Annotated in this window: 54 protein-coding genes; 13 read left to right on the top strand and 41 right to left on the bottom strand. The window is 61.8% G+C overall.

The features are described 5' to 3' along the window. On the bottom strand, window positions 1-555 hold a 555-nt coding region (locus tag VFL62_RS01355), incomplete at its 3' end, for a cyclic nucleotide-binding domain-containing protein (protein ID WP_325170582.1). A gap of 450 nt (window positions 556-1,005) precedes the next feature. Here VFL62_RS01355 and VFL62_RS01350 point away from each other — a divergent pair. Beyond that, window positions 1,006-1,155, top strand: a complete 150-nt coding sequence (locus VFL62_RS01350) for a hypothetical protein (RefSeq protein WP_325170581.1) — start codon at window positions 1,006-1,008, stop codon at window positions 1,153-1,155. Window positions 1,156-1,173: 18 nt separating this feature from the next. Here the strand turns inward: VFL62_RS01350 and ccoS are convergent, their stop codons facing one another. The 12 genes from ccoS to VFL62_RS01290 form a co-directional block, all read right to left on the bottom strand. After that, the gene (ccoS, locus tag VFL62_RS01345; RefSeq protein WP_325170580.1) at window positions 1,174-1,332 is read right to left on the bottom strand and encodes a cbb3-type cytochrome oxidase assembly protein CcoS; all 159 of its coding nucleotides are present in this window, start codon (window positions 1,330-1,332) and stop codon (window positions 1,174-1,176) included. Beyond that, window positions 1,332-3,524, bottom strand: a complete 2,193-nt coding sequence (locus tag VFL62_RS01340; RefSeq protein WP_325170579.1) for a heavy metal translocating P-type ATPase — start codon at window positions 3,522-3,524, stop codon at window positions 1,332-1,334. Before VFL62_RS01340 ends, ccoS begins: the two co-directional genes overlap by 1 nt. A gap of 12 nt (window positions 3,525-3,536) precedes the next feature. Further along, window positions 3,537-4,037: a FixH family protein gene (locus VFL62_RS01335; protein WP_325170578.1), complete on the bottom strand. Its 501-nt coding sequence runs from the start codon at window positions 4,035-4,037 to the stop codon at window positions 3,537-3,539. 11 nt (window positions 4,038-4,048) lie between these two features. Continuing rightward, window positions 4,049-5,506: a cytochrome c oxidase accessory protein CcoG gene (gene ccoG / locus VFL62_RS01330; protein WP_325170577.1), complete on the bottom strand. Its 1,458-nt coding sequence runs from the start codon at window positions 5,504-5,506 to the stop codon at window positions 4,049-4,051. Between the two features lie 92 nt (window positions 5,507-5,598). Next, window positions 5,599-6,471, bottom strand: coding sequence for a cytochrome-c oxidase, cbb3-type subunit III (gene ccoP, locus VFL62_RS01325; protein WP_325170576.1), 873 nt, complete (start codon window positions 6,469-6,471; stop codon window positions 5,599-5,601). Between the two features lie 6 nt (window positions 6,472-6,477). Beyond that, window positions 6,478-6,642 (bottom strand): cbb3-type cytochrome c oxidase subunit 3, encoded by a 165-nt coding sequence (locus tag VFL62_RS01320; protein WP_325170575.1) that lies wholly within the window; start codon window positions 6,640-6,642, stop codon window positions 6,478-6,480. Window positions 6,643-6,653: 11 nt separating this feature from the next. Then, entirely contained in the window at window positions 6,654-7,388 is a 735-nt protein-coding gene (gene ccoO / locus VFL62_RS01315; RefSeq protein ID WP_325170574.1) for a cytochrome-c oxidase, cbb3-type subunit II, read from the bottom strand. An 8-nt stretch (window positions 7,389-7,396) separates the two neighbouring features. Then, window positions 7,397-9,022, bottom strand: a complete 1,626-nt coding sequence (ccoN, locus tag VFL62_RS01310; protein ID WP_414644570.1) for a cytochrome-c oxidase, cbb3-type subunit I — start codon at window positions 9,020-9,022, stop codon at window positions 7,397-7,399. Between the two features lie 101 nt (window positions 9,023-9,123). Then, window positions 9,124-9,588, bottom strand: coding sequence for a DUF6455 family protein (locus tag VFL62_RS01305; protein ID WP_325170572.1), 465 nt, complete (start codon window positions 9,586-9,588; stop codon window positions 9,124-9,126). Window positions 9,589-9,635: 47 nt separating this feature from the next. Then, the gene (gene hemN / locus VFL62_RS01300; RefSeq protein WP_325170571.1) at window positions 9,636-10,970 is read right to left on the bottom strand and encodes an oxygen-independent coproporphyrinogen III oxidase; all 1,335 of its coding nucleotides are present in this window, start codon (window positions 10,968-10,970) and stop codon (window positions 9,636-9,638) included. Window positions 10,971-10,999: 29 nt separating this feature from the next. Continuing rightward, a complete protein-coding gene (locus tag VFL62_RS01295; RefSeq protein ID WP_325170570.1) occupies window positions 11,000-11,215 on the bottom strand; it encodes a hypothetical protein in 216 nt (71 codons plus the stop codon). A 64-nt stretch (window positions 11,216-11,279) separates the two neighbouring features. Further along, the gene (locus tag VFL62_RS01290; protein ID WP_325170569.1) at window positions 11,280-11,447 is read right to left on the bottom strand and encodes a hypothetical protein; all 168 of its coding nucleotides are present in this window, start codon (window positions 11,445-11,447) and stop codon (window positions 11,280-11,282) included. A 127-nt stretch (window positions 11,448-11,574) separates the two neighbouring features. On the opposite strand from VFL62_RS01290, the gene VFL62_RS01285 reads away from it, so the two are divergent. Beyond that, window positions 11,575-11,730, top strand: coding sequence for a hypothetical protein (locus tag VFL62_RS01285; RefSeq protein ID WP_325170568.1), 156 nt, complete (start codon window positions 11,575-11,577; stop codon window positions 11,728-11,730). Here VFL62_RS01285 and VFL62_RS01280 read toward each other — a convergent pair. Both VFL62_RS01280 and VFL62_RS01275 read right to left on the bottom strand, forming a co-directional pair. Further along, window positions 11,727-12,950: a cyclic nucleotide-gated ion channel gene (locus VFL62_RS01280; RefSeq protein ID WP_325170567.1), complete on the bottom strand. Its 1,224-nt coding sequence runs from the start codon at window positions 12,948-12,950 to the stop codon at window positions 11,727-11,729. The two genes, VFL62_RS01285 and VFL62_RS01280, sit on opposite strands and share 4 nt — an antisense overlap. Before the next feature lie 21 nt (window positions 12,951-12,971). Next, a complete protein-coding gene (locus VFL62_RS01275; RefSeq protein WP_325170566.1) occupies window positions 12,972-13,187 on the bottom strand; it encodes a DUF2892 domain-containing protein in 216 nt (71 codons plus the stop codon). Between the two features lie 172 nt (window positions 13,188-13,359). Between VFL62_RS01275 and VFL62_RS01270 the strand changes: the two genes are divergently transcribed. Beyond that, window positions 13,360-13,833, top strand: coding sequence for an HPP family protein (locus VFL62_RS01270; protein ID WP_325170565.1), 474 nt, complete (start codon window positions 13,360-13,362; stop codon window positions 13,831-13,833). A 15-nt stretch (window positions 13,834-13,848) separates the two neighbouring features. Here VFL62_RS01270 and fixJ read toward each other — a convergent pair whose 3' ends face one another. Together fixJ and VFL62_RS01260 are read right to left on the bottom strand one after the other, a co-directional pair. Then, window positions 13,849-14,457 (bottom strand): response regulator FixJ, encoded by a 609-nt coding sequence (gene fixJ, locus VFL62_RS01265; protein WP_325170564.1) that lies wholly within the window; start codon window positions 14,455-14,457, stop codon window positions 13,849-13,851. Further along, on the bottom strand, window positions 14,447-15,889 hold the full coding sequence (locus VFL62_RS01260; protein WP_325170563.1) for a PAS domain S-box protein: 1,443 nt from the start codon (window positions 15,887-15,889) through the stop codon (window positions 14,447-14,449). Before VFL62_RS01260 ends, fixJ begins: the two co-directional genes overlap by 11 nt. A 187-nt stretch (window positions 15,890-16,076) precedes the next feature. Here VFL62_RS01260 and VFL62_RS01255 point away from each other — a divergent pair, with 187 nt between their 5' ends. Further along, the gene (locus VFL62_RS01255) at window positions 16,077-16,241 is read left to right on the top strand and encodes a hypothetical protein (RefSeq protein ID WP_325170562.1); all 165 of its coding nucleotides are present in this window, start codon (window positions 16,077-16,079) and stop codon (window positions 16,239-16,241) included. Here the strand turns inward: VFL62_RS01255 and VFL62_RS01250 are convergent. Beyond that, on the bottom strand, window positions 16,238-16,438 hold the full coding sequence (locus tag VFL62_RS01250; protein WP_325170561.1) for a hypothetical protein: 201 nt from the start codon (window positions 16,436-16,438) through the stop codon (window positions 16,238-16,240). The two genes, VFL62_RS01255 and VFL62_RS01250, sit on opposite strands and share 4 nt — an antisense overlap. Before the next feature lie 522 nt (window positions 16,439-16,960). Here VFL62_RS01250 and VFL62_RS01245 point away from each other — a divergent pair. Beyond that, window positions 16,961-17,959 (top strand): helix-turn-helix domain-containing protein, encoded by a 999-nt coding sequence (locus VFL62_RS01245; protein WP_325170560.1) that lies wholly within the window; start codon window positions 16,961-16,963, stop codon window positions 17,957-17,959. Window positions 17,960-18,079: 120 nt separating this feature from the next. On the opposite strand, the gene VFL62_RS01240 is transcribed toward VFL62_RS01245, so the two are convergent. The 5 genes from VFL62_RS01240 to VFL62_RS01220 form a co-directional block, all read right to left on the bottom strand. Beyond that, window positions 18,080-19,183, bottom strand: coding sequence for an ABC-type transport auxiliary lipoprotein family protein (locus tag VFL62_RS01240; protein ID WP_325170559.1), 1,104 nt, complete (start codon window positions 19,181-19,183; stop codon window positions 18,080-18,082). A 9-nt stretch (window positions 19,184-19,192) separates the two neighbouring features. After that, the gene (locus VFL62_RS01235; RefSeq protein ID WP_325170558.1) at window positions 19,193-19,939 is read right to left on the bottom strand and encodes an ABC transporter ATP-binding protein; all 747 of its coding nucleotides are present in this window, start codon (window positions 19,937-19,939) and stop codon (window positions 19,193-19,195) included. A 2-nt stretch (window positions 19,940-19,941) separates the two neighbouring features. Next, complete coding sequence (locus VFL62_RS01230) at window positions 19,942-21,072, bottom strand: ABC transporter permease (protein WP_325170557.1); 1,131 nt, start codon at window positions 21,070-21,072, stop codon at window positions 19,942-19,944. 146 nt (window positions 21,073-21,218) lie between these two features. Further along, window positions 21,219-23,960: a bifunctional acetate--CoA ligase family protein/GNAT family N-acetyltransferase gene (locus VFL62_RS01225; protein ID WP_325170556.1), complete on the bottom strand. Its 2,742-nt coding sequence runs from the start codon at window positions 23,958-23,960 to the stop codon at window positions 21,219-21,221. Beyond that, window positions 23,960-24,616, bottom strand: coding sequence for a CBS domain-containing protein (locus tag VFL62_RS01220; protein ID WP_325170555.1), 657 nt, complete (start codon window positions 24,614-24,616; stop codon window positions 23,960-23,962). Before VFL62_RS01220 ends, VFL62_RS01225 begins: the two co-directional genes overlap by 1 nt. A gap of 46 nt (window positions 24,617-24,662) precedes the next feature. On the opposite strand from VFL62_RS01220, the gene VFL62_RS01215 reads away from it, so the two are divergent. Both VFL62_RS01215 and VFL62_RS01210 read left to right on the top strand, forming a co-directional pair. Continuing rightward, window positions 24,663-25,646 carry a zinc-dependent alcohol dehydrogenase family protein gene (locus VFL62_RS01215; RefSeq protein WP_325170554.1) on the top strand — a complete coding sequence of 328 codons (984 nt, stop codon included), beginning with the start codon at window positions 24,663-24,665 and terminating at the stop codon, window positions 25,644-25,646. Between the two features lie 53 nt (window positions 25,647-25,699). After that, window positions 25,700-27,190 carry an AAA family ATPase gene (locus VFL62_RS01210; protein WP_325170553.1) on the top strand — a complete coding sequence of 497 codons (1,491 nt, stop codon included), beginning with the start codon at window positions 25,700-25,702 and terminating at the stop codon, window positions 27,188-27,190. Here VFL62_RS01210 and VFL62_RS01205 read toward each other — a convergent pair whose 3' ends face one another. Continuing rightward, complete coding sequence (locus VFL62_RS01205) at window positions 27,191-28,990, bottom strand: PHA/PHB synthase family protein (RefSeq protein ID WP_325170552.1); 1,800 nt, start codon at window positions 28,988-28,990, stop codon at window positions 27,191-27,193. 28 nt (window positions 28,991-29,018) lie between these two features. Next, window positions 29,019-29,417 carry a hypothetical protein gene (locus tag VFL62_RS01200; protein WP_325170551.1) on the bottom strand — a complete coding sequence of 133 codons (399 nt, stop codon included), beginning with the start codon at window positions 29,415-29,417 and terminating at the stop codon, window positions 29,019-29,021. Window positions 29,418-29,654: 237 nt separating this feature from the next. Between VFL62_RS01200 and VFL62_RS01195 the strand changes: the two genes are divergently transcribed. Together VFL62_RS01195 and VFL62_RS01190 are read left to right on the top strand one after the other, a co-directional pair. Next, complete coding sequence (locus VFL62_RS01195) at window positions 29,655-30,488, top strand: universal stress protein (protein ID WP_325170550.1); 834 nt, start codon at window positions 29,655-29,657, stop codon at window positions 30,486-30,488. A gap of 134 nt (window positions 30,489-30,622) precedes the next feature. Further along, on the top strand, window positions 30,623-30,946 hold the full coding sequence (locus tag VFL62_RS01190; protein WP_325170549.1) for a c-type cytochrome: 324 nt from the start codon (window positions 30,623-30,625) through the stop codon (window positions 30,944-30,946). On the opposite strand, the gene VFL62_RS01185 is transcribed toward VFL62_RS01190, so the two are convergent. From VFL62_RS01185 to VFL62_RS01120, 14 genes are all read right to left on the bottom strand, one after another. Next, window positions 30,938-31,327, bottom strand: coding sequence for a DUF6295 family protein (locus tag VFL62_RS01185; protein WP_325170548.1), 390 nt, complete (start codon window positions 31,325-31,327; stop codon window positions 30,938-30,940). The two genes, VFL62_RS01190 and VFL62_RS01185, sit on opposite strands and share 9 nt — an antisense overlap. Before the next feature lie 10 nt (window positions 31,328-31,337). Next, on the bottom strand, window positions 31,338-32,087 hold the full coding sequence (locus VFL62_RS01180; protein WP_325170547.1) for a dienelactone hydrolase family protein: 750 nt from the start codon (window positions 32,085-32,087) through the stop codon (window positions 31,338-31,340). Window positions 32,088-32,128: 41 nt separating this feature from the next. Next, entirely contained in the window at window positions 32,129-32,992 is an 864-nt protein-coding gene (locus tag VFL62_RS01175; RefSeq protein WP_325170546.1) for a fumarylacetoacetate hydrolase family protein, read from the bottom strand. Between the two features lie 460 nt (window positions 32,993-33,452). After that, complete coding sequence (locus VFL62_RS01170; RefSeq protein WP_325170545.1) at window positions 33,453-34,859, bottom strand: FAD-dependent oxidoreductase; 1,407 nt, start codon at window positions 34,857-34,859, stop codon at window positions 33,453-33,455. Beyond that, a complete protein-coding gene (locus VFL62_RS01165) occupies window positions 34,856-35,452 on the bottom strand; it encodes a cysteine hydrolase (protein ID WP_325170544.1) in 597 nt (198 codons plus the stop codon). Before VFL62_RS01165 ends, VFL62_RS01170 begins: the two co-directional genes overlap by 4 nt. Next, a complete protein-coding gene (locus VFL62_RS01160; RefSeq protein ID WP_325170543.1) occupies window positions 35,449-37,509 on the bottom strand; it encodes a hydantoinase/oxoprolinase family protein in 2,061 nt (686 codons plus the stop codon). The genes VFL62_RS01165 and VFL62_RS01160 overlap by 4 nt, the downstream gene beginning before the upstream one ends. Next, entirely contained in the window at window positions 37,506-39,245 is a 1,740-nt protein-coding gene (locus tag VFL62_RS01155) for a hydantoinase B/oxoprolinase family protein (RefSeq protein ID WP_325170542.1), read from the bottom strand. Before VFL62_RS01155 ends, VFL62_RS01160 begins: the two co-directional genes overlap by 4 nt. Further along, a complete protein-coding gene (locus VFL62_RS01150) occupies window positions 39,242-40,114 on the bottom strand; it encodes an oxaloacetate decarboxylase (protein ID WP_325170541.1) in 873 nt (290 codons plus the stop codon). The genes VFL62_RS01155 and VFL62_RS01150 overlap by 4 nt, the downstream gene beginning before the upstream one ends. A 2-nt stretch (window positions 40,115-40,116) precedes the next feature. Then, window positions 40,117-40,818 (bottom strand): ABC transporter ATP-binding protein, encoded by a 702-nt coding sequence (locus VFL62_RS01145; RefSeq protein WP_325170584.1) that lies wholly within the window; start codon window positions 40,816-40,818, stop codon window positions 40,117-40,119. A 19-nt stretch (window positions 40,819-40,837) separates the two neighbouring features. Further along, window positions 40,838-41,578 (bottom strand): ABC transporter ATP-binding protein, encoded by a 741-nt coding sequence (locus VFL62_RS01140; protein WP_325170583.1) that lies wholly within the window; start codon window positions 41,576-41,578, stop codon window positions 40,838-40,840. 8 nt (window positions 41,579-41,586) lie between these two features. Continuing rightward, window positions 41,587-42,573 carry a branched-chain amino acid ABC transporter permease gene (locus tag VFL62_RS01135; protein ID WP_325170540.1) on the bottom strand — a complete coding sequence of 329 codons (987 nt, stop codon included), beginning with the start codon at window positions 42,571-42,573 and terminating at the stop codon, window positions 41,587-41,589. Continuing rightward, complete coding sequence (locus VFL62_RS01130) at window positions 42,570-43,439, bottom strand: branched-chain amino acid ABC transporter permease (RefSeq protein ID WP_325170539.1); 870 nt, start codon at window positions 43,437-43,439, stop codon at window positions 42,570-42,572. Before VFL62_RS01130 ends, VFL62_RS01135 begins: the two co-directional genes overlap by 4 nt. 41 nt (window positions 43,440-43,480) lie before the next feature. Continuing rightward, the gene (locus VFL62_RS01125; RefSeq protein WP_325170538.1) at window positions 43,481-44,716 is read right to left on the bottom strand and encodes an ABC transporter substrate-binding protein; all 1,236 of its coding nucleotides are present in this window, start codon (window positions 44,714-44,716) and stop codon (window positions 43,481-43,483) included. Between the two features lie 17 nt (window positions 44,717-44,733). After that, a complete protein-coding gene (locus tag VFL62_RS01120; RefSeq protein WP_325170537.1) occupies window positions 44,734-45,552 on the bottom strand; it encodes a GntR family transcriptional regulator in 819 nt (272 codons plus the stop codon). Window positions 45,553-45,645: 93 nt separating this feature from the next. On the opposite strand from VFL62_RS01120, the gene leuC reads away from it, so the two are divergent. From leuC to VFL62_RS01100, 4 genes are all read left to right on the top strand, one after another. Further along, window positions 45,646-47,052: a 3-isopropylmalate dehydratase large subunit gene (gene leuC / locus VFL62_RS01115; RefSeq protein ID WP_325170536.1), complete on the top strand. Its 1,407-nt coding sequence runs from the start codon at window positions 45,646-45,648 to the stop codon at window positions 47,050-47,052. Window positions 47,053-47,062: 10 nt separating this feature from the next. Then, window positions 47,063-47,701: a 3-isopropylmalate dehydratase small subunit gene (gene leuD, locus VFL62_RS01110; RefSeq protein ID WP_325170535.1), complete on the top strand. Its 639-nt coding sequence runs from the start codon at window positions 47,063-47,065 to the stop codon at window positions 47,699-47,701. Window positions 47,702-48,007: 306 nt separating this feature from the next. After that, window positions 48,008-48,163 carry a type II toxin-antitoxin system HigB family toxin gene (locus VFL62_RS01105; RefSeq protein WP_325170534.1) on the top strand — a complete coding sequence of 52 codons (156 nt, stop codon included), beginning with the start codon at window positions 48,008-48,010 and terminating at the stop codon, window positions 48,161-48,163. 16 nt (window positions 48,164-48,179) lie between these two features. Then, complete coding sequence (locus VFL62_RS01100; RefSeq protein ID WP_325170533.1) at window positions 48,180-48,542, top strand: XRE family transcriptional regulator; 363 nt, start codon at window positions 48,180-48,182, stop codon at window positions 48,540-48,542. Between the two features lie 128 nt (window positions 48,543-48,670). On the opposite strand, the gene VFL62_RS01095 is transcribed toward VFL62_RS01100, so the two are convergent. Both VFL62_RS01095 and traA read right to left on the bottom strand, forming a co-directional pair. Beyond that, complete coding sequence (locus VFL62_RS01095; protein WP_325170532.1) at window positions 48,671-48,886, bottom strand: AlpA family transcriptional regulator; 216 nt, start codon at window positions 48,884-48,886, stop codon at window positions 48,671-48,673. Window positions 48,887-49,065: 179 nt separating this feature from the next. Beyond that, on the bottom strand, window positions 49,066-52,060 hold a 2,995-nt coding region (gene traA, locus VFL62_RS01090; protein WP_325170531.1), incomplete at its 5' end, for a Ti-type conjugative transfer relaxase TraA.

The following is a 52,060-nucleotide window of genomic DNA, read 5'->3' as shown; positions in this document are numbered from 1 at the left end:
GATCGTGAGCCCGAGATAGTCCGCGATGTCCTGACGCGACATCGGCAACTCGATCGACGCGCTGCTGGTGTTACGGCCTGCCATCTCGAGCAGGAAGCCGGCCACGCGCTCTTCGGCGCTCTTGATGAGTGCCAGCGAGTGTTCCTGGACGCGCTGGAGTTCGCGCACCGTCAGCATCCAAAGCTGACGGGCCAAGCTCTTTTCGTGCTCCGCGCGCGCCATCACGGCGCTGCGCTTGGCAACCAGGATCTGGGCATCGCAGATCGCCTCGGCCGACGAGAGGTGCAGGTCACCGGCTTCCACGCCGAAAATATCGCCGGGCAGATAGAAGGCGCTGATCTGCCGCCGACCATCATCGAGCATGCGGTAGGTACGCACCGCGCCGGAAACGACCTGATAGAGATACTCGGCAGGCTCGTGTTCGCCATAGATTTCGTTGTTGCGCGCAAAGCGCATCGGGGCCGCCATCAGGCCAAGCGGGCCATCGGCCAAGGGAGCCTGGACAACCGAGCGGGCGCTGATCGTTGACTTGGCGGTTGCGACGACGGTGAGCATGGCAGAACTCCGGTTTCGTTGATGGCCGGAAGTTCGCCGATTTCCCGCGATTTCGAAATTCGGGTCGTCCCCCTAAGTATAAGAACGGAGGGCTCCGTATAAATACGGAGCTTCCCATCGTTGAGGAGGATCAAAGCGGACGGGTTGCGATCGGTGAACAATGGAAATTATCAGCTATTTGGCGAAACCGGCCGTCATGAAGAAACTTGCTTCAATTTTATCTCGCCTTTTCGACAATTCGCGATGGCACGACATCGAGACGGCTCCGGTCGATCGCGAACTCGAGCTCGCCACCATCGACGGAGAAATTCGTCCGGTCGGCGGCTTCTGTCTTCGGCATGGTGACGACTGGTTCGATGCGGAAACCTTGAGACCGATCGAAGTGTCCGCGACCCACTGGCGGTTTCGCTGGCCTGTGATTTTCCCGGTCAGCTGTTGCTAGGACGTCCGATGCGCGCGCCGATCCGCGGGGCGATAGTCTATCTCATGAAACGGCCGGGAAAGCCGGGCCAGCGGCGGATCGACTGGACGCTCGTGCTCGCCTGGGCTGGGGTCGCAATCGCATTATGGATCATCGCGCTGGTGGTGATTCTTCGCTGACCAGCGGCGCCAAGTCCCTCATCTCTTCGTCTCGACCGGCTCATCATCCGCGATCGCGCGCCACGCGGCACCGTCCAGATCGTCATACTGGCCATTCTTCAACGACCAGAGAAAGCCGGCCAAGCCCGCACCGCCGAGCAGGATCGCCAGCGGAACCAGAATTACCATGACCTCCATCACAGTTCTCCTTTGGCGCGGATACGCGCCCGCAGCGCATTGAGGATGACCAGCACGGACGAACCGGACATCGCCGCGGCCGCAATCAACGGTGTCGCCAGTCCGGCAATCGCGATCGGAACGGCAAGCGCATTATAGATCACCGCGAACCAGAGGTTCTGCCGCATCAGGTGCAGCGCGTTGCGGGAAATTTCGATTGCGGCCAGTATCGGCGCAAGCTGCTCCCCAAGGAATACGGCGTCGGCAACCGCCTGGCTCATATGTGTTGCCGAGATCGGGGAAATCGAGGCGTAGGCCGCCGCCAAAGCCGGCGCATCGTTCAGGCCGTCGCCGACCATCAGCACCTTGAAGCCGCTGCGCTTGAGTTCGTCGATCCGCGCGATCTTGTCGACCGGCGTTACCTCGGCACGCCATTCACAGATGCCGAGTGTTTCCGCCGCTGCGCGCACCGCCGGCTCGCGGTCGCCGGACACGACTTCGACGCTGATCCCCCGCTGTCGAAGCGATGCGACGACGTCGACGGCATCCGGACGCAAGCGCTGTCTCACCGCGAACACATAACAAGACGCGCCGTACCGGAATGCAACAACCGAAGCTTCCGGATCACGGCTCAAAATCACGTTCGCCGCTTCCTCGGCGCCACAATAAGACGGCCGCCCCAGCCGGACCTCCAGATCGCCGAGCGAGCCGTGCACGCCCTGTCCCGGCTCTTCCTCCATTCCGCCAAGCGGCGATGTTGCTTTCGCCGCCCGCGCCACGGCCGCCGCCACCGGGTGCCGGCTTGAGAGCGCGACGCGGCCGGCGAGCGCGAAAATATCCGCAGGAATCGCCTCGGCGTTGGTGACATCGAGTTCCGGAAGCGTCAGCGTGCCGGTCTTGTCGAAAATGACGTGATCGACTTCCGCGAGGCGCTCGATCGCGTCACCTGAATTGAGCAGAACGCCGGAGCCGAACAGCGACCCCGAGGCCACCGTCTGCACGGCCGGAATGGCGAGGCCGAGCGCGCACGGACAGGTGATGATCAGCACGGCGATGGCGGTTATCACCGCCTCGTGCAAGCTTGCGCCCGCGATCAGCCACCCGATCATCGTCAACAGCGCCGCGGCATGAACGACCGGCGCATAGAGCCGCGAGGCTCTCTCGGCCAGCCGCAGATAGCGGGACCGCGACTGCAGGGCGTTTTCGAGCAAGCGGGAAATTTCCGAGAGCAGCGTGGCCTCCGAGGCCGCTGACACCCGCACCCGCAATACGCCTGTCCTCACGAGCGTACCGGCATAGACCGGACTTCCCGCGGCAACGGTCTTCGGCAGCGTTTCCCCCGTGATCAGGCTTTGATCGATCTCGGATCGTCCGCTGATGACATTTCCGTCGACGGCCGATCGCTCGCCCGGTCGCAGCAGGACGATGTCGCCCGGCTGGATCGCGGCGACGGGGACTGTGACGATCTCCTCGCCATCGACGAATTTCGTCGCGGTTTCCGCCTTCAGCGCCGCCAGATTGCCGGCGAAAGCGCGGGTCTTTCGCCGCATGTTCTGGTCGAGGTACCGGCCCGCAAGCAGAAATGCGATCAACATGATCGCCGCGTCGAAATAGGCGTGCTCGGCGTGGGTGGCGGTTTCAAACAGCGACATCGCCAGCGCCAGCGCGATGCCGATGCTGATCGGCACGTCCATGTTGACGCTGCGCGCGCGCAAGGCTGTCATGGCCGAAGCAAAGAAGGGCTGAGCCGAATAGGCGGCGGCCGGCAATACGATCAGGGCGGAAAGCCAGTGAAAGAAATCGCGCTGCTCGGGCAACATGTCGCCGCCGACGGCCGACCAGACCGGAATCGACAGCATCATCACGTTCATCGCGGCAAATGCCGCAACCCCGAGACGGCGCAGCAGCGAGCCGGCCTGCTCTGCCTCACGCGTCTCGCTGGAAGCCCGTTCGAACGGGTAGGCCCTGTAACCAAGCTCGGTGAGACGAGCGACGATTGTGGTCGGGTCGACCGCTCCCGCCTTCCACTCCAGCGCCAGACGACGATCGGTCAGGTTGACGCGCGCCGAGGTCACATCCGGAATCTTCAACAGGTTACGTTCGATCTTGGCCATGCAGCCCGCGCAGTTGATTCCGTCAACCGCAAGGTCGAGGCGCACGAGGCCTTCACCTGTGCTCCTCAAGTAATGCGAAAAATCGAGTGCCGTTTGCATGATGGTGGCCGGTCAGTTCAGGACAATGCGATTGTGGGACAGGAACAGCCGCTTGCCGCCTCCGTTGGCTTCGATCACGAGGTCCCACTGGCCTGGCGCAACGCCTTGCGCGGTGCCGCGATAGCCTCCGTCCCCGCTCTCGACGACCTTCAGCGGCTGGTCGATGCGGCGGTCGGTCGGCCGTTCGAGGTAGCCTGAGAAAATCAGACCGCTCAACGGCGCTCCGCTTGCGTCGGTGACGTGAAGCGTCACTGTCGCACGGCCGTCAGGCTGACGCTCGACATGGGCGTCGACATTCCAGCGTCGCGCGTCCTGCTCGTGCGCGGCCTGGATTTCCTTCTGATAGGCGAGACTGGCGCCGTAGGCGCTGTCGACCTCCGTACCGGGCAAAGTAGCGATGGCAAAACGCATCATCACCATGTTGACGCTGATGACGACCATGAAGAAAGACACGGTCACGATCAGAACAAATCGTCCGGTGATCGGCTTTGCGGTGGTTTGGCGGGAAGTCATGGCAGTTTCCTTCAGGGTGTCACGAAATGGTCGGTCGCCGAAGTCACTTCGCCCAGTCCGATATCGGTGACGCGAAACTTCACTGGGATGGTCTTGTCGGCTTTCTCGTCAAAGGGAGCCGTGACCAGCACGCGCAGTTCGGTGGTTGAATCGCGGCCGAGAACGATCATCGGCCGGTCCGGCGTCACCGAATCGGCGCCGACGACGTGGACTTGCGCATTGGGGGGGCCGTCGATGTCGACGGCGATTACGCGGTCGAAGCCCCGCTTGTTGAGAAAGCGAAGCGTATAGCCGTTTCGGATCGAACCGTCACTGAGGCGGACTGCAACCGGGTTGCGGTCGTGCAGCACGTTGAGGTCGAGCAGAGATCTCGTGATCAGCGCGTAAAGCATCAGCGAACAGACGCCGACTATGACCGAGGCATAGACGACGGTGCGGGCGCGCACCGGTTTGAAGATCTCGCTCTTGCCGGCGATCCTCCGCTGAACGTTGATGTCGTTGTCATAGCCGATCAGGCGCGCCGGGCGGCCGATCTTCTTCATGACGGTATCGCAGGCGTCGATACAGAGGCCGCACTGGATGCAGCCAAGTTGAGCGCCGTCGCGAATGTCGATGCCGGTCGGGCAGACCGCCACGCATTGATTGCAGTCGATGCAGTCGCCGACTTTCTCGCCGAGCGCCCGCAGATCGAATGCCTTCTTGACGGAGCAGCGGCGCTCGCCGCGGTCATACTTGTAGGTGACGTTCAGCGCCCATTCGTCGGTCAAGGCGGCCTGAATCCGCGGCCATGGGCACATATAGACGCAGACCTGCTCGCGCATGTAGCCCGCAAGAACATAGGTGCTCGCCGTCAGGATGCCGATCCAGACATAGGCGACGGCCGGCGCCTGAAAGGTCGCGAGGTCTTTCACCAAAGTCGGCGCGTCGGAGAAGTACAAGACCCAGGCACCGCCGGTCCACCACGCGATCCCCAGCCAGATGGCATGCTTGAGAACGCGCCGCGCCAGCCGACCGGCCGTCAACGGCGCCGCGTCTGATTTGATGCGCTCACGGCGGTCGCCTTCGGTCCAGCGTTCGACCGCATAAAAGAGATCGGTCCAGACCGTCTGGGGGCAGAGATAGCCGCACCAGATTCGCCCGCCCAGCGCGTTCATGAGAAACAGCGCGAGCGCGGCGAGGATCAAGAGGCCCGTGAAGTAATAGATTTCCTGGGGCCACAGCTCGATGAAGAAGAAGTAAAATCGCCGGTTGGGAAAGTCGACCAGCACGGCCTGATCGGGGGCACCGAGCCCCCGGTTCCAGCGCACGAAGGGCAGCAAATAGTAGATGCCGAGGCAAAATGCCATCAGCCCCCATTTGATCCTGCGAAACGTGCCTGAAACGCTCTGCGGGTAGACCTTCTTGCGGGCCACGTAGAGCGGCCCATCCTCGTCAACTTGCAGATCCAACGGCGACACGGGTTTGTTCATCGCAGAAAACTCTCGATTTTCACGATGAACCTACCCGCGGCAGGTGCCGCTGCCCTTGACGTACATCAAGCGGCGGGGGCCCTTGAAAGAGCCTATTTTCCGCCGCCGAGCGAATGCACGTACACCGTCAGAGTCTTGATCGTAACGGGGTCCAGACGGCCGACCCAGGCCGGCATGACACCGGCGCGGCCATTGGTGATGGTTTCCACAATGCTCGCCTGATCCGACCCATAGAGCCAGATCTGGTCGGTGAGATTTGGCGCTCCCATCTCCTGGTTGCCCTTGCCTGCGTCGCCATGGCAGGCGGCGCAATTGTCGGCGAAGATCTTCTTGCCCGCCGCAGCGTTGAAGCCGGGTTCGGTCGACAGCCCCGACAAGGAGCGAACGTAGTTCGCGACGGTGACGATTTCTTCCGGTTTCAGGATTCCATCGCGCCCGAACGCGAGCATCTGGCCCTCGTGCGCCTTCGGATTGCCCGAGCGCGCACCGAACTGAATTGTCTGGCTGATCTGCTCCAGCGAGCCGCCCCACAGCCAATCGTCGTCGTTGAGATTGGGATAGCCCTTGGCGCCTGCTGCGCCCGTGCCGTGACATGGCGCACAATTGTCGGCAAAGACGGTCTTGCCACGCGCCCGCGCCAGCGAAAGCAAGTTCGGATCTTTTTCGATGTCGGCGAGGGAAGCGCCCGCAAGCACCTTCATCTTGTCGCCGCGAATAGCCTCGAGTTCGGCGAGATCCTTGGTGACCGCTGCACGGTTGGTGTAGTGCAATATGCCGGCGGTATATCCGCTCACCAGCGGCCAGGCCGGATAGACCACCCAATAGGCCACCGCCCAAAGGATCGTGGCGTAGAATGTCAACACCCACCAGCGCGGCAGCGGCGTGTTGAGTTCCTTGATACCGTCCCACTCGTGACCGGTGGTCGAGCGGCCGGAAACACTGTCGATATCGTGATGGTCACTCATGGTGTGTCAGTCCTCCTGCAACGGCATTTTGGCCGCAGCATCGAAAAGCGCCTTGTTGCGAGGACGCAGCGCGTAAACAACGATGGCGATGAAAATCGCGACAAATACCGGGGTCCAGAAAGTTAGAACGAATTCCGACGCCAGATTCTGGATAGAAACGATCGCTTTCACGTCGCACCTCTTCAGCGCAGGTTGGCTTTTTCGTCGTAGAGCTTGAAATCGACCAGCGTTCCCAGCATCTGGAGATACGCGATCAAGGCATCGAGCTCGGTCGGATTGCCGGTCTTGCCGTCGAAGTTTCGAACGACAGCATTCGGATAGCGCTTTTGAAATGCGTCAGCGCCGGCATTGTCCGGATCCGCCTGTGCCAGCAGGTCCGCTTTGGCGTTTGCGATTTGCTCGTCGGTGTAGGGAACGCCGACGGCACGGCTGGTGCGAAGATGTGCGGCGATATCATCGACGCTGATTTCAGTCGCAGCCAATACAGGATATCCGGGCATGACCGATTGCGGCACGATCGCTCTCGGATCGGTCAAGTGACGGACGTGCCAATCGTCGGAATATTTGGCGCCGACGCGAGCAAGATCCGGACCGGTGCGCTTCGATCCCCATTGGAACGGATGATCGTACATGCTTTCCGCCGCCAGCGAGTAGTGACCGTAACGCTCGACCTCGTCACGCAGCGGCCGGATCATCTGGGAATGACAGAGATAGCACCCTTCCCGGACGTAGATGTTCCGTCCGGTCAATTCCAGCGGGGTATATGGACGAATCCCGTCGACCACCTCGATCGTGCTCTTGAGATAGAACAGCGGCGTGATTTCAACCAGACCGCCGACAGCGATGACCGCGAGAATGCCCGCAACCAGAATGATCGAGTTCTTTTCGAAGATCTTGTGTCTATTCCAAAAGGACATGGGAGAACCTATTCGGCTGGCTGGAGCAGGCCGGTGGTCTGCGCTTCTTCGGCTTCACCGGCGTTGACTGTCATCCAGAGATTGAAGGCCATGATCAGTGCGCCGATCAGGAACAGGGCTCCGCCGGCGGCGCGGATCATGTAGAACGGGTGCATAGCCTCGACGGACTCGATGAAGGAGTATTCGAGGAAGCCCAGCGAGGTGTAAGCGCGCCACATCAGGCCCTGCAGAATTCCCGACACCCACATCGCCGAGATGTAGAGGACGATGCCGATGGTCGAAATCCAGAAGTGCCAGTTGACGAGCTTGAGGCTGTAAAGGCCCTTCCGGTTCCAGAGCCAGGGCACCAGACAATACAGGGCGCCGAATGAAACGAAGCCGACCCAGCCGAGCGCGCCGGAGTGAACGTGACCGATGGTCCAATCCGTATAGTGGCTGAGCGAGTTGACGACCTTGATCGACATCATCGGCCCTTCGAAGGTCGACATGCCGTAAAAGGCGACCGAGACCACCATCATCCGCAGCACCGGATCAGTGCGCAGCTTGTCCCAGGCGCCCGACAGCGTCATCAGGCCGTTGATCATGCCACCCCACGACGGCATCCAGAGCATGATGGAGAAGGTCATGCCGAGTGTCTGCGCCCAGTCGGGCAGCGCGGTGTAATGCAGATGATGCTGGCCTGCCCAGATATAGAGGAAGATCAGCGCCCAAAAGTGAACGATCGAGAGGCGGTAGGAGTAGATCGGCCGTTCGGCGCGCTTCGGAATGAAGTAGTACATGATCGCGAGGAAGCCCGCGGTCAGGAAGAACCCGACGGCATTGTGCCCGTACCACCATTGGAACATGGCATCCTGCACGCCGCCCCAGGCGATGTAGGATTTCGAGCCGAGCAGCGACACCGGCAACGCCGGGTTATTGCCAAGATGAAGCACGGCGATGGTGACGATGAAGGCCAGGTAGAACCAGTTCGCCACAAAGATATGCGGCTCCTTGCGCTTGAACAGCGTCGCCAGAAACACCAGCAGGTAAGCGACCCAGACGATCGTTAGCCAGAGATCCGCGTACCATTCGGGCTCGGCGTATTCCTTGGACTGGGTAACACCGAGCAAATAGCCGGTACCGGCGATCACGATGAAGAAATTGTAGCCGAGCACGACGAACCAGGGTGCAAGGTCACCCGCGAGCCGCGTCCGGCAGCTCTTCTGCACAACATAGAAAGACGTTGCGATCAGAACGTTGCCGCCGAAGGCGAAGATCACCGCCGACGTATGCAGCGGCCGCAAGCGCCCGAACGTGGTCCAGGGCAGATCGAGATTCAGCGCCGGCCACGCCAATTGCGAGGCGATGATCAGCCCGACGAGGAATCCGGCAATGCCCCAAAACATGGCCGCGACCGAAGCGAATTTGATCGGACCTAGATTGTAGTTGGGGCGACCGTTGATCTCTTGCGCAGGAAGCTCGGCCGGTCGGCTGTAATACCTGTTGAGAATCATGAAGCCGGCGGCCAGGCTCGCGATAGAGCCAAGCGAGGCGTGGAACGCGAACGGCGCGTCGTGCGCAAGCGCGGCACCGACAAGACAGGCAAAAGCCAGCACGATAAAGAGCGGAAATAGAATCGCTTCGCCGATTGTCATGGATTTCGAAGCGGTGGACGTCTGCGGCATGGCGCAACTTCCTTCGACATGAGAATGCTGATTAAGGATACCCGCGCGGACACCGCGCGGTTTGATCGAGATCAAGAGAGAGTGACTGGGAAGCCAAGAACGCGTGGCGTTCCCTGCTGGCGCACTTGTTGCGCAAGCTCGCGCAGCAATGGCTCGTTGGGGCAGTATTTTGACGGGGTCGCCATCCGCTTGTGCCTGATGTCCCTGGCGCATCGCGCTCGCGAGGAGCATCGGCTGCATGCCAGACGCAAATCCCGCAGCTCGGCTGGGTGAGAGGCGGCAAGCTTTTCTGCGGAAAGCCCCTCATAAGCGAGGCGCCTGTCGAGCAAATCCAGAAATTCGGGCGGACGGAACATCAGTGCGACCAGCTCGGCCGACGACAGGTTCAAATCATGCGCGACGATCTCGATTTCACGGGGATCGATCCGACCAAGCTCCCACCATCGGGACACAGCGGATTTTGCACGATTGAGAAGATTTCCGAGCAGCGAGTTTCCGGATCGGTCAATTGATTGCGCCAATGTCGTTTTCCCCATTTCGGAACCCGCTTAGTTCCATGAAGGGAATTCTTCGTTGATCTGGATCAAACCGCCCGGCTGAATTGCGCGGATTGCGGCCGCCGGTAACGATCGAACGCGGCAGCGACGATACGGACGACAGGCCGCCCCGCTTGCGTAACCAGCAACTTCGTGCCGTTGATCTCGACGAGCCCGTCGCTGATCATCGGAGCGAGCGTCGATAATTCACCGGCGAAATCCACCCCTGGTGCGATGGCGGCAAGATCGACCGCGAAATCGCACATCAGCCGCTCGATGATCAGCCCTTGCCGCCGATCTTCACCTTCGATCCGGCAACCGCGTGCCGTGGCGAGTGTACCGGCCTCGATTGCCCGAATATATCTGGGCACGTCGGAGATATTCTGGACAAAACCCTGGGTGAAGGTCGAAATCGACGAGGCGCCCAAACCGAGCAGCACCTTCTCGTCGTCTTCGGTATAGCCTTGAAAATTCCGATGCAACTTCCCTGAGGCCGCCGCCAACGCCAGGCCGTCATTCGGCTTGGCAAAATGATCGATGCCGACGCGTACATAGCCGCGTCGGACCAGCTCTTCGGAAATGAGTTCGGCCTGTTCGATCCGCTCATCGAGCGATGGCAGCATGGCCTCGTCGATGCGACGCTGGTTGGCCTTCATCTGGGGCAGATGAGCATAACCAAAGCACGCGATTCGATCCGGCTCCATGGCGCCAACCAGCGCGCTGGTCTCGCGAACCGATTCGCGCGTTTGCCGCGGCAGGCCGTATATCAGGTCGAAATTCAGGTTTTCGATGCCGGCCGCGCGAAGCCTGCGGGCCGCGAGTTCGACCGTCGACAGCGGCTGGATTCGGCCGATCGCCGCTTGAACCAGCGGATTGACGTCCTGAACGCCGAGGCTGGCGCGGGTCACGCGCAAGGCAGCAAGGCCGTCCGCCAACTCTGCGGTTACGTAGCGCGGATCAAGTTCGATCGCATGTTCGCATGCCGAATCCAGCGGGAAGTGGCGACCGAGCACAGACAGGACCGATGTCAGGCCGTCCAGTCCCAAAATGCTGGGGGTTCCACCGCCCCAGTGCAGACGCGCGATATCCGGCACGTCCTCGATCAGATTCGCGACCAGGCCGATCTCGGCTTCGAGGGAGCGACGATAGCTCGAAACCACCTGATCGCGAACGGCCATCTTGGTGTTGCAGCCGCAATAGAGACAGATCTCGCGGCAGTAGGGAACATGCAGGTAGACCGAAATGCTTTGCCGTCCATCCAACGTGGCCAGCCACGTTTCGTGGTCGCTCGGACCGACCGCGGTCGAGAAGTCGGCAGCTGTCGGATAGGAAGTGTATCGCGGGACGTTGCGCCCCGCATAGCGCCGCGCAATCGGATTCACGGGATCGCCCTCTCGTCCGATGCGCCGGTTTAGGCAGCGACCGTTGTCGGCGATCTCAGCTCGATCGCATCGGCAAATATCGTCCAGTCACGGACGTGCTTTTGCCGGCAGAAGCTTGCTTCGGCCTGTTCGACCGCTTCCGTCAGCGAGCGCGCCTGGACATTGAACGCCGCCTGGCAGGCGCGATGTTCGTGCCCGGTGTCATCGCAGACAGTCTTGATGAAACGCACGTCAAACGACAACATGTCGATCTCTCCTGTTTCAACAATATTGCGCTACAAAGCGCCGTATGGCTTTGACAAAAGTCAATCAGACGTCGTGATCGATTGTCGATCCAGTTGCGATGATCGCGAAGCTGACGATCGCAAGGATTCCGAGCAAGGCACCGACAAGGGCGAGCTTGTCGCTCAGGTCGATAGCAAGCAGCGCCGCCGCGACGGCCGGCAAGCTGAATAGAAAGCTGACGGTACGAATCATCACATCACCTGGCTCAGCACCAACAATATGCGACCGTATAAAAGATCAGCCAGAAGGCTTCTTGATCCAGCTCAACATGCGATCGGCTCGATCTGCCAGATTGATTTCCCGACAGAAGGAGCCCGTCTTGACTACTATCGACATCGTCCTGCTGGTCGTGTTGACCGTATTGTTCGTCGCATTTGCCGCAACGATGGCATGGGCCGAAGTCCTGCTTCGTCGTCTCGCGGCGGCGCACCGGCCGGCACACGCATCGAACCGCCGCAAGCGGCGCGCGTTTTAGTCGGACGCGACATCACTCGGAAGTTCCACGGCGATCAAATCGCTGGATGTCTTATCCAGTTCGCCGCCAAGCCTCTCGCGCGCAGCATTCCAGATCCGCGAGGCGATCTGCGGCTCGCGGTCCATCAGGCTATGCAGATCGGACGCATCGAGCGCGAGCAGGCGTGTCGGCTCCAGCGCCTGCACGGTTGCCGAACGCTTGGTCTGGCGCAGCGCGGCAATTTCACCAAAGAAATCACCCGCGCCGAGCCGCACATGCCGGTGGCGCAGTCTGATCTCGACTTCTCCGTCGACAATCAAGTACATCGAATGGGCGGGCTCGCCGCGCCGGGCAATGATCGCGCCCTTGTCCACTTTCTGGGCGCGCAGGATTTTCATCACATCGGCGACCTGGGTGGCGTTGAGCTGGCTGAATAGTGGAATGCGCGCGACCAATCCCCAGGTCACGACGAAGTCCCGCTTGTGGACCTCGTTGGTGAATGCGGTCGCGACAATACCCACCGGCAAGGCAACCATCAAAAGCCCGGCAAAGATCGTCAAGCCGCCGATCAGACGGCCCACTGCCGTAATCGGCACGGCATCGCCGTATCCGACTGTGCCGAGCGTGACGACGGCCCACCACATGGCGTCCGGTATGGTGCCGAACTTCTGAGGCTGTATGGCGCCTTCGGCAAGATGCATCAGCGCCGCCGCCATCAGCGTCGCTCCGCACAGGATTACGAAGCAACCGACCAGTGCGCGGCGCTCGGAATAGAGCGCGTCCAGCAGCGAGCGCATCGCCGGCGAATAGCGCGTCAGCTTGAAGAAGCGCAGGATGCGCAGCACCAGCAGCGCCTTGAAATCGGCCGCCACCAGAAACATCAGCCAGAACGGCGCCACCGCCGCCAGATCGATCAGACCTGCGGGGCTTGCAGCAAATCGCAGCGCCGCGCGAGCCGCGCCGTCTCGATGCCACAACGGATGTTCGACCGCGGTCCACAGCCTTGCAGCATACTCAATCGAGAAAACAACCAGCGCCAGGTACTCGATGATTTCGAAGACGTTGCTGTAGGCCGCGCCCCACTCCGGCACTGATTCGAGCACCGTGGCCGCCAGCGTCAGAACAACCAGAAAAATAAGCCCCGCACTGACGGCGTCGCTGAAACGCTCGTTGCCCGATCCCTGCTCAAGAATGGTGTACAGCCTTTGGCGCATCCGGGTAACGCGGAGCAGGACGGTCATTACCCAAGCGCCTCCAACACATCAAACTGAACGGTCAAGAGGCCCATAGGTGGAAATGCCGAGCATCTTGTAGACCGGATCGAAGGAAAGCATCCCGGTGCCGATGAGATAAGATCCGACCAACACGCCCAGGCCCGAGCCCGGCACGAAGAAGCCATCCTTCGCCAGATAAACGACGAGCGAAAGTCCCAGCACTGCACGTACGACGAGGTCAATAGTCCCGATGTTGCGCTGCATGTTCCAAGCTCCGATTAGATCGTCGCAATAATTTGCGCCAGGTGGCCGTCGTCCGCCTTGATATCGATCAACCGCGCGAAAGCAGAAGAGCAGGCCCTTGATCTGCGTCAAGCGCGGCGCAGCAACCGTCGTTTAGCTTGATGTCAATCCGTCAATCGATGCGAGGACCGCGATGTACGAATTTCTCGAAGAGACCGCCCGGCAAAACATGGCGAGCCGCGCCAGGACCGTCGCCCCCGAAATGACGGTTGGCGATCTGCTGCGCCTGTTCGATTCCGAGGGCGCCGACGGCTATCCGGTCCTGGATGGCGGGGTGCTCGTCGGCATCGTGTCCAAGGCCGACGCGCTCAAGGCTTTTGCCCTGGTGCCCGACAACGTAATTCCCCGCTACGATGACATGATGGGAACGACCGTCGGCGAGGTGATGTCCCGTCAGGTCACGACAGTCGAACCATCAACGCCGCTGCAGCGCGTTCTTCATCTGATGGTGTCGCATCATTTCAAGATCTTGCCGGTGATCAGCCAGAACAATCATCTCGAAGGCGTGATTACCCGCGACGACGTCATCGCAGCGCTTGCTCGCCTCGGCAAACATGAAGTCATGCCGCTGACGCACCCGCCCGTCGGTTATTACGCGATCGCCTGACGAGGCAAACGAGGCCTATAGGCCGGCAGCGAGCGCAATACGCATCAGTTCCGACATGCTGCGCGCACCTGTCTTCGCCATCAGGTTGGCGCGATAAACCTCGACCGTGCGCGGACTGATGTTGAGTTCGTGCGCGATGACCTTGTTGATTTTTCCAGCCACCAGCCCTTGCAGGACATCGCGCTCGCGAGGAGACAGCTCGTTCAGCCTCGTTTCCGCTTCCTTGCGCGCGGTGTTTTCGCCTTCGGCCGGACGTGCCTCGAGCGCCGTGCGGATGGCACTCAGAAGCACGGCGTCATCGAACGGCTTCTCGATGAAATCGACGGCACCTGCCTTCATCGCTTCAACCGCCAAAGCCACGTCGCCATGACCGGTGATCAGAATTACCGGCACTGCCAGACCTTCGTTCTTGAGTTTGCGAACAAGCTCGATGCCGTTCATTCCCGGCATTCGGATGTCGGAAACGACGACGCAGGTTGCGGGTCGGTCAGCCGCCTCGGAAAGGAAGGCGCCTGCCGTTTCGAACACCTTGGGTGCAAACCCGTTGACGTCGAGCAGGAATGCCAGCGAGTCGCGCATCGCGGCATCGTCGTCAATCACATAAACAGCAGCCCTATCGGCCATGCTCTGCCTCCGGTCCTGCAAACGGTAGCGTGAACTCGAATACGGTGCCACCCCCCTTGTTCGGGCGCGCGGAGATACGACCGCCATGCGCCTCGATAATGGTTCGGCAGATCGAAAGACCGACGCCCATCCCGTTCGCCTTGCTGGTTATAAAGGGTTGAAACAGGTGCTGTGCGATCTCCGGACTGATGCCGGCACCGGTGTCTGAAACCGAAAAGAAAGCAAACTCGCCGTCGCGCCTGGCATCTATGACCAATTCACGGCGAGTCGTTGTTTCCATGGCCTCCACGGCATTTCTGATCAAGTTGAGCGCGACCTGCTGAATCTGGATCTTGTCGACGATAATATCGGGAAGCTCCCGGTCGCAGCGGAGCGAAACCCGAACACCGCTCTCGCGCGCGCCTACCAGTGCAAGGGCGGCGGCCTCTTCCAGCAGCGTGGCCGGATCTTCCAGGGTGTGCTGGGTTTCACCCTTGGCGACGAACTCCCTGAGACGTTTGATGATGTCGCCGGCGCGCAGCGCCTGGTCCGAGCTTCGGTCCAGCGCCTCCCGGATCCGTTCCCTGTCGATCTGCTCGCTCTTGAGAAGGGTTGCGGCCCCCCGCAGGTAGCTGGTGATCGCCGACAACGGCTGGTTCAATTCGTGGGCCAGCGAGGAGGCCATCTCTCCCATCGCCGTCAGGCGCGAAACATGAACGAGCTCGGACTGCAACTCCTGCATCCGACGTTCCTGGCTTCGCCGCTCGGTCAGGTCGCGAATGAAGCCGGTGAAAAAGCGCTCCGAGCCGACCTGGGCGACACCCACCGCGAGCTCCATCGGAAATGTCGAACCATCCTTGCGTTCGCCGACAACGATTCGGCCGATGCCGATGATCCGACGCTCGCCGGTCTCAAGATAGCGGTGCAGATAGCTGTCGTGCTCCTGTCGATACGGCGATGGCATCAGGATCGAGACATTCTTTCCGATCACCTCCGTGGCCGACCAGCCAAACAGACGCTCGGCGGTCGTGCTGAACGAGCGCATGAGCCCGCGTTCATCGATCACGATCATCGCTTCCGGCACGGTATCCAGAATCGATTGAAGCTGCGCCTGCCGGTAATGCGCGTCTTCAGTCTCGTGAAGCAGCCGATTGCCGATATAGCCGAGGATCGGCCCCATCACGGCAAACAGGGTCACGTCGATCAGGTTCGCAGGATTTGTATAGAGTTCTGTCCGCAGGAAAAACGCACTGATCCCCAGGCACAAGGCCGTGGCAAACAGCGCCGGCCCCGCGCCGCCGGCAAATGCCGCAAACACGACGACCGGCACGTAGATCACCGTGAACGCGCGGTCCTGGAAATATCCCTGAAGAATGAGCAGGAATCCAAATGTGACCAGGGCAGCCAATGCGGCTAACCCATAGCGGAGCCAGAACTGGCGTTGCCGGATCATCTATTCTTCCGCTCCGGCAACCATCGAACAATATTCATCCCGTTTTCACTTCATGCTGATCTGGAAACGCCGATGCTGGGGCTGGGAACGTCCCCATGCAAGTGATAGCATAAACCAAGTTGAGGGCTACCGTCGCTAGCAGCGGAACGGAGATCCTTTGAGGCCAGACCATTCGCTAGAGACACCTGTGGATAGAACCGTCGCGGACTTGAACATCGCGCACTTCAAGAAGCTGCTTTCGACCGAGGTTGATCCGGTGAGACGGCAGACGATTGAGCGCCTTCTCGCCGAGGAGGAAGCCAAACTGGCCCAAGCTCTGGCCGCCAAGCAGAATGGCTCCGGCAAGGACTAGTCCTTCGCAGACCACGCCCGCCAGTGCGTCGGATTGATGACCACGCGCTCCATGGAAGGGACCTTGAACCAGCCGGCAGGAGCCCGGCGGCAGGCAAAAACGAGCGGGTGGACGCGGCCCTCCTCGATGACCGCCAACTCGAGGTCGCGGTCGTACGGCGCGGTTGATATTTTTTGCCAGACCAACCCGTCGTCCATGGTTTCGTTCTTTCGATAACTCGGCGGCATTACCGCCAGCCTGCGATGTTCGCGGACGACACCGCGATCATGTTTTCCTGCGCCATTTCCTGGAGGCAAGCAGGATACAGCCGTACTCCTTTGTTTCATTGACTTACGTCAATCCGGGTCCTCTTCCTTCAATGCTTCTCCCCTCCAGGCCAACACGATGGAAATGACACAGCCTGCCAGGATGTCCGCGGTCAGATTGATCGCCACGGTCAGAGCACCTCAAGCGAGTAGTTCTCGCTTGCAAGCGTTACCAGCGCTGGACGGTAGAGATGCACGCTCGCCGAACCGTCGGGCACGGAAAATCCTTGAATTTAATCGTGCAGTTTCGGCCAAAACCGGCCGGCCAGGCTTGAGCTATATCAAAAAACACACCTTCGATTCCTTCATATTGAGAAGCGTGCGCTCGGCGACGGCAACTACGTATATCCCCTTAATTGCGTCGGCTAGGCCGCCCGATATTCTGCGGCGCTTTGAATTTATTTGGTGCGCATTATGCTCTTTCAGAGACTCCGGGCCACATCGTCGCTCGAGCTGCGCCATTTCTCCACCCTCGAAGAGTTTCGCTCCTCCGAGCGGCTCGGTGAAGCACATGTCCTGCCTTTGAGTGGCCAGTCTTCGTCAGCGCACGCCATCGTCAGATTATCGGAATGCAAACTCGTCGTTAAACGAACGTTTCCGCGCATTCTGGAAGCGAGTTACAGCCCCAACGGCATGCTTTGCATCTTCCCGCTCACGCCGCCGGCGGGATTCAAGATCAACGACGTGGTCGTCGATTCCCGGTCCGTGGTGATCGTGCGCGGCCGGGTCGACTGTCAGATCGTCGAACCCGAAGCCAATCTTTTTGCAGTGATCGAGCTGGATCCGGCTATCGCCGACAGAGGCTGGCCGGAAGACCGCACCGGCATCCAGTTCGTTCATGCCGACACGCCCTCGGATCTTCAGGCTTTGCGGGGCAATGTGGCTCGCCTGCTTGCCGCGGCGTCAGAACAACCACGCGACGCCGCTTCGCTGGAAACAATGGAACGACAACTTCTGTGCTCGCTCGACGACGTTATCCTCAATGCCCGCTCAACCCTCCGGCCGCCGGCATATTTCGACCGTTACCTACGCATCGTCGAGCAAATCGAGGCCTATCAACAATTTCATCCTGACGCGGACGCGCGCGCGGGCGACCTCGCAAGGCACTGCGGCGTGTCGGCGAGGACTTTGCAGAACGCGACAAAATCGGTTCGCGGGATGAGCGTGCATCGCTATCTCCGCTTGCGGAAACTCTGGTCGGTACGGCGAACGCTCGCCGTGGGCCGGCCTGACACTGTCATCTCGGACGTGGCCCGAGCCAACGGCTTTCGGCACATGGGGGAGTTTGCTCGCGCCTATCGCCAGGCGTTTGGCGAGACGGCATCGACGACCCTGACAAGGGGACAGAGACGGGCATCCGAAGTGCAAAACCCGCCTGCAACCGTCGTCTACGATCCGGCCGGGCTCTGCTGAGAGGCGCGAAGAATTCCTCCACTTTCTGCATTCGGGTTCGTCCCGGCATCTCGAGGGCCGCCTCGCCATCTGATGCGGCCCGTTCCGCTGCAGCTAATTCGCCGGTCTTCGGGCGGCGCTTCAGCGGACCGATGCAACCCACAGGATCAGGCTGCGGCCCAATTCATCGAAAGCCCGATTGAATCCCGCCACGGCGGCGGCCGGCGTGAGCCCATCGAGAGGAGCGGATGCTTCAAACAGGCGGGCCGTCTTGACCTGCCCGGCGCCGTTGATGATCTTGGCCGAAAGCGCGATCGTCGCCTTACCGGGGTCAACCCCGATTTCGAATTGTCTCAGATCGATCACAAGACGCGTCTCCGCGGGGTTGATTGAATCGGCCCGGATTGGCGCATGGGCGATATCGTAATTCTCGAAACTTTGCAGAAGCCGGGCCTGGATAAGCGCCGGCAGGCTGTCGCTCCATTGCGCGTTCTCGAACGCCTCGTGCTGTTCTTCGTCGGACGCAAACAAGAACCGCTGGGTTTGAAGACGGGCAGTTGCCGTCGGTTCAGCGATGGCCAAACCGGCCACCAGCGGCGTCTTCGATGCCGGAAATTTATCGATAGCGCGAAGATCATAGACAATCTTGCGGGGTGGCGTCGTCGCACCGGTCATTTTCTCCAGGCCGGCAACGATGCCATCCAGTTTCGGCGTGTTGCGTGCCAAACCTTCCGTGAAGGTGCTCAGATTTGTGATGGCCTCGTGAAGCGGCTGAGAATTGTCGGACAGCACCTTGTCGACCTTGCGCAGCGCATCGCGCGCAGCCTGCGTCATGCTTTGTCCCGCGCCGGGCTCGGCGATCAAGGCTCCGTTGACCGGTGCAGCCGAAATGCTTTCACCTCCCTCCAACGCGACAACCGGCACGCCGGTCAGCCCCTGAAAATCGAGACCGACCTTGGTGTCGGCGCGAACGGGCGTATTTTGCGCCACCGCGATGCTCGCATGCACCTCGCGGGGGCGATCCGCAGCGATGCTTAGCGATGTGACCTCGCCGACCCGGATGCCGTTGAATAAGACGCCGGCGCCAACCAGCAGGCCCGGAACCGGACTGTTAAACACGATCTGATAGGTGTCGCGCTTGCCGATCCCACCGGTATTGTTGAGCCAGTAGACAAATCCGAATACGGCGGCGATCGCGCACAGCACGAAGGCACCGACAATGACGTAGGGAGCGCGGGTTTCCATCGTTCTCTCTCAGCTGGCTTCAAGATGAAGCATTTGTGCGCGTGCACCGTGAAAATAGGACCTGACCCAGGGGTGATCGGACTCCAGCACGGTCCGCAGCGGCCCCAGCGCCACGATCTTGCCGTCAGCCAGCGCGGCGACGCGGTCACATACGGCCGCCAGCGAGTTCAGGTCATGCGTGATCATGAAGACCGTAAATCGCAGCGTTTGCTGCAAGGTCTTGATCAGCGCATCGAACTCGCCGGCCGCGATCGGATCGAGCCCGGACGTCGGCTCGTCGAGAAACAGCAGCGCAGGATCGAGAGCCAGGGCTCGCGCAAGCGCCACGCGTTTGGTCATTCCGCCCGACAACTCCGAGGGAAACTTGTCGCCGTCGCTGGCGCTGAGCCCGACCATCTCCAGTTTGGCATTGGCGATCTCGTCGAGCAGCGCCGGCGAAAGATGCGCCGCCTCGCGCAAGGGAAACTGGACGTTTTGCCGCGCGTTCAGTGCCGAAAACAACGCGCCCTGCTGGAACAGCACGCCGCGGCGGCCCGCGCGATCCGCAGCGGCGTCGGCATAGACGATTTCGCCGGCCTGTTTGGGCAGCAGACCAATCAGCGTCCGCATCAGCACCGATTTGCCGCCGCCGGAGGCACCGACCAACCCGATGATCTCGCCGGCATTCACATCCAGGGAAAGGCGATCGATCACCACGTGCTGACCGAATCCGACCACGAGGTCACGAACGCTGATGGCGATCTCGCGCTCTGACATGGCTACATCCCGATCGAGGCGAAGAACACGGCGAACAGCCCGTCCAGAACGATGACCAGGAAAATCGATTTGACCACCGACGTCGTCGTCTGCTTGCCCAGCGATTCGGCGCTGCCCTGGACGCGCAGACCTTCGCCGCACGCGACGATGCCGATCACCAGCGCCATAAAGGGCGCCTTCAGAATGCCGACCTTGAACGACGTCACGGAAACGGCTTCATGCAACCGCGCGAGATAGATCGTCGGCGCCATGTCGCCATAGAACTGCGCAACCAGCCCGCCACCGTAGAGCCCGGCCATCGATCCAATGAATGTCAGAATCGGCAGCGCGATCACCAACGCGGCCACGCGCGGCAGGATCAACACCGCGACCGGATCGAGACCCATGGTGCTCAGCGCGTCGATCTCCTCCCGCATCTTCATCGAACCGAGTTCGGCGGTGTAGGCGCTGCCGGACCGTCCGGCCACCATAATTGAGACGATCAGCACGCCGATCTCACGCAGCACCAGGATGCCAACCATGTCGACGGTGTAGGATTCGGCCCCGAATTTGCGAAAATGAAAGAATCCCTGCTGTGCGATGATCGCGCCGATCAGGAACGTAATGAGCGCCATGATCGGAATCGCCAGCCATCCCACCTTGTAGAGCTGATAGACGGTCGAGGTCATCCTGAGCGAACGCGGGTGACGGAGGACGCTGAGCAACGCAATGCCAACGGCTCCCAGCATGTAGAGAAAGCTGGCGCTTTCGGCCACAACCCCGCGTCCTATCCGCTCGATCCAGTCGATGGCGAAGCCGCGACCTCGCGGCGCGGCAGACGGCCGGCGATTGACGCCTTGCAACTCGCGCATCAAACCGGCGTGCGAGGCCGAAACGCCGGTCAGCACGGCATTGCTCGATCCAGCCGAAGAACGCCGCAAGAGCTTTTCAAGCAGCCATGCGCCGATGGTATCGAGCGCCGTTACCTGACTTATATTAATCGTTGCGATGCCAGCCGGCGGCTGCCGTTCGCAGAGCCGTTCCAGGATCTCGACATTGGCGAGCGTCCAGGCGCCGCGCGGTCGGAGCGCCGTCGGCTCGTCGGGGTTCACAATCAGGTCCGGTCGGTCGGCCGGGAAGGCTTCTGTCGTCATGGAGGAAACCTAGCCAGGCGCGACTGTGCCGGCCTTGATACAGCGCAACGACCGTTCCCTGACGCAATTGATACACATCAAGGTCAGCGAACGGCGCTTTACCCTCGCTGGCCGAAATGCCCTCCGACGAGACCGATTGCGCCCGGTCAGGCGGGAATGCTCTGAGCCGAAGATGCCGCGGGGCCGGCGCCGGCGTGCGCCGAGAGATCCAGCGAGACGAGCGCGACGCTGGCATCCTGCGGGTCGGTCGTAACGCCAAATCCCAATTCGCGGCACATTGTGAGCATCGTGGTGTTGTCGTGCAGGACCTGGCCGCTCAGATACTTCAAGCCCTCGGCCTTGGCATAATCGATCAAGAGCTGCATCAAGGCCCAGCCAAGTCCCTTACCTTTCAGCTTGGAGTCGATCAGAATCGCATACTCGGCCTTCTCGTAACGTGAATCCGAATGAAGCCGGGCCACTCCCATGATTTCGTTCTTGGCGCCCAGCGCCACGAACGCCATCGAACGCGCATAGTCGAGTTGGGTCAGACGGGCGGTGAACTGATGCGAGAAATCCTTCACGGCATGGAAGAAACGAAGCCTGAGATCCTCCTGGGAAATGCCGCTGAGAAAGCCAGCGATCGCCGGCTCGTCTTCCGGCCGTAGCGGCCGGACCGCGACGGTCTCGCCGCTCCGAAGTTTGAGTTGTCCTTCCCACTGGCTCGGATAGGGACGCACCGCAAATCGACTTTGCCCGGCCACCGGCTTCTCGGCCTTACGAATCGCAACCCGGGCGTCGAGCGCCAGGACCCCATTCTCGTCCGCGAGCAGCGGATTGATGTCGAGCCCGCATATCTCCGGACAATCGGCCGCCATCTGGGACAGCTTTACAAGCGTGAGCGGAACCGCGTCCGGCGGCACCGCCGCTACGTCCCGATAAGCGGGTAATAATCGCGCGACCGCGGTCCGCCCGACAAGGTCGTTTGCCAAATTCATATCCAGCGGTGGCAGGGCCAGCGACTTGTCCTTGACGATTTCAACCGCCGTGCCGCCGCGACCGAACACGATCACCGGTCCGAATGTCGGGTCTTCGGCGATGCCGAGGATCAGTTCACGTGCGGCGGCCCGCACAATCATCGGCTGCACCATCACGCCATCGATGCGAGCCTCGGGACGCAAGCGCTTTGCATTGGCCATGACTTCGGCGGCGGCAGCCTGAACATGCACTTTGGTGGCAAGGCCGAGCTTGACGCCACCGACATCGGATTTGTGGGTGATGTCCCGCGACAGGATTTTAATGGCGACGGGCATGCCCTGCGCCAGAAACGGTTCGGCTCGTCCGGCCGCTTCGTCAGGCGTGGCAGCCGACAAGGTCGGCACCATCGGGATGGAATAGGCCGCAAACAGGCGGCTGATTTCGATCGGATCAAGCCACGACCGTCCTTCGGCCAAGGCGTTATCGATCGTCGACCTCGCCGCTTTCACGTCAGGCGCAAAAAGGGAAGACAGGTTGGGCGGGGTGGCCATCAGCGATTTCATGGCTTCGTCATGCTTGACGAGATGCATGAACGCACGCACGGCGTCGTCTTCGGTCGGGAAATGCGGGATCGCAGCCTTGTCGAAGATCGGCGCAACCAGCTGATCGGTGCCGACCCAGGCGGCCAGTACCGGCTTTGCCGTGTATCCCGCCGCCGCGCGATGAGCCCGTACCCGCTCGGCGACCGCGTGGGCGATCTGATCGGCCGGCGTTACCGCGGTTTCGACATTCATGACCAGCAGCGCGTGGCTCGCCGGATCGGCGAGCAAGACGTCCAGGGCTTTCAGGTAACGCTCGGCATCAGCATCACCCGCGATATCGACCGGATTGGCTCGCGACCAGGTCGGCGGCAGTACCGCATCCAGTTTGGCGACGATTGCCGCATCGAGCGCGGGAGCATTGCCGCCAAGTTCGGCCAGCCGATCGACCGCAAGGATGCCGATGCCGCCGCCATTTGTCAGGATCGTCAGGTTTTTTCCCTTGGGCGCATCGACATGACGGCCAAGGAGTTCTGCGCAATCGAACAGCTCACGAAGGTCGTATACCCGCAGCAGGCCGGCCCTGCGAAAAGCGGCATCGTAGACCGCATCCGACCCGGCAAGCGCGCCGGTATGCGTTGCAGCGGCCCTTGCGCCCTGCGCCATCCGCCCCGACTTGACGACGACAACCGGCTTGATGCGCGCGGCGGCGCGCGCTGCCGACATGAACTTGCGCGCGTCCTTGACCGCCTCGACATACAGGAGAATCGCACGGGTATTGCTATCGAGTGCAAAATAGTCGAGCAGATCGGCGACATCGACGTCGAGCTGATCACCGATCGATACGATCCCGGAGAAGCCGACCGATTTCTCCGCGCCCCAGTCGATCATCGCGGCCGCGATCGCGCCGGACTGCGAGATCAGCGCCAGGGATCCGGATACGGGCTGGCGCGCTGCGAAGCTTGCACTTAGTCCGATCGCCGGGAATATGATGCCGAGACAGTTCGGGCCGACGATGCGCAGGCCGCGCGCATTGGCCGCCTGAAGAACCGCCTCGGCGATCGATCCGGCACCGTGCCCAAGACCCGACGAGATAATCACGGCGCCCGCGACGCCCAGCCCTCCGGCCTCGCGGATAATCTCGGGAATCGACGCCGCTGGCGTCGTCACCACGATAAGGTCCGGAACAAAGGGCAGAGACGTGAGGCTGGGATAGGTTCGTTGGTCTCCGATACGGCCATATCGGGAATTCACGACCGCAATTTCGCCGGCGAATCCGCCCGTCACCAGGTTGCGAAGAACGATCGCTCCGATCGAAGAGGAGCGCGGGCTGCCGCCCACGATGGCGAGCCGCTTTGGCGTAAACGTCTTTTCCAGGCCGAACGTCGACATCACGCCGCCGCGAATGGAACAACCGGAGGGTATGTTAGCAGAACGGCACGCTCCATCGCTCGCATAATCTCCTCGCGTGCGATGATGCCCAGAAGGTTTCGCCGCTCGTCAATCACGGGCAGGCTCTTGACGCGATACTTGATCATCAGCTCCAGCGTCCGCTGCAACGAGGTGCCAGTTTCGACGGTAACAACGTTAGTTGACATGACATCGTCGACAGTCGTGGCCATACCGTCTTTGTAGTGTGGAACGAAATGATGCTCGGCAAAGGCAAAAGGCTTCAGCGCATCGAGCTTCGAAACCATGCCGACCAGCGTGTCTCCGCGCACGACCGGATATGCTTCAAAGTCGTCAGCGGCGAACAGCTTGTAGAGGCTCCCGACCGTGGTTTCAGGGGTCACGCTTCGGACCGAGCGGATCATGTTGTCGCCGACCGTCTGCTGGAGAAATTCGTGCATGCCGTGTTCCTTGGTCGCGGCTTTATCTATCTCGCTCATGTCGGTACGCTGGACGGCCGAGTTGGAGGCTGTGAGTTCGTAGAGTGATCGGGAACCGCTGACTGGCTCATGTCTTGCTTTCTGAAAATACGGAACCCGTAGAATCGTTTCTAACAGCGCTTTGCCGGATTGGTTTTGACTGAAATCAAACCAAGGCACGGTCTACGTCGAGAGACTGCGCCGATTATGACAGGACACCCGTGACATGCGCGCGATGGTTCTTCCGGCGCCGGGCAAGGCGTTGATTCCGCTCGAGCGTCCAGACCCGCGGCCGGGGCCGGGCGAAGTCCTGATCAAGGTAAGCGCGTGCGGCGTTTGCCGAACCGACCTGCATGTCGTGGATGGCGAACTGCCGGATATCCCCTACCCCGTCATCCCGGGACATGAAGTCGTCGGACGTGTCGAGGCGTTGGGAGCTGGCGTCACTGACCTTACGATCGGTATGCGTGTGGGCGTGCCGTGGCTTGGCTTCACCTGTGGCAAATGTCCTTACTGCCGGAACGACCAGGAAAATCTCTGCGATCGCCCCCAATTCACCGGCTATACCCGTGACGGTGGCTTTGCCAGCCATGTGGTGGCCGATTCCCGCTACTGCTTCCCGCTCGGGGAGCAGCGCGATGACGTCGCCCTCGCTCCCCTGCTCTGTGCGGGTCTGATCGGTTGGCGGTCGCTGGTGATGGCAGGTAACGGCAAAGCGATCGGAATTTACGGCTTCGGCGCGGCCGGCCATATCGTCGCACAGGTAGCGCGCGCGCAAGGCCGAACTGTCTACGCATTCACCCGTCGAGGCGACACCGAAGCGCAGCAGCTTGCACTTTCGCTCGGCGCTGACTGGGCCGGGGCTTCGGAAGAGATGCCCCCTGCCGAACTCGACGCCGCGATCATCTACGCGCCGGTCGGCGCCCTGGTGCCGCAAGCACTTCGCGCCGTGCGCAAAGGCGGCCGGGTGGTTTGCGCCGGCATCCATATGTCCGACATACCGACGTTTCCGTATCACATTCTCTGGGGCGAACGACAGATCGCATCGGTCGCGAACCTGACTCGCAAGGACGGCGTCGACTTTTTCAAAGCCGCCGCCGATCTGAATATCAAGACACACACCACCGTCTTTCCGCTCGACCAGGCCAATGAAGCGCTCGCCTGCCTGCGCGACGGAAAATTGGTGGGGGCTGCGGTGCTGCGTCCATGACGTCCGCCGAACAAGCAAAATCTGGGGAGCATCAAGAGGCGACGCTCGCTTTCTTGCACAACCTGGAACCACGATGCAAACGCATCGATACCCACGCCTCCATCGTATTTCTCGGCGAAAACCGCGTTCTCAAGGTCAAACGCGCCGTCCGCCTTCCTTTCCTGGATTACTCGACCCTAGGGAAGCGTAAACAGGCTTGCGAAGAGGAGCTGATCGTCAACCGGCGCTTCGCGCCGGAGCTCTATCGCCGCGTCGTTCCGATTACCCAAGGCGAACACGGCCTCGAAATCGGCGGCGAGGGTTCTGTCGTCGAATGGGCGGTCGAGATGGCGCGGTTCGACGAGAGCAAGACCTTCGATCACCTCGCCCGGGCCGACGCAATCTCGCTGGAGCTTGCCGAGACGCTCGCGGCCACGCTCCACAATTCGCATCGCGCAGCGGAGATTTCAGATGGTGCCGGCTGGCTCGCATCCATTTCCGGCATCATCGATCGCAACACGCAGGCGTTTCGCGGCGAATCCCAGCTCGCCCACGATGCCGTCGAGCGATTGGACAAACTCAGTCGCCAAAGGCTCACCGCTTGCCTGCCTCTGCTACGCGCGCGCGCCGCACAAGGTCTGGTTCGCCGCTGCCACGGCGACGCGCATCTCGGCAACATCACCTTGATCGGTGGGAAGCCGGTCCTGTTCGATGCGATCGAGTTCGACCCGGCGATCGCGACCACCGATATCCTCTACGATATTGCCTTCCCGCTGATGGATTTCTCCCATTTCAATCTGGCCGCTTGCGCGAACCGGCTGTTCAACGGCTATTTGCAGGCAAGCTGGCTGGAAAACGGGACCGGGCTGCGTCTCTTGCCGTTGTTCCTGTCGATGCGCGCTGCCATCCGCGCCAACGTACTTTTCACCAAGCGCCGCCTCTCGCCCGATCCCGGCGATATCGCCGCGGAGGCGCGAACCTATTTCGACCTCGCCGTGCACTGCATTGAGCCAGCCAGACCGTCGCTGGTTGCTGTCGGCGGCAAGTCCGGAACCGGCAAAAGCGTCCTGGCGCGCAATCTCGCTGCGCTTCTGGCGCCCCTTCCCGGCGCGCTCATCTTGCGCTCGGATGTCATTCGCAAGGAACTGCATGGATTTCACGCGCTCGCACCGCTGCCCGGCGCAGCCTATGGACCGGAAGTCACCGAACGGGTCTATCGAACGCTGATCGAGCGTGGCGGAAAGATCCTCGACCAGGGAATATCCGTCATCATCGACGCTGCGTTCCTGAAGGAGACGGAACGCGACGCGTTATCGAATGCGGCCATCCAAATGGATACAGACTTCGATCCGGTCTTTCTTACCGCCGATCTCGCGGTTCGCCTCGAACGCGTCCGCGCCCGCAAGAATGACGCATCGGATGCCACACCCGACATTGCCGCCGCACAGGAAGAATACGAAATCGGCAACATCGGCTGGCCGGTCGTCGACGCCTCGTCCTCGCCCGACCGGACGCTTGAGCGCGTCAAAAAGGCCCTCAAGGGGCAACGCGGATCTGGCCGGTAGTCAATGCTGCAAGACGTAAGACCCGGGCGCGTCATCGAACGCCCTGCTCTTGTCGGCTGAAGGCGGCGCAACGGCCGAACCGGACTGCGCGGCCAGAAAGCGCACCCATTCGCCCCACCATGATCCTTCGTGAGATGGCGCAAGCTTGAGCCATTCGTCAGGACCGACATAGGGGTCATGCGCCTTCCTGCTGAGAATCTGGTAGCTGTGCTCGGCTTCATCGGGCGCCGCCACGATGCCGGCATTATGGCCGCCATTGGCCAATACGAAGGTGACATCCGCGTCCGCCAGGAAGTGGATCTTGTGCACCGACTTCCACGGCGCGACGTGGTCGCGCAACGTTCCAACGACAAACATCGGTTTATGCAGGTCAGAGAGCGCGATCGGCTTGCCGTTGACCTCGTAACGGCCCTCGGCCAGATCGTTGTCCAGGAACAGATGACGCAGGTAGTCCGAATGCATCCGATAGGGCATGCGGGTCGCGTCGGCATTCCAGGACATCAGGTCGCTCGCAGGTGCACGCTCGCCAATCATATAGTCGTGCACCAGACGCGACCACAATAGATCGTTGGAGCGGAGCATCTGGAAGGCTCCGGCCATCTGCACCGGACCGAGAACGCCCCGTTGCCACATCATGTCTTCGAGGAACGCCACCTGGCTCTCGTTGATGAACAGCGTCAGCTCGCCGGCTTCGGTGAAGTCGGTTTGTGCGGCCAGCAGCGTGACAGTGCGAAGGCAGTCCGGACGGTCGCGCTGGAGACGCGCAGCCGCGATCGACAGCAGCGTGCCGCCGAGACAATAGCCCGTGGCGTGAATTGCCCGGTTCGGCAAAATCTCGTTGATTGCATCGATCGCTGCGTCGACACCGCGTTCGCGATAATCTTCCAGACTGAGATTCCTGTCGTCGGAGGTCGGATTCTTCCAGGAAATCATGAAAACCGTGAAGCCATTCTGGACCAGGAACCGCACCAGCGAATTGCGTGGCGAAAGATCCAGAATGTAATATTTCATGATCCAAGCTGGCACGATGAGCACCGGCTCTGGCCGCACGGTCGGCGTCGTCGGGGCATACTGAATCAGTTCGATCAGCTCATTGCGATAGACCACTTTGCCGGACGTGATCGCCACGTCCTTGCCGACGGTGAAGCGCTGATCCGGCCTGCTGCCGCCGGCCAGCATCAGCCAGTCTTCAATCCAGTTCTTGAAGCCGTGAACGAAATTGCCGCCCCCGGTCTCCATGATCTTGCGCAGCACTTTTGGATTGCTGAAGGGAAAGTTGGTCGGCGCGAGCGTGTCGAGCGACTGACGCAAGACGAAATCGGCAATCGCCGCGTCAGAGCGCGCTAACCCGCGAATATTTGCCGTGGTTGAATGCCACCAATCCTCGGTCAGCAAGAATGCCTGGGCCAGAAGGTTGAAGGGCGGCAGTTCCCAATCCCGTCCCTGAAAGCGGCGATCGGTTGCCGGCGGCTTGATCGCCGACCAGGGCAGGAATCTCGCATGCCTTGGGGTCAGAGCATCGACGAACTCCTTGGCGTGCTGAAGCGCCTCGCCGGTCAGGGAAGCGCACTTTCCGGGCGCCGCCAAAAGATGAAACTGCCAGTCGGCGAACGCCAATGCGACAGCTGCCGGAGAAACGCCGCCCGTCAGCCGTGCAACGCCCGCATGAAAGGCTCGATCTGCCGCTTCCGTGGCCGCCAAGAGATCAGGCGATGGCGCCTCGACCGGTTCGGGTAGAGCGCGCACGATCCGCTCCTCGGTGGAGTTCGCAACGCTGCCGGCTGGTACAGAAGATGGCATGAGGGATCTCTCGACTAAAAACGAAAATTCAGGCGCGTGGCTCCGCGAGCCCGAAATGTTTGCGGCCGACGGCGATGATCTCATCGTCGGTCGGATGGTCGCTGGATTCGAGCCGGAGCGCGATTTGCGGCCGCGCTTTTTCCAAGTAGTGCTTGAGAGCCGTCTTCTCGCCGCCGGGGCCGAGAATGAGAACGTCGTCGCAGGCCTCGATGGCTCTTGTGACCGCCGACAGAAACGCCGGATCCTCCTGGACGCGACCCGATCCGATGGCATTGGCGTGGTGATGCAGATGCGCGGACGTCAGCTGTGCGTGCACCACGCGCGAACTCACACCCGTCAGGCCCATTGCGAAGATCTTCGCCGTCAGGTGATCGATCCAGACCACGGCCCGCCGATGGAGCTGATCTGTTTGCGCCGAATGTGCCATTCGAATTCCCTTCTCCATTTCGCAGCGATGAGGACCACGGGTGCGCCAGCTGTGCAGATTCGTTGACGGCCTTCCGTCGCTCCGAAGCCTGCAGCACGGCTCGGGTGAGCCGGCCGCCTCATTCGAGAAGTTACGTTATGGGGTGCGGATCGGACCGCTTTGACGTGCATCAAATTGATCAACCGTGGCATGTGCTTTGATACACTTAAGCAATATTGGCAAACGGTGCAGAACGGCATGTACAGGAACCTGCTAGCGCATATCCCGACCGAACGTTCGCCGCGTCCGGCGATCGACGCCTCGATCTCATTGGCATTGACGCTCGGCGCCGATCTTGAGGCCGTGGCGGTCGGTTATGAATCGGTCAATGACGTGCCGTTCGTTGCAGAAGGCGGCATAGCGATGGCGCCATTGTTTGAGGAGCAACATGCCGAAGCGCTGGAGCGGGCCAATGGCGCGCTCGCCGTTTTTGAAGTCGAGGCAAAAGCGGCCAAGGTCAGCCATCGAAGTCACGCGTTCGGCGCGTCTTTCGCGGAAGCGACCACCATCTTCAGTGCCAAGGCCCGGCTTTCCGATCTCACCATCCTTTCACAGCCGGATTCCTCCTACGAGACGTACGACAATCTGCTTCCGCCTGCCGTTCTTCTGCAAACGGGCGGACCGGTGCTCGTGGTTCCCTATACCTTTCGGGGGGCAATCAAGATCGGCCGGATCGGAATTTGCTGGGATGGCAGCCGACTGGCGGCACGGGCGATGCATGATGCGATGCCGCTACTGGCCAGGGTCAACGAGCTGACCATTCTCAGCGTCAACGAACCGGTGTGTGAAGAAGCCTCCGCGGCCCACCTCGCGGCACGGCTGGCGGGCCTCGGCCTGCCGGCAAAGATCATCGCTCTGCAGGCCGACAAATCCGACATTCAGCCGACGATCCTGTCCGCAACCGCGGACGAGAATCTGGACCTGCTCGTCATGGGTGGTTATGGGCATTCCCGCTTGCAAGAAGTCGTGCTCGGCGGCGTGACCCGCGACATGTTCCGATGCATGACGGTGCCGACCCTGATGTCGCACTAGATCGGCGCAGGCCCGGAGCGTGTTCTTGCTAATTTTGAAGCTTCCATTTGACCTCGATCAAGCGCGGCCAAGGTCAAGCGGTGCTTATTGCGTGTGGTAGCGCTTGGGTGCGCACGTGAGCGGAAGGTGACGTGATGTCCGGCAGGCAATTTGCGATCTTTGTTCTTGGCTTGCTTATCGTCACTTCTGCCAGCCGGCCGACGCTGGCCGCCAACGCCGCGCAGGGCAAGCGCCTTGCGCTCACATACTGCGCGCGCTGTCACGCAGTCGACAAGGTGAGCCCCAGCCCGCTGAAAATCGCGCCGCCCTTCCGGACGCTCCATGAGCGCTATCCGGTCGGAATGTTGGAAGAGTCCCTGGCGGAAGGCATCGTGACCGGGCATCCGACCATGCCGCAATTTCGTTTTGAGCGCGATCAGATCGGCGACTTCATTGCGTTCTTGAAGACACTAGAGTGATACGGCCGCTGCTTCGCGCATAACCCGTCCCTGAACGGCGGACGACTCGTTGGCGCTATCGGACAGCGATCCCATTGGCGATATCGTTGGCGCGGAGAGCGGAGCCGCTTGCCCCCTAACCTCCGCCTCCTCGAATTCGGCCGCGACAATGGCCCGGTCGAGCGCCGCTCGCAGCTCTTTGGCTGTTTCGAGCGTCAGTTCGATGCCGGCGCGCGCTGCGGGATCAAGCGCCGTGTTGATGAAGTCCAACGTGATGACGTCGCCAAACGGCGCGTGGCGTGCGTGATCGTAGGCGACGACGCTATGCGAGAGCGAAAACCAGCCGGCCTCACGCCTGGCCATCCCTTCCGCCCGAACGACTTCAACGATCGAGGTACACATCTGGACTCTCCTACGCGGCGAGATGCCTGGCCAAAAAAGCGAACACCTTGCCCCAGCCGTCCATCGCCTGCTCGGGGCTATAAAGCGGCCGGTGCCAGTAAAAGAAGCCGTGCCCGGCGCCGTCGTAGCGATAAAATTCGTACGACTTGCCCTGCTTCTTGAGTTCGGCTTCGTGCAGATTCACCTGTTCCGGGCTTGGCGCGCGATCGTCATTGCCGAACAAGCCGAGCAGCGGGCAGCTGAGATCCTTGGTCAAGTCGATCGGCGCAACGGGAGTTTTGTCGTTGAGTTCTTCCTTGGCCATCACCACCCGGCCGCCCCAGAGTTCCACGCAGGCATCAACATCCCTGTTGCGGCAGCTGTAGATGAAAGCGTGCCTGCCTCCGGAGCAGGAGCCGAAAATGCCAACCTTGCCGTTGTGATTGGGTTGCGAGCGCATCCATTGTACGGCGGCAGCCGTATCGCCGATCATCTGGGCGTCGGAGATGCCGCCCTCTGCCCGCACCTTGGCCGCAACATCGTCCGGATTTCCCTGCCCCGCCCTTTCATAAAGGTTGGCGCAAATCGCGAGATAGCCGTGATGGGCAAAACGGCGCGTGGTCTCGATATAGAACTCGCTCCAGCCCGGAAGGTGATGGACAAGCACGACGCCGGGAAACGGGCCGGCGCCGGACGGCTTGGCGACATAGGCTGTTATCGGCGTACCCTGATCTCCCTTGAGGGAAACGTTCTCGCAGATCATGCCACGGTAATACGACATCGGTTTCTTGCTCCCTTGCGCAACTCACCGGTTGGCGCCGGTCATTGGAAAGTATTGGTCAGCGTTCCCAGATGGCTGATCGAGATCGACACCTTGTCGCCGGCGCGGAGGAATTTGGGCGGATTGAAGCCGAGGCCGACGCCGGCTGGCGTGCCCGTGGCTATGATGTCGCCCGGCTTCAACGTGAGACCTGCGGAAATCGTTGCGACCAGACTAGGAATGTCGAAGATCAGATCGCGCGTATTGGCGTTCTGGCGCAGTTCGCCGTTGACCCAGCATTTGACGTCGAGGTTCTCGGGGTCGAGCTCATCGGCGGTAGCGATCCAAGGGCCCATCGGACAGAACGTGTCGAGCGCCTTGCCGAGGAACCACTGCTTGTGATTGCGCTGGCGGTCACGGGCCGTGACGTCGTTCACGATGGTGTAACCGAAGATGTGCTCGTAGGCCTGCTCGCGCTTGATGTCGCGACCTTCCTTGCCGATGATCAGCGCAAGCTCGGCCTCGTAATCGACGCTCGAAGTAATGTGGCTATGCAGCTGGACCACGTCGTTGGGCCCGACCAGGGTATTTGCCGGCTTGGTGAAGACAGCGGGATGGCTGTCGATTTCGGCGCCTTTCACCGCACCAGCCTCATAGCCGCTGTTTGAAAACTCGCGTGCATGGTCGCGGTAGTTCTTGCCGACGCAGAAGATGTTGCGACGCGGCGCCGGAATCGGTGCCAGCAAGGTGACGTCCGCGAGCGGGCAGGCATTGGCGTCGTCGGTCGCGGCGGATCGCAGATCGTCTGCGCGCGCGATGGCGTCGAGCATGTCCTCGACACCCGCAATGGGCGCGATCCTTGTTTCGGTGGAGTCGATGCGTCCAATTCGGATCACGCCGTTTGCGGCATAGCGGGCGAGCTTCATGGATCTCCTTGTTTGTCAGTTGTGACGACGGCTGGGAGCATGCCGTCGTTTCGTGAGAGATGTTCGACCGCGAAAGAGCGGCCCTTGCGTCGACGCGTAGCAACGCTGCCAGGATAATGAGCCCATAGGCCGCGACGGTGAAGATATCGATGGCCTCAGGGGCATTGCTGCACGACGTAACCGGCGAGCGCCGGAAACAGCGCACCTATGGCACAATCAGCGTTGAAACAGAAGCCGATACCATCATCCCGCCGCTGGCCCCATGGGCGCTAGTGGGCTTCTGGGATGAACGTTTCGTGTGTGCGCGGGCGCGCGGCGGAACAGAATCTGGAACAAACCTTGCTCGATCTTGCGTACAGGTCCTCTCCCTTGAGCGAGAAAGAACTATGCTCATTGCCAGCGTGACCCGTCAGCGACGGGCGACACGAGCCGCTGACCAGGCGCATCAAAGCGCTCTAGATTATTGAACACCGACACACCTTCGCGCAGCCGCCGCCCCTGCCAGCCGACCGAGAACCGTCGCAGTCAAGAGGCCGTTTCCCGACAAATAACCGGCGGCCGTCGAACCAGACACGCCGGCCGCGGCCCCTCCTGCGGCAAATAAATTCGGAAACGCGCCGCCATGCCGGCGCCTGACGCGGCACTGCGTGTCGATCGCCAGACCGCCCTGCGTGTGAAACAGCGCACCTGTCACCTTGACCGCGTGAAACGGCGCCACCAGCCGCTGCTCGGGCGAAAACTGGCGGCCATACCGATCCTGCGCCGAGGCCGCCTTCAACGTTTCAACACCGGCCCATTCCAAACCAAACCCTGCTAGCGGGACGTGCATGGCCTCCGCGAGGGCCTCGACGCGATCCTGCGTCAAGATCGCGCCCGCCCGCTCGGCTTGGCGGAAATCCTCGAACTGTCGCGCCACCGATGCGATGCGCGCGTCGAATACGCACCAGGCGACGCCGCCCGGTTGTTTGAGGACCTCTGCTGCCTGCTCCGAGTAACCGAGCGACTCGTTGGAGAAGCGTCGGCCGTCGCGATTAACCTGAAAGCCGCCCTGCATGATTGCAGCCCAGGTGATGAGAATATTGTGAGGTATCGCCACCGACCCGTGTCCCTGATAGGCGCCGAGGTGCTCCAGCTGTGCGCCGAGCGCTTCGCCCCAGACGATCGCGTCGCCACGGTTGCCCGGGTGTCCGAAATACAAAGCACTCGCCATTTCCGGAACATGGCGACGCACGAGATCAGGATTGCCGCCATAGCCGTTGCAGGCCAAGACAAGCGCCTCGCATCTGATCCGCTCACGCACGCCGTCGCCGCGCAACGTCTCGACGCCGCAAACCGTGTGATCCTCCGCGATAAGCAGCGACGTTGCCGTGCGGCCCGTGACTATGGAAATGCCGCTGTCTTCGGCGGCGCGCCGCAGGTGATCAATCAATTCGACGCCGGTTCGCGCCGGCAGGCCATGCATGCGCATGGCCGAGTGTCCGGGATAATTGAAGTTGTCGATGACATCGAATGGCAGCCCGTATCGATCCGATAGCCATTCGACGAGCGGTGCCGCGCCCTGGGCAACCGTTTGCACGATCATCGGATCAGCTTCGTTGGCGGCTTTTCGCTGGATGTCTTCGACAAACGTTTGCGGATCGTCGGCAATTCCCTTGGCACGCTGAAAGCGCGTCGCGGCGGCCGGAATGAGTCCGGCCGACAGCGACGTCGACCCCGACGGCCGCTCGTCACGCTCGACCACCAGGGGATCGATTCCCGCTTCCTTGGCAGTCAAAGCCGCGCATAGTCCCGCGGCCCCGGCACCGATGATCAGAACTGGCGTTTCCACGTCAAAGGGAGCTTCGCCGGCCGGCTTGATCGCGGTCATGCCGCCGCCAGTCCTCTCATCGCCTCATCGACGGTCGTAATCCTGGCGACGGGCCGCAATCCATCGATCGCGGCGCGGTGTACTTCCGGCGAGAACGCCGCGCAGCCATCTTCCAGCACCGTGCATTCGAAATCGCGCACCTGCGCGTCTCGCACCGTGGAGGCGACACCGCCATTGGTGACGATCCCCGCAAAAAGCAATCGCTTGATGCCATGCGCACGCAGCACCCATTCCAGCCGCGACATGTAAAAGGCGGAATAAGCGATCTTCTCGACGGTGAAATCCGCCGGCTGCAGCTCGTCGACCAGTGCCTGGCCCCAACTGCCCGGCGCGAAATCGCCCTTTGCAAGGAACGGACGCAGCTCCTTCAGATGCGGCGAAATCATCGGCTCGCCACCGCGACCAGGCACCAGGGTGAACGCTGTCGCGCCGACCAGGATTCCTTTTTGACGAGACAGGTCAACGAGCGGCTTGAGGCGTTGAGGCAGCGCCGCAATGTCGTCACTTCGTTGCCCCGCGCGGCCATAAGCGCCGTTCGGGTGAAGAAAATCGTTTTGGAGATCGAGCAGTAACAGCGCGGACGACGATATCATTTCGGCACCCGTTCAACGATGAGATTTCCGAGCGCATCAACCCGGCCGCGCAAGCCGGGCTCAATGTAAATCGTGGCATCCGGCTGTTCCAGGATGGCAGGTGCTTCGACGATCGCACCGACCGGCAGATCGAGGCGCGACCAGATCTGTGTTTCAAGCCAGGCGCCGTCGATGCGGACCGGGCGCGCACCCAGCCTTGCTTTCTCAACTGACGCCTCCGGCCCCGGCGCGAAAACCGAAAGATCGAGCTGTGGACGCCGGCCAATCGCGGCGACGCGTAACGACACGATTCGGATCGGCAGCCCCGGAAGCAGGCGGCTGAAGGACGACGCATAGGCGGTTTCGAAAGCGGTGCGGATCATAGCGGGCGAAATGCCCGTGGTACCGTCTTGCAGCGTGACCGGAACCTGCACGGCGACCGTGTGGGTTTGCCCTACATAATGCATGTCGAACTCGAAGCTCAGATCGATCTGGCCAACCATCGCGCCCGCAGCGCCGACGACCGCGCGCACTTGCTCGCCCGCGGCGACCATTCTGCGGTCGAGCGCGGCAGTATCAATGCCGTCGAGCGCAAGGTTCAACGTCTGCACCTGATCGTGCCGCAAATCCGCGATGACGCAGCCAAGGGCAGAGGTGACGCCGGGAAAACGCGGTACCAGCGCCATTTGCAGGCCGATCTCCTTGACGATCGCGCCCACATGCAGCGCACCGCCGCCGCCAAAGGGCACGCCAACGAATTTCGTCGGATCGTGACCGCGCTCGATCGATACCAGGCGGATCGCGCCGGCCATTCGCGCATTGGCGACGCGTACGATGGCCTCAGCAGCCTCCAGCACATCGATGCCGAGCGGACGGCCGACATGGTTCAGGATCGCGCTTTTGGCGGCCTCGACGTCGAGGCGCGCAAGTTTGCCGCCGATTGGCCGGTCGGCGTTGATCCGGCCGAGCACGACGTGAGCGTCGGTCAACGTCGGCCGGTCGTTGCCCTGGCCGTAACAGGCAGGTCCTGGTACCGAACCCGCGCTTTCCGGCCCGACCTGCAACAGTCCACCACGATCGACCGACGCGACCGATCCGCCACCGGCGCCGATGGTGGTGATCTCGATCATCGGCGTGCGGATCACGAGGCCGAAATCGATGGTCGCCTGCGCGGCGAGTGACGCCCGGCCGCCGGCGATCACGGAAACGTCGAACGAGGTGCCCCCGAGGTCGCAGGTAATCGCGTTCTCAAAGCCGGCCTGACGGGCGATAGCCGCGGCCGCGATCACGCCCGCGGCGGGGCCCGATAGCGCAGTGCGGATCGGAAACCGGCGCGCGGTAGCCGTCGACATCACGCCGCCATTCGACTGCACGATGTAGAATTGCCCCTTGAACTGCAGCTTCTCCAGCGCCCGTTCCAGCCGGGCAAGATAGCCGCTGACCCCCGGCTGCAGGTAGCTATTGAGCGCCGTGGTCGAGGACCGTTCGAATTCCCGGATTTCCGGCAGCACCTGATGCGAGGCAGAAACGAATTCGTTAGGCCAGACCGACCTGACCACCGCCAAGGCCTTCTGCTCGTTGGCGGGGTTGGCGTAAGTGTTGATGAAGATGATAGCGAGCGCCTCGGCGCCGCGCTCATGCAGCGCGATCGCGGCCGAGCGCACTTCCGCTTCATCGACCTCGCAATGGATCGTGCCGTCGGCCAGCGTGCGCTCGGTGACTTCCATGCGAAGGTCGCGATCGACGATCGGCGTGAAGTCGCCCCACAGACCCCAGGTACGCCGCCGGTCGCGCCGGCGCATTTCCAGCACATCACGAAAGCCGCGGGTGGTGATCACGCCGACCTTGTGCCCTCGCCGCTCCAGCAACGAATTGGTGCCGACAGTGGTGCCATGGACAATCGAAACGATCTCGCGCCCGGCGCTGACGGTCGAGATGCCTTGCATGAAGCCGGCCGCCTCGTCGCCACGCTGGGATGGAACCTTGGCCGTTCGGAACGCCTTCGTCTGCGCATCGAACAGCAGGAGATCGGTGAAGGTGCCGCCGACATCGACCCCGAGAATGTTGGACGGCTTCATCGGCCGCCTCCACTTCGCAGCGCCGCAGTCCCGGCCATATCCACTGCGCCATCTTCGCCAACGACCACGCCGTATTGGCTGCGCGCCGAGGCGGGCGTCACGTAGCCGAGCCTGACGTCACGCGCGACGCGTTGCGGATCGCGCTTCAGCGGATCGCCATAGCCACCGCCGCCGGGAGTTTCGAGCCTTACCTTGCGGCCTCGCTCGATGCTGATATTGGTGACCTTGCTCACCATCGCCGGCGACTTGTCACCCTCGGGAGATTGATAGACAAAACGATTCAGCGCCGCGCTGCCGCCGCCATTGACGCCGAAGGGCGGGAATTTTCCCCGCTCGCCCAGGAGCGACACGTCGGTCGCTCCCGCGGCCAGCGTCTCGATCTCGTAGATGGCGCCGAGCCCGCCGCGATGGAGGCCCGGACCGCCGGAATCCGGACGCAGCGCCCACTGCGTGAACATCACGGGATAGAGCGATTCCAGGATTTCGGCCGGTGGAATCGTCGCCGTCGAGATCGGGTTGTTGCCGTGATTCAATCCGTCCGTTTCCGGATTGCCGCCGAGCCCGCCACCGAAGAAACAGAACATCACCCAACGACGGCCGTGCTCGCGCCAGCCGGAGAGCGACAACGCGTTGATCGTGGCAAACGGACCGCCATTGGCACGTTCCGGCGCCAGCTGCGCGAATGCAGCGAACACGGTGTCGATCACGCGCAGGATCGTCTCGGTGTAGCCGCCGACCGGTCGCGGTGCGGAAACGCCGAGCAGCGTCGTATCGGGGATCACGAATTCGATCGGCGCGAGACAGCCAGCGTTGGCCGGCACATCCGTAAAGATGTGCTTGAGCGCGACGTAGCAACAGGCGACAGTGGTTGAATAGGCAATGTTGAGCGGCCCGTCGCAGGGCGGCGCCGAGCGCGAGAAGTCCAGCTTCATCGTCTCGCCCGAAATGGTCAGGTCGAGCGCAATCTTCAGCGGCACATCGGTAATGCCGTCATTGTCGAGGTAATCTTCGCAAGAAATGATGCCGTCCGGCAGGCTGGCAATGTTGGCGCGCATCAGTTTTTCCGCGCGCCCGGTCAACAGCTCAAGCGCGATAACAATCCGATCCGCGCCGTATTCCTCGAGCAGAGCGTGGAAACGCCGCTCGCCGAGATCGAGCGCATTGAGCTGCCCGTGAAGGTCGCCCCAGTTCGACTGCGGCACGCGGGAATTGGCGCCGAGAATGTCGATGATGTCCTGCTGGATGACGCCCTTACGGGCGAGCTTGACCGGCGGCACGCGAAAGCCTTCCTGAAAACTCTCGGTCGCCTTGGCATTGAAATTTCCTGGCACATTGCCGCCGACGTCGAGCCAGTGGCCGACAGATGCGAGCCAGGCAAACAACTCACCGTTCCAGAACAGCGGCCTTACCAGGCGAAAATCGTTGAGATGCGTGCCGCCGTCATACGGATCGTTGAACAGGTAGGTATCGCCGGGCGCGAGATCCCCATCCCTGTTGGCCTTGTCGATGACCGCCTTGACGGCAAATGCCATCGCACCGACGAAGATCGGCAAGCCGGTCGTGCCCTGCACCAGCGTCGCGCCGGTTTGCGCGTGATAGAGACCGTGACAGGCGTCGTGAGCCTCGGCAATGATCGGATTGAAGGCCGAACGATAGAGCGTCGCGTCCATCTCGTCGGCGATCTGGACGAAACGACCGTTGAGAACGGCAAGGAGAATTGGATCGATCGTGCTCATTTGCCGCCAAAGCGCTTGCCGCGCTCCATCATTTCGGGTGTTCCGAGCAGCGCATTCATCTCGTTGAAACCGAACATCCGCTGCAGGAAAGGTTGCGTGGTCCGGTGCTCGGCCAGCGACGCATAGTAGTCGACGGCGGTGCGGGCCAGCGTACGCACGATTCCGCCCGGAAAAATCACCAGCGAAAAGCCGAGCGCTTCCAGTTCGCCTCCCGAGAGGATCGGCGTCTTGCCACCCTCGACCATATTGGCCATCAGCGGAACACCTCGGCCGATGCGTTCCACAATGCCGGCCAGATCCTCCCGCGTCTTTGGCGCTTCGACGAACAGCACATCGGCGCCGGCCTCGCGAAACATCGATGCGCGCTCGATCGCCCGGTCAAGGCCTTCCACCGCGACGGCATCGGTGCGCGCGATAATGATGGTATCGCGTGAGTGACGCGCATCGAGGGCCGCCTTGATCTTGCCGACCATTTCATCTGCCGAAATCAGGCTCTTGTCATCGAGGTGGCCGCAGCGCTTGGGAAAACTCTGGTCCTCAAGCTGGATCGCATGCGCGCCGGCCTTCTCGAACAGTCTCACCGTGCGCTGAACATTGAGCGCATTGCCGTAGCCGTTGTCAGCGTCGACGAGCAGGTTGGCCTCGACCCGGTCGCTGATGAGCGACACCGTCTCGACCACCTCGGACATGCTGACAAGACCGATATCGGGACGGCCAAGGCGCGTATAGGCGATCGACGCGCCGGAGATATAGAGCGATTGAAAGCCGGCCTCGCTTGCGATCAAGGCCGTGAGCGGATCGTAGACGCCGGGCGCGACGACAATCGGCGGCTTTGAAAGCAGTGAGCGGAGAGAGACAGGTTGGGTCATGGCTATAATCCGAGAAATGCCCGTTTGAGGTCTGCGTTCGATCTCACGTCCGCGGCAGTGCCGGACATGACAAAGCTGCCGTTTTCGAGAATGTAGGCGCGGTGGACGATGTCGAGGCTCTGCGCGACGTTCTGCTCGACCAGCAGCACCGCCAGCCCCTCGTTGTTGAGCCGCCTGATCAGCGTGAACATCTCCTCGACCATCAGCGGCGAAAGGCCGAGCGACGGCTCGTCGAGGATGAGCAGTTTGGGCTCCGCCATCAGGCCGCGCCCGATTGCGAGCATCTGCTGCTCGCCGCCGGAAAGCGTGCCGGCCATCTGGCTTGTCCGCTCGCGCAGCCGGGGAAAGAAAGAGAAAACGCGCTCGCGGTTTGCGGCGCGACGCGCCGATGCCCGCCGGTAGCTGCCAATATCGAGATTTTCACTGACCGACATGTTCGGAAAAATGCGACGTCCTTCCGGAACGTGAAGCAGACCGGCCGCGACGATTTCCGCGGGACTTGCGTTCTGGATCGGCTGGCCATCGAATTCGATGGCGCCCTCGCGTGCCGGGACGATTCCCGAAATCACCAGGTTGAGCGTCGACTTTCCGGCGCCGTTGGAACCGAGCACAGCCACCATGTCGCCCGCATTCACTACGAGGTCGACATTGCGCAGGATTTCGACCTCGCCGTAGCCGGCGCGCAGCCCTGCGACCTTCAGCAAGGCGCCATCAGCTTTGTTGTCAGCCATGCGCGCCTCCGGCCAGCCGTGCGGCGGCGCCGCGACCGAGATACGCCTCGATCACTTCGGGATTGGCCCCGACCTCATCCGGCGTTCCCCGGGCGATGACGTGCCCCTCGACGAGCACATAGACCTGCTCGGCGAGACTCATGACGGCCTGCATGACGTGCTCGATCATGAGGATGGTGATGCCACGATCGCGTATCGCCCGGATCACCGGTAGCATATCGCGTATTTCCGAAGGATTGAGTCCCGCGAGAACCTCGTCGAGCAGAAGCAGTTTCGGTGACGTCGCGAGCGCTCGCGCGAGCTCGAGCCGCTTCCGCCGTGCCAGCGTCAGCGTTGCCGCGGACTGGTTCATGATCGTTTCGAGACCCAACAGCCTTGCGACTTCGGCCGCAGCAGCGAGCGCCTCCGTGCGCCGCGCAAAATGAAGATGCGCACCGACGGCGATGTTTTCCAGAACCGAAAGTCCCGAGAACGGCTGCACGATCTGAAATGTGCGCGCGATACCTTGCCGCGCGACCTGATGCGCGGGCTGACCGGTGATATCTGCGTTCCCAAGCCGAATGCGGCCACGATCGGGCTTCTGAAATCCGGCGATCAGGGCAAACAAGGTGGTCTTGCCTGCGCCATTGGGGCCGATCACCGCGGTGATCCGGCCTGCCTCTGCAGTCAGCGAGGCCTCACGCACGGCATAAAGGCCGCCAAATCTCTTCGAGATGTTCTCGATCGCGAGGATGGTCCGGCTCATGCTGCAGAGCCTCCTGCGCCGATCTGCCGCTGCAACAGCCATGCGCGGCAGCGTGCGCCGATACCGGCGACGCCGCGAGGGGCCATCCCGACCACCAGGATCAGAACGACTCCGTAAAGCATGAGATCAAGACCCGGCGCGTCGCCCGTGACGAGCTTGGCCGCCTCGCCGAGCGTCTTGACCATCAGCGCGCCCAGCAGTGGCCCGAACACCGTTCCGACCCCGCCGATGATCGATGCGAGCAGCGCCTCGACCGAGATCCACGGGCCATAGGCGATCGGCGCATCGATAAACAGGAAATATTGAACGTAGAAGCATCCCGCCGCCGCGGTGAACGCCGCCGATACCGTCATTGCCGCGAGTTTGACACGCGTCGGATCGACGCCCAGCGCCTGCGCAGCGGATTCGCCTTCGCGCACCGCCACCAGCCAGGCGCCAAATCGGGACCCTTCGATGAGACGAGTGACGACCAGCGCTATAGCGACCAGCCACAGAATGAACCAGTAGGCAACCGCCCGGCTCGAAAACTGGAGCGCATGAATACCCGGATCGAGCTTGATGAGGATACCGACGCCCGCGCCGGTGACGGGCGCGACGCTGGCAAGAATGCGAAGAACCTCGGCGAAGGCGAGCGTTACCAGCGCAAAATAAGAGCCACGCAGTCCCGATGGGAAGGTCAGCGCGCCAATCGCGGCGCCCATGCCGGCACCGGCCACGACGCCGAACGCAAAAGCAGGCCACGCATTCAGGCCATAGCGCGTTTGCAATATGGCGGTCGCGTAAGCGCCCGTCCCGAAGAATGCGGCATGGCCAAAGGAATATTGGCCGCCATAGCCGCCGAGCAGGTTCCAGCCCTGCCCCGCCAGCGTCAGCAACAGCGCCGTCACCAGGAAGTTCAACACCACGTCCGAATGAACAGCAAATGGAACGCAGGCGAGCGCCGCGACCACCACAACGATCGGCAGGAACCCGCCCCGGCTCATGCCCGCGCTCCCAACAGTCCGCTTGGGCGAAACAGCAAAACCAGGATGAACATCAGGAAGATGCCGATCTGGCCGAGCGACTCTCCGAGATAGAGCCCGCAGAGACTCTCGATGAGACCCACGAACAGCCCGCCGATCAGCGCGCCCGGAATTGATCCCATGCCGCCCAGCACGACGGTCGTGAACGCCACCAGCACGTAGGCGTTGCCGACGTGAGGGTTGACGTAATAGGTCGGGATCAAGAGGCAGGCGGCGACAGCGACGCAGGCGGTGCCGAGCCCGAAGGTCAAAGCATAGATATGCGCAACGTCGATGCCGCTCAGTTGGGCGCCGAGCTTCTCTTTTGCCACCGCGCGGATGGCCTTGCCGGTGTCGGTTAATGTCAGCAGCAGCCAAAGCAGCACGGCGACGACAACCGCTCCGGCAAATCCGACGAGCCGCGGCACCGAGATGAACATACCGGCAAACGGCACCACTGAAAAGCTGTAAGGCAGGTCGACGGTGCGGGTATCGCCGCGAAACGCAAACAACAGGCCGTTTTCGATGATGACAGCAAGGCCGAGCGTTACCAGCAGGATATTGCTGTCATCGCCGTGGGAGAGCGGCCCGATGACGAGACGCTGGAGCGCGTAGCCGACAACGAAAAAGGCAGGCGCCAACACAACAAGCGCGGCGTACGGATCGATGCCGAAGAAGTGGTAGAGATAGAACGCCGCGAACAACGCAGCCGTCAGCAGTGTGCCGTGGGCAAAATTGATGATGTGCAGCACGCCGTAAACCAGCGTCAGGCCGAGCGCGACCAATGCGTACAAAGCGCCGTTCAGAACGCCGTTGATGACAGCGGGAAAGAGAATGTTCAGCTGCACGCGCGGTGTCCGACCATGGCCCGTTACGGTGAAATCTCGCCTTAAGCCCGCGGCATCGGATAGACCGCCTTTGCCGACGCAAAGGCTTCCGGCAGGACAACCTGGATGTCGCCACCGATCACCTGCGTGTTGGTCGGCACCGCGCCCTGGTTTTGACCATTGACGAACTTGGTCGGACCGTAAGGCATCACATGCCCGGCAAAAGTTGAAGCGGCAAGCGCCTCGATGATCTTGCCGCGATCGGTCGATTTCGCGCGCTCGATGGCGTCCGCCATCAACAGCGTACAGCTGTAGTTGAGGTAGACCTCGTAGGTAAAGAATTGCCCTTTCGCCTCGACTTTACTCTTGAGGGCCTGGGCCTTTGGGTTGCGTGGATCGAACCAGTGATTGCAATCCATGATGAACTGGGCCGCTTGCGGAAACTCCTTGACGAACTTGTAGGACGATGCCGCTCCGCCCAGCACGGAGTAGATCGCCGCCTTCGGCCGCACCTGTTGTTGCTGCATGGTGCGAGCCAACAACACATATTCGTTATAGTAGTTGGCTGGGATGACGATGTCGGGATCGGCGGCCCGGATCTTGAGCACGACATTGTTAAAATCGCGCGTCGGCGTCGGATGGGAGATGGTCTCCAGGATCTGGAATCCATTCAACGGAAGCTGCTCGTTGAGCAGCTTGGCAAGACCCGAACCAAAAGCAGAATCCTCGTGCACGATCATCACGGTCTTGGCAGGCTTGCCGGCGGCCTCGTTGATCGCGACGAGGTTGGTCAGCGCCGTCTTGGTAATTACGCCAAAGCCGGGACCGAAGCGGAATGTGTTCTTCAATCCGCGCGTCACGATCGCGTCGGTCACGCCGACGTCGACCAGGTACGGCAGATCGTAGCGCGCCGCCGTCTGCGAGGTCGCAAGGCAAATGCTGCTGCCATAACCGCCGACGATCGCGGAGACGCCTGCCGAATTCATCTTCTCGACCTCGGCGTTGCCGCCTTCCGGCGTCGATTGCGCGTCGCCAAGCACAGGCTCGATTTTTCCGACGTCCTTGATGCCACCGGCCGCATTGATTTCGTCGATCGCGATCGAGGCCCCCAGCCGCCCCTGCTGGCCGGAATAAGCCAATGCACCGGAGACAGGCTGCAGGAAGCCGATCTTTACCGCTCCGTCCTGTGCTCGCAGGACCGACGGCGCAGCGATCACTCCAATCGCCGAGGCCATCCCCGTCAGCGCCGTCGATTGGAGGAATTTCCGGCGGCTAAAGCGCTCGCGAATGTTTGGCAAGGCTGCAACTCCTCTGGCTAGATCAAGGCAATTCGATTTGACGATCGGGTCTTTCGCGCGGGCTTGCGGCGCACATTCGGCAAAGGCGACCAGCCTCGGTTGCTGGCACCACCGGAACGAACCAGGTCGAACTCGAAGCCGTAGCGATCCGGCCGATAGAGCGCGTAGAGATGTTCGACGCCGCGGCCATTGTGGTCGAACACGGTGCGCACAAGTTCAATCAGCGGTGAGCCGGTTTTGACACTCAGCGCCCGGGCCACGTCGGGCGCGGCGAGGCTCGCGGAAATCCGCTGGGTTGCACGCTCGACCTTCACGCCCGAACGCTCCAAAAGTTCAAGCAGCGGCCGATCGGCCAATTCCTTGCGTGTAAACGTCGCGCCGATGCGCTCGGGCACATGCGTCAGCAGATACGAAAATGGCTGGCCGTCGACCGAGCGGACGCGGACCGAGCGCTGTAGCAATTCATGATCGCCCGAACTGAGCGCCTCGGCGGCAGGACCGGCGGCCGGCACATAGCCGAACGACAGCAATCGCACGCTGGTCCTGCGGCCCATTTCAGCCAGGTTCGCCAGCACGCCTGAAATATCGGCACTCATCAGCGACGAGTGCGCCCGATAGACGACGCGCGTTCCCGCACTGCGTCGCCGTTCGATCAAATGCTCGCTTTCCAGCTCGCCCAGCGCGCGCCGCACCGTGACCCGCGACACGCCATGAGTCGATGCGAGGTCGTTCTCGGTGGGAAGTCGCGCGCCAAAGCCAAGCGCCCCGCTCACGATGCGATCGCGCAGCACCAGGTAAATCTGGCGCGCCTTGGCTTCCTGCAATCGACCCGTCACTCTCCCCGCTCCCTGCTGGCGGCTTTACTTGGTATCATTTACCATACAATATGGAGGGACTACCACAATGTCCTATTCGTACGAAATCGTCGCATGCCATCGCCTTTGACCCTGTTCGACAAACTCTGGGCGCAGCACGAGGTTCTGCAACAGGGCGGCGAGTCCCTGCTGTGGGTCGACCGGCACTACGTCCATGAAGGTTCATTTCATGCCTTCACTCAGTTGGCGCGGCGCGGCGGGCACGTCGCAGAGCCGGAGCTGACGTTCGGCGTCGCCGACCATTATGTGCCGACGCGCGGCCGCGACCAGCCGATCGCCAATGTCGAAATCGCCCGCATGATCAGCGACCTCGAGAAGAATACGGGCGATCAAAACATCGCCTTGTTCGGCTTGAGGGACCCCCGGCAAGGCATTGTTCATGTCGTCGGACCGGAATTGGGCCTGACCTTGCCCGGCCTCCTGATCGTCTGCGGCGACAGCCACACCTCGACCCATGGCGCCTTCGGTGCGTTCGCGTTCGGAATCGGCGCGTCCGAAGTGGCGCATGTGCTGATGACGCAAACGCTTTGGCAGAAGAAGCCGCGGACCATGCGGATTGTCGCCGAGGGGCAGCTTTCCGAAGGTCTCACCGCCAAAGACCTCGCGCTTGCTATCATTGCCAAGGTCGGCGCCGATGGTGCCGCCGGCCATGCGATCGAGTTTTCGGGTCCGGCGGTCAGCGCACTTTCGATGGAAGCGCGAATGACCCTCTGCAACATGGCGATCGAGGCCGGGGGCCGCTGCGGCATCGTCGCGCCGGACAAGACGACGTTCCATTACATCCGCGGTCGCGCGTATGCACCCTCGGGCGAGATCCTCGAAAAGGCGATGGAAGACTGGGCCGATCTCAAATCGGATTCCGGCGCGCAATTCGACCGGGAGGTCGGAATCGATGCGACCGCAATCGCGCCGTTTGTCACCTGGGGCATCAGCCCGGAGGACGCGCTGCCGATCGACGGCCGCGTTCCTGATCCGGCCGGCGCGCCAACGCCAGAACGCGCCAAATATCTGCAAGGCGCGATCGACTACATGGGTCTCGAAGCCGGCATGCGCCTCACCGATGTTGCGATCGACCAGGTCTTCATCGGCTCCTGCACTAACGCACGCATCGAAGACCTCCGCGCGGCGGCATCCGTCCTTGCTGGGCACGTCAGCAAGGTTCCGGGCCTGGTGTCGCCCGGATCGTCCGCGGTGAAGCGGCAGGCCGAGGAAGAAGGGCTCGACCAGGTATTTCGGAGCGCTGGGCTCGAATGGGCCAATTCCGGCTGCTCGATGTGCGTCGGCATCAATGGCGACCAGGTCGCGAAAGGACAGCGCTGCGCGTCGACGACAAACCGGAATTTTCGCGGCAGACAGGGCCCCGGTGCGCGCACACATTTGATGTCCCCCGCCATGGTGGCCGCGGCCGCCATCAACGGGCGTCTCGCCGATGTCCGCTCGCTGAAGTCAGGCAAGAGCTGAAGAGGGCGAAATGGACAAATTTACCTGTATCGCAGCAATCGCCTGTCCACTCCCGACGGAGAATATCGACACCGACCAGATTCTGCCGGCGCGCTATCTGAAACTGCCGCGCAAGGGAGAGCACGGCAAAGTCCTGTTTTACGATTTGCGCTTCGACGCTGAAGCGAACGAGCGGCCGGAGTTTCCGCTCAATCGACCGCATTGGCGCGAGGCGAAGATCATCGTGGCCGGGCGCAATTTTGGCGGAGGGTCGTCGCGCGAGGCCGCGGTCTACGCGCTTTTGGATTTCGGCATCCGCTGCGTGATTGCACCGTCGTTCGGCGATATCTTTGCACAGAACGCCACGAAAAACGGTCTGTTGACCGCCGCTCTCGGCGAAACCGAGACCAACGCGTTGATGTCAATGTTGGAGCGAGAACCAGCTTCGATCGTCACCGCCGATCTCGTGTCGCAATCAATCGCATGCGGCGGCCAGCAATTTCAGTTTGCGATCGACCCGTCGCGCCGGGATCGCCTGCTCAATGGTTGGGATGATTTTGACGTCACCCGCTCGTTTCGAAAAGAAATCGCTGATTTCAGATCAGCCGACCGAAAGCGGCGACCCTGGGCGGTCCCTCACGCACGCGGCGCCGGCGGTATGGCGAGCTAATCTATGGCGGAGAGAGTGTCCTCCAGAAAATGCAAGAAACGCCCATTTTATCTGAGTTTCTAGCATGCGCATTTTGGCTACATACACCTGTGCATACACCTCGCAAGGCAGTTTCTCCGCCATTGAGAGCATCGATTTTCATCGGCGGTCTGGTTTTAGCACCAGCATATTCTTCCCAAAATTGGAAATCTTTTCGAGCGCTACTTTGCCGAACATGCCTGCGATCGGGGCGTCGACGCGGCACGCGCCCAGTACCGGGCATGGCTGGCGATTGCGGAGGCTTCGGACTGGCGCACGCCGCAGGACGTGAAGCGTTCGCATCCAAAGGCGAGCATCATGAAAGGCGGGCGCGTCGTGTTCAATATCAAGGCCAACGACTACCGCTTGATTGCCTTGGTACAATATCGCGACGGCGTGTTGGTAATCCGCTTTTCGGCAGTCATGAAGACTATGATAAGGTGAACGCGTAGGCGGTGTGATGAAGGCGACTTTGATCATTATCCAGAATGAGGCCGATCATGAGATGGCCAAGGCGCTTTTCAGCAAGCTGATGCGATCGATCGAGGCTGACGACCGCGCGCGCATGGTGGCGCAGGCTCGCCTAATCGAGGCATATGAACGCGCACGATGGCCGCGCAAAGCGCCGCCGCTACCTGATTTGCTAACCTATCTGATGGCGCAGCATGATTTGACGCGCGCCGATCTTGTTCCGCTTCTGGGCACGGCGAGCCGTGTCAGCGAGGTCATGTCGGGCAAGCGCGAATTGAGCATGACCATGGTAAAGCGCTTGCGCGAGCGCTTCCATGTTCCGGCGGATTTGCTGATTTCGGCCAGTGCGTGAGAGTGTCGCGGCCTAAGCTGATCACTTCGCATCAGCAAGTCGAATATTTTCCAGACTTCGGTGGCGGTCCAAAGCGATGAGCTTGGTGGTCTCGAACACTCGTGCGAGGAATGGCACAACCGCCGACCTCACCGGACCTCATCCAACTCGCGTTTCGGCTGCCATGCGACGGGATCGTCGATCCAGCGATTGATGTCGGATTCGCGCCAGCCGGTGCCGTTGACGCTGATTTTGAGCTGGGCCGGGAATGTGCCCTCGGCGATCTTACGGTAGATCGTGGAGCGGGACAGACCGGTCCGGGACAGGACGGTTTTGAGGCGGATGATCCGGTCTGGCTCACGCATGGAAACGCTGCCTCTTCCTGGCTGCTTCTAACTGCTGCTGATCCAGACAGAGCACGCCATGACGGTTGCGCAAGAGCGTTTTTCGGGTCGTCGCAGCGTGGCGTGCGAGCGGCTGCAAATAGGTGTGATCGGCGATGGGTGCATGTGATCCAAGGGTGCGCGGCGGCGACATGCTCACATCAGAGCCCGAGCCCCCGGCCTCGGCCGAGGTCGAGGCCGTGACTGAAGGCGAGTTCAAGGCCGAGCCTGCGGCCTGTTTCGAAGGAGATGCCAAGCTCGATCTTGCGGTTGGCGAGGATCGATTCCATCTGCGGATCGCGTTCGAGGCCTCTCGCCATGTCGCCCATCGCCGAGCGCGTGGCCCTGTAGCCGGACATGTCGCCCGCCTGATACTGGCGCTGGCTGGTCTGGTCGAGCCTTTGCCAGCGCTCCACAAAGCGGTCGGCGAGGCGGTCCGGATTGACGCGGATTTCGGTCTCGAACTGGAGCGCGCGGATGACGCGACCGAGATTCTTGCCTGACGCGGCTTCCCGGGCAAGGTCCGGGTATTTCTTGTATGCGGCTTCGGCATCGTGCGAGCCATGGGGGCGCAGCTCCTCGAAGGCCTTGCGGGCCTGCTGCAATTCCTTCACCTGTTCGGGGCTGGCCTTGCCGCCGATGTCCTGGACCTCGAAGATCGCATCCACCGCGCTGGCATGGCGGACCAGCGCACGGGTGCGGGCCCTGCGCAACGCAGCTTCCGGATCCCCCACCACCTCCCTTTCCGGCGTTTCGGCTACGCGCCGCTCGGCTTGCGGAGCGCTCCGGTCCCGTTCCGGGGCTTCGCGGCCCATTGTCTGTCCGCCATCCAGGCCGGGCGCGTCGCCGGCAGGCGGCCCCGAACGATCGAACATGCCGCGCACCTTCTCCGGCACGATTGTCCTGACAATTTCGGCGACGCGCTCGCGGAAGGTGATGCCGCGCCGCTCGGCGTAGTCTCGCGTCGGGTCGATCTGCTCGTAATCTGAGGCCATGTCCTTGGACCGGTCGCGCGACAGGGTCCGGGTGAGTTGGATCTGATTGGCAAAGTCGTCGCGGCCGTAATGCAGCTCCATTCCGTCACGGTGCCGCGACAGCGCGACATAGCTGGCATGGGCGTCCATGCCTGGTGTTGCCAGCACATGGGTGCGATCGACGGTCATGCCCTGCGCCTTGTGGATGGTCGCGGCATAGCCGTGGTCGATCTTGCTGTAGTCCTTCAGGTCGAACGCGACATTGCGCCCATCGTCGGTCCGGACGGTCAGGGATTGAGGGCTGACCTGCCCGACGGTCCCGAGCGTGCCGTTCTTCACGCCAAGGCCGCGCTCGTTCTGCAGGAACATGACGCGGTCCCCGCTGGCGAAGTTGCGTTCGCCGCGTTCGACCGTAACACGGACGTCTTCCCCCAGTTCGCCGGCGTCCCGCATCCGCATCCGAGCTGCCTCGTTCAGCGCGCGCACCTCGTCATTGGTATGAGTCAGGATGATCCGGCTCCGGTCCGGCGATGCCTGCCGGTCGTGGTCCCAGCGCTCGATCAGATCGCCGCGGGCCTGCTCGCGGGTTGGGGCCGCATGTAGCATGCCGTGTCTGTCATAGGCATGGATCGCATCTCTGGTTCGGCCGGTTGCCAGATCGCGCGTGGCGTCCCGCTGCCAGTCCTCGTGCTGGCGGCGCACCTCGCCAATTTCCACCCCGCCATGGCGCTCTTGGATCGACCGGAAGGCCGCACCCGCTTCGATCGATTGCAGCTGTTTGGGATCGCCGACCAGGACGACCTTGGCGCCGGCCTCCGCTGCATGGGACAGCACGCGTTCCAGCTGACGCGTGCCGACCATGCCGGCCTCGTCGATGACAAGCACATCGCCCGTCGTGAGCAGGTCGCGGCCTTGGCCCCAGCCGTGCTCCAGGCTGGCAATGGTGCGTGACGATATGCCCGATCCGGCCTCCAGATTCTCGGCGGCGATGCCTGACAGGGCCACGCCCCGGACCTCGTAGCCGGCCGCCTCCCAGGCCTCCCGCGCTACCCCCAGCAGCGCGCTCTTTCCCGTCCCGGCATGGCCGACGACGATGCCGAGATCGCGCCCGTCGGTGATGTGCCCGAGCGCGTCGGCTTGCTCGCCGGACAGGACAAGGCCGCGTGCTTCCGCAAGCGCCACCGCCGCCGCACGATTCCTGGCATTCACATAATGGCGTTCCCGTTCCGCCATAAGCTTGGCGGCCTGGTGAAGGCGCCGTTCGGCCTCGATCATGCTGCGGGTGGTGAAGCGGTCCTCGCCGCTGATGTCCTTGCCCAATTCGACCAGGTCGGGGGCCTTGCGCATCGCTCCCATGACTTCGTTGAACTGGTCGATGCCGTCGCTGTGCCGGTGGGCGAACCTCGCCATGTCGCGCTGCGTGAAGGTTGATTGCTGATGGACGATAGCCTCTAACCCCAGACCGGGATCGGCGATGATCCGCGCGCCGTTGCCGAGAGCGATCTCGCGGTGCATCTCGGCTCGATCGGCGGCCTCGGTCCCTTCGCTCGCGATACGCTGTGCAGGCGCGCCGATCTGACTTTGCGGCTCCAGCGCAATGCCCTGCGCCTCAAGGCTGCGATGGTCGATGCGTGCGTCGATGTCGAGTTCGGCCAGCCGTTCGTTGGCAAGTGCGGCCCAGCGTTCGCGCCAGCGCTCCACCATCTCAGTGCGGTTCCACTCCCGCACCTTTTGGCCAAAGCCGTTCTTGTCCACCACCCGCATGGTCAGCATGACATGGGCATGGGGTTTGGGCATGCCGTCCTCGGCCATGTCCCAATGCACGTTGAGATCGGCGATCATGCCCCGATCGACGAATTCGCCCCGAACGAAGTCGCGGGCGAGTTCGATGCCCTGTGCCTCGCTCATCTCACGCGGGATGGCGAATTCGACCTCGCGGGCAAGCTGGTCATCTTTCCGGACTTCGAAGGCCTCGACATCGTTCCACAGCCGTTCGCGGTCGCTCCAGGCTTCTGGCGCATTTTCCGGCAGCATCACCTCGGAATGGACGACGCCGCGCTTTCCGGAAAAATCTTGGTCACGGCCGATCCGCTCGTCGCGCAGCCGTGAGCCCGACCGGTAGGCGGCCGACGCCACCGCGCTGCTCCCGGCCTTCCGGCCAATGACCTTGACGTGAAGATGA

It is taken from the genome of Bradyrhizobium sp. (genome assembly GCF_035701725.1).
Taxonomy (GTDB): Bacteria; Pseudomonadota; Alphaproteobacteria; order Rhizobiales; family Xanthobacteraceae; genus Bradyrhizobium.
Note: the sequence above shows the minus strand (reverse complement) of the source record. Positions and strands in the feature narration are given on the sequence as shown.

Coding starts and splice junctions, on each gene's coding strand:
- VFL62_RS01350 (WP_325170581.1), top strand. CDS start 1,006: ATGCGCGCGCCGATCCGCGGGGCGATAGTCTATCTCATGAAACGGCCG.
- ccoS (WP_325170580.1), bottom strand. CDS start 1,332: ATGGAGGTCATGGTAATTCTGGTTCCGCTGGCGATCCTGCTCGGCGGT.
- VFL62_RS01340 (WP_325170579.1), bottom strand. CDS start 3,524: ATGCAAACGGCACTCGATTTTTCGCATTACTTGAGGAGCACAGGTGAA.
- VFL62_RS01335 (WP_325170578.1), bottom strand. CDS start 4,037: ATGACTTCCCGCCAAACCACCGCAAAGCCGATCACCGGACGATTTGTT.
- ccoG (WP_325170577.1), bottom strand. CDS start 5,506: ATGAACAAACCCGTGTCGCCGTTGGATCTGCAAGTTGACGAGGATGGG.
- ccoP (WP_325170576.1), bottom strand. CDS start 6,471: ATGAGTGACCATCACGATATCGACAGTGTTTCCGGCCGCTCGACCACC.
- ccoO (WP_325170574.1), bottom strand. CDS start 7,388: ATGTCCTTTTGGAATAGACACAAGATCTTCGAAAAGAACTCGATCATT.
- ccoN (WP_414644570.1), bottom strand. CDS start 9,022: ATGACAATCGGCGAAGCGATTCTATTTCCGCTCTTTATCGTGCTGGCT.
- VFL62_RS01305 (WP_325170572.1), bottom strand. CDS start 9,588: ATGGGGAAAACGACATTGGCGCAATCAATTGACCGATCCGGAAACTCG.
- VFL62_RS01295 (WP_325170570.1), bottom strand. CDS start 11,215: ATGTTGTCGTTTGACGTGCGTTTCATCAAGACTGTCTGCGATGACACC.
- VFL62_RS01290 (WP_325170569.1), bottom strand. CDS start 11,447: ATGATTCGTACCGTCAGCTTTCTATTCAGCTTGCCGGCCGTCGCGGCG.
- VFL62_RS01280 (WP_325170567.1), bottom strand. CDS start 12,950: ATGACCGTCCTGCTCCGCGTTACCCGGATGCGCCAAAGGCTGTACACC.
- VFL62_RS01275 (WP_325170566.1), bottom strand. CDS start 13,187: ATGCAGCGCAACATCGGGACTATTGACCTCGTCGTACGTGCAGTGCTG.
- VFL62_RS01270 (WP_325170565.1), top strand. CDS start 13,360: ATGTACGAATTTCTCGAAGAGACCGCCCGGCAAAACATGGCGAGCCGC.
- fixJ (WP_325170564.1), bottom strand. CDS start 14,457: ATGGCCGATAGGGCTGCTGTTTATGTGATTGACGACGATGCCGCGATG.
- VFL62_RS01260 (WP_325170563.1), bottom strand. CDS start 15,889: ATGATCCGGCAACGCCAGTTCTGGCTCCGCTATGGGTTAGCCGCATTG.
- VFL62_RS01250 (WP_325170561.1), bottom strand. CDS start 16,438: ATGGACGACGGGTTGGTCTGGCAAAAAATATCAACCGCGCCGTACGAC.
- VFL62_RS01245 (WP_325170560.1), top strand. CDS start 16,961: ATGCTCTTTCAGAGACTCCGGGCCACATCGTCGCTCGAGCTGCGCCAT.
- VFL62_RS01240 (WP_325170559.1), bottom strand. CDS start 19,183: ATGGAAACCCGCGCTCCCTACGTCATTGTCGGTGCCTTCGTGCTGTGC.
- VFL62_RS01235 (WP_325170558.1), bottom strand. CDS start 19,939: ATGTCAGAGCGCGAGATCGCCATCAGCGTTCGTGACCTCGTGGTCGGA.
- VFL62_RS01230 (WP_325170557.1), bottom strand. CDS start 21,072: ATGACGACAGAAGCCTTCCCGGCCGACCGACCGGACCTGATTGTGAAC.
- VFL62_RS01225 (WP_325170556.1), bottom strand. CDS start 23,960: ATGTCGACGTTCGGCCTGGAAAAGACGTTTACGCCAAAGCGGCTCGCC.
- VFL62_RS01215 (WP_325170554.1), top strand. CDS start 24,663: ATGCGCGCGATGGTTCTTCCGGCGCCGGGCAAGGCGTTGATTCCGCTC.
- VFL62_RS01205 (WP_325170552.1), bottom strand. CDS start 28,990: ATGCCATCTTCTGTACCAGCCGGCAGCGTTGCGAACTCCACCGAGGAG.
- VFL62_RS01200 (WP_325170551.1), bottom strand. CDS start 29,417: ATGGCACATTCGGCGCAAACAGATCAGCTCCATCGGCGGGCCGTGGTC.
- VFL62_RS01195 (WP_325170550.1), top strand. CDS start 29,655: ATGTACAGGAACCTGCTAGCGCATATCCCGACCGAACGTTCGCCGCGT.
- VFL62_RS01190 (WP_325170549.1), top strand. CDS start 30,623: ATGTCCGGCAGGCAATTTGCGATCTTTGTTCTTGGCTTGCTTATCGTC.
- VFL62_RS01185 (WP_325170548.1), bottom strand. CDS start 31,327: ATGTGTACCTCGATCGTTGAAGTCGTTCGGGCGGAAGGGATGGCCAGG.
- VFL62_RS01180 (WP_325170547.1), bottom strand. CDS start 32,087: ATGTCGTATTACCGTGGCATGATCTGCGAGAACGTTTCCCTCAAGGGA.
- VFL62_RS01175 (WP_325170546.1), bottom strand. CDS start 32,992: ATGAAGCTCGCCCGCTATGCCGCAAACGGCGTGATCCGAATTGGACGC.
- VFL62_RS01170 (WP_325170545.1), bottom strand. CDS start 34,859: ATGACCGCGATCAAGCCGGCCGGCGAAGCTCCCTTTGACGTGGAAACG.
- VFL62_RS01165 (WP_325170544.1), bottom strand. CDS start 35,452: ATGATATCGTCGTCCGCGCTGTTACTGCTCGATCTCCAAAACGATTTT.
- VFL62_RS01160 (WP_325170543.1), bottom strand. CDS start 37,509: ATGAAGCCGTCCAACATTCTCGGGGTCGATGTCGGCGGCACCTTCACC.
- VFL62_RS01155 (WP_325170542.1), bottom strand. CDS start 39,245: ATGAGCACGATCGATCCAATTCTCCTTGCCGTTCTCAACGGTCGTTTC.
- VFL62_RS01150 (WP_325170541.1), bottom strand. CDS start 40,114: ATGACCCAACCTGTCTCTCTCCGCTCACTGCTTTCAAAGCCGCCGATT.
- VFL62_RS01135 (WP_325170540.1), bottom strand. CDS start 42,573: ATGAGCCGGGGCGGGTTCCTGCCGATCGTTGTGGTGGTCGCGGCGCTC.
- leuC (WP_325170536.1), top strand. CDS start 45,646: ATGCCATCGCCTTTGACCCTGTTCGACAAACTCTGGGCGCAGCACGAG.
- leuD (WP_325170535.1), top strand. CDS start 47,063: ATGGACAAATTTACCTGTATCGCAGCAATCGCCTGTCCACTCCCGACG.
- VFL62_RS01100 (WP_325170533.1), top strand. CDS start 48,180: ATGAAGGCGACTTTGATCATTATCCAGAATGAGGCCGATCATGAGATG.
- VFL62_RS01095 (WP_325170532.1), bottom strand. CDS start 48,886: ATGCGTGAGCCAGACCGGATCATCCGCCTCAAAACCGTCCTGTCCCGG.